This is a genomic window from Brevibacillus sp. SIMBA_040 (assembly GCF_046535075.1).
Classification (GTDB): Bacteria; Bacillota; Bacilli; order Brevibacillales; family Brevibacillaceae; genus Brevibacillus.
This window is the reverse complement of record NZ_JAWRXI010000013.1, coordinates 57,672-115,342: the sequence shown is the minus strand read 5'-3', so window position 1 is coordinate 115,342 and position 57,671 is coordinate 57,672. Positions and strand designations below refer to the sequence as shown.

The window sequence follows — 57,671 nt, the reverse complement described above, 5'->3', positions numbered from 1 at the left end:
CAGAAATCATGCTGTTTGATGAGCCTACCTCTGCGCTCGACCCGGAGATGGTTGGCGAGGTATTGCAGGTCATGAAGGATTTGGCCCAGGAAGGAATGACGATGGTGATCGTCACGCACGAAATGGGTTTTGCCAAAGAAGTAGCTGACCGGATTTTGTTTATGGATCAAGGCATTATTCTGGAGGAAGGCACCCCGGAAGAATTTTTCCTTCATACGAAACAAGAAAGAACGCGGGAGTTCCTGAAAAAGGTCCTGTAATCCGCTTCTCCATTTGAGCCTCTGGATTCTGCTGAATTCAGAGGTTTGCTCCATTCTTGTATAATGAGGGTGGGGTCAGATATAGAGGGGGGACTCAAATGTCGCATACAGTCTTTTTGGTTGAGGATAATCAGGATTTAAATTCGATCTTGCAGAAGTACCTGGAAAACGCAGGCTATACGGTAGAGGCATTCCTGGATGGCTTCTCCGCTCAACAAAAAATTCAAGAGACTCCCGATGTGTGGATATTGGACATCATGCTCCCGGATACAACCGGATATACGCTGTTCAAAGAGATAAAAGAGATTCACCCCAACATTCCTGTAATCTTTATTTCCGCCAAAAATCAGGAAATTGACAGAGTCGTTGGCCTTGAGCTTGGCTGCGACGACTACATTTCCAAACCGTTTTTGCCCAGAGAGCTCATTTTAAAAACACAAAAGCTGCTGGAACGCACAAAAGGGCCACAGCTTCATCAGGCCTCAGCATTAAAAATCAACGGCTATATCATCAATCGCGAAAATCACACGATCCATCATGACAGTGAGCTTATTTCGTTGACGAGCAAGGAATTTGAGCTGCTGCTGTTTTTCATCGATCATCCGAATCGTGTCTTTTCCCGCGAACAGATACTCGACCGCGTGTGGAACAAAAACTATTTTGGTTCCGATCGTGTGGTGGATGATACGATTCGCCGCATTCGTAAAAAGCTGGCAAGCTTGCCGATAGAGACTGTCTATGGGTACGGATACAGGTACAGGCTGGTGAAGTGATGAGAGACAAACCGTTTGGACTCCAGATTTGGGTTATCATGACTGCTTTTCTCACTTTTATTACGGGGATCATCACGGTTGTACTCATAACGTATGTCTCAGTGGATGTGTTGATTAATCTGCTGCGCCTGCTCGTCATCCTGTCGATCATAAACATCATCCTCGCCAAGCTGATCGCCAACAAACTTACGGAGCCATTACGCTATTTGGAAAAAAAGGTTCGGAAAATCGCTAATAAAGAATGGGAAGAACCGATTGATCTCTATCGCGGAGACGAAATCGGCAAGCTGGCTTCCTCCATTAACATGATGCAGGAGTCGCTCAAAAAGATGGAGATGGAAGAAGAAATCTTTTTGCAGAGTGTCTCTCATGATTTGAAAACACCTATTATGGTGATCCACAGCTACTCCCAGGCACTTTTGGACAAGATGTACTTGAACGATTCATTTGATGATACGGTCGCGGTCATTATCAAGGAAGCGAAAAATCTCGAGAAAAAAGTGGAGAAGCTGCTGTACTTAAACAGTCTCGACTACATTTTGGAGAGAAAAAGCGAGTTCAAAAAAATGAACATCAAGTCAGTCGTGCACAATCTCATTGAACGCTTTTTCCTCGTCCAAAACAGAGTAATGATTCACGCACAGCTTGCCGATTTGCATGTGTGGGGAAACGAGGATGAGCTGACGGTGGCGCTCGAAAACATTCTGGAAAACAATATGCGCTACGCCCAATCCTCGATCTGGATTTTTACGCGCATCGTCCACGAACAAGGCAAGGAGCAAGTGGAAATCATACTCGAAAACGATGGACCACCAATTGAAGAAGAACAGCTGAACCAACTGTTTAACCATTTTTACAAAGGCAAAAATGGCAAGTTCGGTCTCGGGCTGTTCATCACACGAAAAATTATTCTGTTTCATGGCGGCGAGGTACGGGCAGAGAATATCAACGGACGTGTACGCTTCCGTGTTTTGCTTCCCTATGAAATGAAAAGCATGTAAGTTGCCCCATCTCATCCGATTTCTTTTATTTGTTCCAGCAGCTCAGAAACGAGGTCAGCTACGTCTTTATTGTGCATCCGTATGTTTTCAAAGACTGGCACGGCTTCTCGAAGCAGCTGATAGCTATAGTAGTAATAACTGGTAAAGGGCTGCTCGGCATATCCAGGCGGCTCTTCTTCTTCCCAGAACATCTCGTCCTCCTCTTCATCCTCGGGCCATAGAAAGGCATCATCCAGTAGAGACTTCATCTGGGGAACAGGCTCCCATGCACTTACATCTCTGCCGCTCAACGCGTCGGTAACACAGAGATAACATTTGATTTCATCTGGCATCACGTCTTCTGGCGATTTTGACTTCAGATCGCGCAGCATAAACAGCAATACCCACGGCGTTACTTGCCAAAGCGTGCTTTGATGCTCAATCAGGTTGGCGATCTCTTCGAATTTCTCCTGATCCATCAATAGAGGCAGTTCACTCCCCCTGCCATAAGCCGTTGTCAGTCGTTGCCACGGAATCTCGCTTCTTTTTATTTCGTTTAGCATCCTCTTCTCCCTCTCCTTCTTTCTAGCTACGTTCGATTACATCATTTCATGCTTCTACCATAACATTAAATGGAAAAGGTAAATACTGCATGGGACCCAATAAAATGGTCAGTTAATTATGAACTGATCAAACTTTTCAACTCGTTACCGCTCATGTAGAATAGCCCTAACGGGAAAAGGGGGCGGACAACCTGTGAATGACCAAGACTGGTCCTTACTAGAAGCAATCTACGACGAAAAGAACCTGACGCGAGCAGCAGAAAAGCTGTTCATTTCCCAACCAGCGTTAAGCTATCGGATTCAACAAATTGAGCTTGAATTCGGAGTCAAAGTCATTTATCGCACCAATAAAAAAATCAGCTTCACTCCAGAAGGAGAATACTTGGTAAAATACGCGAAAAAGATGCTTCTGGAAAAACGAAAAACAAAGGACCACGTCCTGAGCATGAGCAATGATGTACAAGGCTCGCTGCGGATCGGGTGTTCGAGCAACTTCGCCCTGTATAAGCTGCCTTCGTTGATCAAACAGTTTTTAGTCCTGTATCCAAAGGTTGAAATCAATGTGAATACAGGCTGGAGCTCTGAAATAGTGAAATTACTGCAAAATGAAGATGTTCATGTGGGGATTGTTACTGGTGATTACAAGTGGCTGGAGGAAAAGTCGCTCATCACGGAGGAACCATTGTGCATCATTTCCAAACAGGAAATCGGCTTAGGTGAACTTCCGCTGCTCCCTCGCATCAATTATTTGCCGGCAAAGAGCCGATTGAATCCAACCAATCCGCTAATCACCAAAACGATTGATAATTGGTGGCTGGATCGGTTTAGTGACCCACCCATGATCATCATGAACGTAGATAAGGTCGAAACCTGCAAGGAGATGGTCACAAACGGGCTAGGCTACTCCATCGTGCCGCGTGGTGCCATAACCGATCGAGACGATTTTTACGCTATTGATTTGCACTATAAAAATGGTGAGGCGTTACTCCGAAAAACATGGATGCTCTATCGCGAATCGTCTCTGGCCCTGTCTACAGTCGATCGCTTCGTTACGTATATAAACACACAGCACTGTCAAAAGACCGAGTAGCCTGCTTATCAGGCATACTCGGTCTTTTTCTTTTCCTGTCGATCATCGCTAATAGAGATGGCACGCAACGTAGTGCCCGTCTATGTTTTTCCATTTCGGTCTTTCCGTTCGGCAAATGTCCATACATTCTGCGCAGCGCGGATGAAACGTGCAGCCCTGTGGCGGATTTGCCGGACTCGGTACATCTCCTTGGAGCACAATCCGCTCTCTTTTTGCCAACGGGTCAGGTACTGGAACCGCGGATAGAAGCGCTTTGGTATACGGATGCAAAGGAGAATCGTACAGCTCGGTTTTATCCGCGAGCTCAACCAGCCTGCCCAAATACATGACTCCGACCCGATCACTAATATGCTTGACTACACTCAAATCGTGAGCAATAAACAAGTATGTCAGCCCAAACTGCCCCTGCAAATCTTGCAACAGATTGATGACCTGCGACTGAATAGACACATCGAGAGCAGAGACAGGCTCATCTGCTACAATCAGCTTTGGCTCTAAAGCCAGCGCCCGGGCAATCCCGATTCGCTGCCGCTGACCGCCGCTGAATTCATGCGGATGCCGCTTGGCGTGATAGCTATTGAGCCCCACGACATGCAGCAGCTCATCGACTCGCCTGTCTTTTTCCTTGCCCGAGTATAGACCATGAATTTCGATCGGCTCTGCGATGATTTGTCCTACCGTCAGTCGGGGATCGAGAGAGGCATACGGGTCCTGAAACACCATTTGCATGCTTTTTCGCAATTTGCGCAGCTCGCTGTGACGCATGCCAACCAGATTTTTACCCTCATAAATGACCTCGCCCTCGGTAGGCTGGAGCAGCTGCAGGATGGTCCTCCCTGTTGTTGACTTTCCACAGCCGCTCTCTCCCACAAGACCCAAGGTTTCTCCTTTATAGATAGTAAAATCCAGTCCATCTACCGCTTTCACCTGATTGACGACCCGCTTTAAGAGCCCTTTTCTGATTGGGTAATACTTTTTCAAATTCCTGACTTCAATTAGAGGTGTTTTCGTCATCACTGATCCTCCTTCGCCTCGTAGAGCCAGCATCTGCAGGAATGACCTTTTTCGACTTTTACCAGCTCAGGAACGCCCTCCCTGCAAATGTCTGTGGCGAATTCGCAGCGTGGAGCAAACGTACAGCCTTTGAGCAAGCTTCCCGGTATTGGCACGCTTCCTTTTATGGAATACAATCGTTGCTCGGTTCCATCCAAGCGAGGAATCGACTTCATCAAGCCTTGTGTATACGGATGCTTCGGATTGGTAAAAAGGGTGACCACATCGGCTTCCTCGACGACTTTTCCTGCATACATGACAACGACGCGATCACACATTTCTGCCACGACTCCGAGATCGTGGGTGATCATCATAATGGCCGTATTGTGTTTTTCCTTCAATTCTCTCATCAAATCGAGAATTTGCGCTTGTATCGTGACATCCAATGCTGTGGTAGGCTCATCTGCAATTAATAGCTTCGGATTGCACGACATTGCCATGGCGATCATGACACGCTGCCTCATCCCGCCAGACAACTGATGGGGATACTCGTCTACGATCTGCTCGGCACGAGGAATGCCGACCAGCTTGAGCATCTCGATCGTTCTTTGTCTAGCTTGCTGTTTGTTGTACCGCATATGGATTTCTACGGCTTCGCCAATTTGCTGACCGATCGTGAAAACCGGGTTCAGCGAGGTCATCGGCTCCTGAAAAATCATCGCCATCTCATTGCCCCTCACTTTTCGGATTTCCTCATCCGATAAGGCCAGAAGATCTCGTCCCTGAAATGTAATGGAGCCGTCAACGACTTTACCAGGAGTCAGCCTCATCGTGGTTAACGAGGTAACGCTTTTGCCGCAACCCGATTCACCCACAATGCCAACGGTCTCTCCCTCATAGACAGTGATATCAACCCCGTCTACGGCTGGCACTACACCTTCATCTGTTTGAAAATACGTTTTCAATCCTTTGATTTCAAGTAATGTCGGTTTCAACGCTGTCCCTCCCCTGTACAGATGCAAACATGTTTACAGCTTCATCTTGGGGTCGAGCGCATCACGTAATCCGTCCCCCAGCATGTTGAATCCCAAAACCAGGAACATAATCGCCAGTCCTGGCATGGTGCTTACATGGGGAGCGACCCTCAAATATTCTCTTCCCGTACTGAGCATGGCGCCCCATTCCGGTGTCGGCGGCTGTGCGCCCATCCCGAGAAAGCTCAAGCCTGCTGCAGTAATGATGGCAGTAGCGATACGCATAGTGGACAGGACGATAATCGGCGCGATGCTGTTCGGAATCACGTGATTGACGATAATATGAAAGTGACTGCCACCCATCGCTTTTACTGCTTCGATATATTCCTTATCCTTGATGGCAATGACCGAGCTTCGGGACAAGCGGGCAAAGGTAGGCACAGAAAAAATACCAATCGCAATCATTACGTTCACCATTCCCGGCCCAAGCACACTGACAATGGCCAGCGCCAACAAAAAGCTTGGAAACGCCATAAAAATATCCATAATGCGCATGATCAGCGAGTCTGCCAGCCCGCCGAAATAACCGGAGATCGTGCCCAGAGCAACCCCTATCACGACAGCAATCAGTACACCGACAAATCCAGTCATCAATGATATTTGCGTTCCGTGAATGATCCGCGAAAGAATATCCCGCCCAAACTCGTCCGTACCAAAAGGATGACTCCAGCTCGGTCCTTCCAGCATGACATCCATGTTTTGCTCGATCGGATCATATGGAGCGATCCATTTTGCCAGCACTGCAACGAGCAAACAGAGAATCACCATCCAGAATCCGTACAACGCACGCTTGTTTTTCTTGAAACGACCTAGCATCAGCTTCCACTGTGAACGGCTGGCATAGGTCTGTTCTGCCTTGCTCTCATCCTGCTGAAGTGCCAAATCCATCTGACTCATGGTGTGCTCCCCTCTAATCGTATTTCACGCGCGGATCAACCAATCCATAACAGAGATCCACAATCAGATTGACGATGACAAAGATGGCCGCGACGAACAAAATGCTTCCCTGAATCGAGGGGTAGTCCCTGAATTGGATGGATTGAATGATGAAACGCCCCAATCCATTAATCGAAAACACTGTTTCGGTCAATACGGCGCCACCCAGCAATGTTCCGAACTCCAGTCCAATAATCGTAATGATTGGAATCATTGCATTTTTTAACGTGTGCTTGTAGACGACGAACTTTTCCCGTACCCCTTTTGCCCTCGCCGTTCGTACAAAGTCCTGATTGATGACTTCCAGCATGCTGGATCGCGTCAGCCGGGCGAGAATCGCAGAAGAGGACAAACCTAAAGCAATGGCAGGCAGGATAAAGTTGCGGAAGCCGTCATTTCCCCCCGATGGGAGCAGGTTCAAATAATACGCAAATAGCAAAATGAGCATGAGACCCAGCCAGAAAACAGGCAAGGATATACCAAACAATGAGATCATCATGGTCGCGTTATCAATCAGACTGTTTGGTCTCGTAGCTGAAAAGATACCAGCAAAAAGACCAATCACGACCATGACAACAATCGCCATGACGGTCAAAGTGATGGTCGACGGAAAACGTCCCAATATCTCGTCCAAAACAGGACGCTCAGAGCGCAATGAAGTACCCAGGTCTCCCTGAAGCAGATTGGAGACATACTTCCCGTACTGTACATACAATGGCTGGTCCAATCCCAGACTTTCCCTGACAACGGCCACTTCTTCGGCAGATGCTTCTGGTCCCGCGATCATGCGGGCAGGGTCTCCAGGCACTGCGTGAATCATCAAAAACGTAAGAATAGAGACTCCAATCAGAGTCGGTATCATTTGCAGCAACCGCTTTACTACATAACTAAACAACTGGATGCCTCCTCATCTAAGAGGAAGAGGATGGTTATCCATCCCCCGCCTCATCCATTCGTTATTTTTTTACTGCCTCACGCAAAATCAGTCGTTCTGTATTGGAACCGTAAACGCCCTCTACATTTTTGCGGACACCGATGAATTGGTTCATTTCCACCAGGAAAATCCACGGTGCTTCCTCTTTAATGATGTTCAGAGCCTCGGCATATATTTTTTTGCGTTCTTCCTCATTCGTCGTTTTCATGCCTTTGTCCACTAAGCTATCCAGCTCAGCATTGGCGAACAACGTTCTGTTATTGGTTCCGTCCGAAGAGAAGTTCGGTCGCAGTCCCCAGTCAGCATCGTTCGTCGGAACTGCCCAGCTCAACAAGAAGAGATCATAGCCTGATTTTGGATCGTCGATCGCATCCTGGTACGCGCCCCATTCCCATTTACGGAACTCGACCTGAAATCCAACCGCTTGCAAATTGGCCTGAACAAACTCGGATAGCTGGCGATCCATCAAATATCGACCTTCTGGTGTCCATAGCTTGATTGTTGTACCAGGCTTGACTCCTGCTTCGGCGAGCAGCTGCTTCGCTTTTTCCGGATTGTACTCATACGTTCCTACTGGTGAGAAGCCCCAGGTCAGTTCGGAAATCGCAGCTTGTGTCGGTTTGGCATTTCCCATCATGATTTTCTTTACAATCGTTTCCTTGTCCACCGCGTAGTTCAGCGCTTGACGTACTTTTACATTGTCAAACGGAGCCTTCTGCGTATTCATCCCCATGTAGAGATTGCGATTGCTCGGGTACATGTTGACGGCTACTTGATCACTGTTTTTCAACCGCTCAATATCGGTTGCAGGCACAGGGAGAATGACATCAGCCTCACCCGTCTCCAGCATGAGCGTACGTGCGGCGTTTTCCACGACCGGCTTGATTGTAATCGATTTCAATTTTGGCTTTTCGCCCCAATAATCCGGGTTGGCTTCCAGCACCAGCTTTTCACCGGAAATCCACTCTTTGAACTTGTATGGACCTGAGCCGACAGGAGCTTTGCTGACTCCCTTTCCTTTTTCAGCGACATTCTTCGGACTGTGAATCCCGCCATTCGGGTGAGCCAGTGTCGCAAGAAGCGGAGCATACGGGAACTTCAGGTGAAACGTCACCTTATACTCACTGTCCATGGACACGTTCTCGATGAAATCCGCGAAAAGAGAGCGTCTTTTCAGTTTATTGTTCTTATCTAAAATCCGATCGAAGCTCGCTTTGACAGCCTCCGCATTTACCGGGGTGCCGTCTTGGAACTTGGCGCCTTCTACCAGTGTAAACGTCCAGGCTTTGCCGTCTTCCGATGAACTCCATTCCTTTGCAAGCTCAGGAACGATTTTCATATCCTTGTCGAAGGTAACAAGCTTATCGTAAATCAGTTCAGTAGCATGAAGCGAAATACCATCAGATGCATCCTGCGGGTCCAAGCTGATCGGCTCAGATCCTAGAGCTACCACTAAATCCTTTGGTCCGTCCGAAGCACTTCCTTCTCCCCCAGATGCATTGTTCCCACAAGCGGAAAGAACCACCATGAGTGAAGCGAGCATGAATGAAATCAGTTTTTTCAAACAAATCTCCCCCTGTTTTATTTCTCTAAGACAACCTGCTGCCTTTTGCCACCAAAAACTCTTTTTGAATCTCCTTGAGTACATCTGGCTGGGTAATCAGATCATAGCTGGTACCGGCAATCGCTTTTGCAGCTGCAATAATTGCTGCATGTCCATCTTCGCTATTTCCTGCCTCGACCCAAGCTCGTGTATGATTCGAGACGCCAAACGGGACAAAAGAAACGCGCAGGCATGCCCCCGGAACACGATGGGTAACTGTGCTGAAATCAGTAGAGCCTGTGCTTTGACGCGGCGGTGTAATTTCTCTGGCACCAGCCTGACGGGCATTGTCCAGCAGCAAATCGTTTAAACGCTGTACATTGAGCTTGTTGTCCAATGCTTTTCCTTCGTGAATAGTCAGCTTCGCTCCTACTGCCAGCGCTGCTCCCCGGGCAACGTTATACACCCGCTCCACAACGGTATCCAGATAGGCGCGATCCGCGGCCCTGATGAGAAATTTCGCTTCGGCACGCTCTGGAACAATGTTAGGAGCCGTTCCGCCATCGGTAATTATACCATGTATTTTTACATCAGCCCGAACGTGCTCCCGTAAATATTCAATACCATTAAAAGTCAGAAGCACTGCATCCAAAGCGCTTATTCCTTGCTCCGGTGCAACCGCCGCGTGGGAAGCCTTTCCTTCAAAAACGAACGCTACAGAGTTGATCGCTAGCGACTTTCCATCTACGGTCGTCCGATCTCCGCCATGCATCATTAAGGCAACATCGAGGCAGTCAAACAAGCCTGCTTCCGCCATGGGGACTTTACCGCTCGTCGTTTCTTCCGCTGGAGTTCCGTATACGATAATTGTAGCGGGCGAGTCGCCCAGATTGTTGCGCAGAGCGATCGCCGCCCCCGTAATAGAGGATGCTTGCAAGTTATGCCCGCAGCCGTGTCCAAGCCCTTCCAAGGCATCGTATTCACATAAGAGGCCAATTACGGGACCGCCTTGTTTGTTTTGATACGTAGCCGTAAAAGCTGTCGGCAAGCCCGCTACTCCTTTTTCAACTAGAAACCCGTTGTTCGTCAGAGTGCTCGTGAGCAGCTCGACTGCCTTGAACTCTTGATGCCCCAGCTCGGGATTGCCGTGAATATAATCATTCACCTGAATAATCAGGTCCCGTAATTCCTCGACTGTGTTGTAAATGTTCTCTTTGATTTGAATCACAATGTACCTCCATCCATTTTCATCACTGATTCATAAGCCGTGACAACGTTTTCAAACTCACTCATGGTTGGCTACGTCAGGCTTTACAACTTTAACGTCATCACTTAGCTCGTTTTTCTTTGCGCTATATTCAAACTACTACGATTTCTTAGGTACAGTAAAATAGAACGGATTTATGGGGGTCTTCGAAAAATTCTATGATTCAAACCATGAAACACAAAAAAACCAGCCGGACAGGCTCGTCGACTGGTTTCACGTGCGAATTTAACTGGCGATTTTTTGGAAATAGCGATAGATCTTCTCCAGCTTTTCCGCTTGCTTTCCTTTTGGATGCTCCATATTTCCAAACTCGAAAAACTTCACTTTTTTCATGCCTACGTATTGAAATACTGCTTTTTTCATGAGTATTTTGTGCGCGTTATTCAAGAAAAACAAAGGATAATGCGTTGGCCCCATCATCGACGAAATGCATACGACAGATTTTCCCTTTAGAAGCCCCTCTGGCAGCAGTCCGCCATTGTCCCTGTAAGCAAAATTGGCTGCAAACATTTGATCGATATACCCCATGAGCATCGCAGGTGGCCTTCCCCACCAAATCGGGTACACAAACACAAGCTTATCCGCCCACATGATTTGATTTCGATATTTCTCCAGATTGGGATCGCGGTGCATATCTCTCCTGCGTTTTTCTTCATTAAATACGAGCAAAGGATTAAATTCTTCTTCGTACAAATCTAATACTTGTACTTCCTCGATGGCAGGATTTTCTTTGCTTCCCTTGATGACCTTTTCCAAAAAGGAATAGCTCAAACTTTTATGATTCGGATGAGTGTAAATAACCAACAGCTTCACTATGCGCACCTCTTTATTTATCATTTGATAAGTAAATCATAACACCTTTGCTTTTATTTATCAAATGATAATTGTTATTTGATAATTTATTTGCTATCTTGTCTGTAAGAGGTGTTCAATGTGGACCATAACGATGTTTTTTATAAATTTGTCGCATTCACTGCTTCCCTGCATCGTGTTACGCATGAGTTAACCAAAGATGCGAGGCCAGACTCGATTACTCCGATGCAGTACAGTATCCTTGAACTTCTGGCAGTCAGTCAGCCTGTCACTCCTAGTCAGCTCAGCGACTGTCTGTATATTTCCATGCCCAATACGAGCCGTGAGCTAAGAAAACTAGCCGAGAAGCACCTCATCGAAAAAGTAGAAGACCGCGAAGATCGGCGAAAGCATTACATCCGCCTCTCCAAAGAAGGGCAGCTTATGATGGATAAAGCATTTGCAGGCATTCAGGCCAGGTTTTACAATCGGATCGAGAAGGCTTCCCCTGAAGATGTCGAGGATATGAAACGCGCACTCGATGTCCTTCAAAAGCATCTATTCCAGTAGTACTTACGCTGTTTGTTCGAGAGACTATGATCCTATACGCAAAAAAGCCACTCCAAATAATAGGAGTGGCTCTTTTTTGCGCCAATAACTCTGTGGAGCAGTCGCCGCGTCATGCAAAGCTCCGAATTCGCTTTAGGTTTATATCTTTTTCACAAACTCTGATTTTAATTTCATTGCTCCAAAGCCATCGATTTTACAGTCTATGTCATGGTCACCGTCAACCAAACGAATATTTTTTACTTTCGTTCCGATTTTTACGACTGACGAGGTTCCTTTTACTTTCAAATCCTTGATTACCGATACGGTGTCACCGTCGTTCAGAATGTTTCCGTTGGCATCCTTCACGAGCTTTTGATTACTGCTCGCTTCGGTATCAGCTTGTAAACTCCACTCGTGGCCACATTCCGGGCAAACCAGCATGCTCTCTTGCTCGTACGTATACTCCGACTGACATGCTGGGCAGTTAGGCAATTTAGACATGTTTTTTATACCTCCATCCGATATTGATAATTTTATCATATTAGATTACTTTTACAATTTTACGCCTCAGCGCTCTTCCTGTTTGTCCCTTGCCATTCTCTAAAAAAAACGAACCCTCCCTTGTAAAATTGCACAGTGGAAGGTTCGCTTTTCGCAATACCATCTATTAGTTATTATTGTTTCCGCTGCAAAATAAACCGGAGCAAGCGACTGATCAACGGGTGAACCACTGACACATGCCCTTCTCCCTCAAACAGCTCAAATGCGAGACGCAGACCGTGTCCATCGTAAGACTGCAGCATCGTGTACACCTGCTGTGCGTTTTCAACCATCATTTGCTTTTCCTCGGAACCAACCGCGATCATTAATTGTGCATCGATTTGGTCTCGTTGCAGGCGATTTTCCAGCTCGGGCAAGCGGGCAAGCACGCTTTTGTCATTCCACCAGACAGAAGGGCTTCCGGCAATATAGCTGCGAAAAGCTTCCGGTCGTGTAAAAAGTACGTGCAGGGCAAACCATCCGCCCAGTGAATGCCCAAACAATGCCTGTCTACTCCGGTCAATGGCGTACTTGCTCTCGATTTCTGGCTTTAGTTCCTCTTCGATAAAGGTAAGAAACTCCTCGGCACCACCAGTCGCAGGCCACGGCGAGCCATCTGGCCGTTGACGCATGACAGAAGGGTCCGCCAGCTCAGTATAATCATAGAATCGTTGCTCACTCACAATCGGTTCATCCGATTCATACCCAATGCCAACGATGACTGCCGGCTCAATTCCCAGAGGATGACGCGACTGCAGCCGCATCGCTTCTGCAAGAGAATGGAATGATGCGTTGCCGTCTAACGAATAAATAATCGGATATCCCGCTGACGGAGCTGGTGTCGATGGCACATAGACGAATAGACGGTAGTTTCGGCCCGAATGTGAAGAGGTCATATCGAAATAATGTGTTCCCGGAATGGAGGGCTGAATTGGTTTTTCTATGTCTTTTGCTTTCAGCTTCTCTCCCTCGAAAAGCCATTTCAGAGCATTCGGGAACCGCTCTGCCATAAATACAGCGTCATGCGTCCCCCCATCCAGCACCTCGAAGCAGAACTGTTCTGCCGGAAAGCCTTTGTCCAGCCACAAATCACGCACCTCTAGCGTATTGCGGACCATCTTTTTCTGGGCATTGCGCTTATAAATGCCTTCGCAGCTACCTACCGACATATACAGCCACTGATCCTTGGACGGAGCAGACTGCCCTCGCAGGAAATCCAGGACTCCTTCGTACCAAAAAGAAGCGGAGAGCATGCCGATTTTGCCAAACGTGTCAGGGCGCCAGTATGAAGCAAACATGGAAACCAAGCCACCAAAAGACCCTCCGAGAATCGCTGTATGCTCCCTGTCTGCCTTCGTGCGATAGGTGGCATCAATATGAGGTTTAATGACGTCTGCTACACAATCTACATAGATTCTTCCCTTGCCGCCAAATGGCAAGTTGCCCTCTATCAGCGGTGCAGCTGGCCACGGGGTATATTCATCATTTCGGTTATGCGGCTCGATGCCGACAAGAATCAGCTCTGTAAGCAGCCCTTCACGGAACAGCATCTCAATCTGGTTAATGTTATGGTCGAACTGCTCTCCCCCGTCCTGCACATAGACAACAGGGAACCGAACATCCGATTCATGATAGGAGGGTGGTAAATAGACGATCAGGTTCCAGCCGGCAAGCTCCATGGCTTGATAACGGTTCATATACTCTCTCTCCCTTTTACGCTTCCTAGGTTCTTGACCGCATCAGTAAGTAAATAAAGTAAGGTACTCCGATGATTGAGATGACGATCCCAGCCGCTAATTGTGCAGGTGCAAAGATCGTTTTTCCGATCAGATCCCCCGCTACAACCATTGCGGTGCCAATTACGCCGCTGACCGGCAAAATATGCCGATGCTTCAAACCGACCAGCCTTCTTGCCATGTGTGGAGCGATTAACCCGACAAACCCTATGCTTCCAGACACGGCAACGCTTGCCGCAACCAGCCCGATACTGCCAACTAGCAATGCTTTCTTTTCGCGCTCCACCTCTACCCCAAGACTCTTCGTACTATCTTCCTCCAGCTGAAATAAATCGAGAATCGGTGCTCTCCAGCAAAGAATAGGCGCCAGCACGATAATCCAGGGAAGCATTGTCACGACAAATTTCCAGTTCGCGCTGTATATGCTACCCGCCAGCCATACGACCGCCATCTCGAAGTCCTGCGGATTCATCTTCAAGGAAACGTAAATCGTTAAAGCCCCAAATCCGGAAGAAATTGCGATCCCGACGAGGATCAGACGCTGCGGGTCCAACCGCCCATGCTGCTTCGCAAATAGATAAATCAATGCAGTCGCTAAAAGACCACCAACAAGCCCAAACATCGGCATCGTCATCACAGCGAACCAGCCTGTCGTATTCATTTTTCCTTGAAAAAGCAGCATGAACAGAACCACGGATAATCCCGCACCCGCATTGATGCCGAGAATGGCTGGATCAGCAAGCCCGTTACGAGTAACCCCCTGGATGACTGCGCCTGCGATACCAAGCCCAAATCCGACCAGCGCGCCCAAAACGATACGCGGCAAACGGAAATCGAAAACGACGAGGTCATGATCAGGAACCGGATCAATGCGCAGCAGCGTTTTGACAACCTCGAGAACCGTCATATCAAAAGTACCGTTCGTCACGCTCAAATACACGAGGATGAAAATAATCGCCAGCCCGATGCCAAGCACCGTCCACAAGCGTTTCAATGAGGATTTACCCATTCTTCCCGCCTCCTCTCGTCCGAATCAAATAGAGGAAAAACGGAACACCGAATAACGCCGTAACGACTCCAATCGGTGTTTCAAACGGGTAGTTTACGAAGCGCGAGAGAATATCGCAAAATGCCAAAAACAGCCCACCCAGCACACCGGATACGGGCACGATCCAGCGATAGTCGACCCCTACGAGGAATCTGGCAATATGCGGTACGATCAAACCGACAAAAGCGATCTTTCCAGCAAGCGCAACGGAGATTCCCGTTAAAATAACGACAGCCAGCATCGTCAGCCCTTTTACAAGAGCCGTCCGCTGCCCCAGTCCTGCTGAAATTTCGTCGCCTAGCGATAGCACCGTGATTGATTTGGATAGTGCCATCGCGAGCACCAGACCAACGATCGCAAATGGAATCGACAGCTTGATTAATTCCGGGTCCATCTGATTCAACCGCGCATTATACCAGAAGCTCAGGTTTTGTGAGATTTGATAATACGTTGCGATAGCATCCGCACAACCATTCAGAAACAAACCGATGATCGTACCCAGGATCGCGAGCTTGACGGGAGACAATCCGTTCGGGATGAATCGCGCTATGCCAAACACGAGTACAGCGCCGAGAGCAGAACCAATCAGGGAAATCGCGATGAGACTGACTGATTGCGTGCTTGGCAAAAATACCATGCACATCGTCACGGCAAATACCGATCCATCAGACACGCCCATGATCGAAGGGGATGCGAGATAGTTTCTCGTCATCCCCTGCATGAGTGCTCCCGATACGGCGAGGAACATGCCAATTAACATCGCGCCGATCACCCGCGGCAAACGCGAGGTCATGATGATTTGATGATCGACATTGGCATCGTCGAAACGGATGATGGCGTCCCAGACGGTTTCCGCGCTAATATTTTTCGCCCCATAAAGTACGGATAGCGTAATCAGCAGTACAGCCACTACCGGGGCTACTAGAAGGATGGCAGTAGGCAATGAATGTTTCAATCGCATTATACAACACGCCTCACTGGATTCTACTTACTTGAGGTTGCTCACGAGAGCCTTCAAGAATTCGATTTTGCTGTATGCCGTACCGCCTTGGGCGAGCGGATCAACGATGTTTACAAATGCCCGGCCGTTCTTAACTGCGCTTACATTCTTGAAGATCGGATTATTCTGGATGCTCTCCAAAGCGTTTGGTGTGTCCTTGTTTTCATCCGGGGAGAATTGCACGAACATGATATCCGGATTGATCTCTGCAAATTTCTCGATCGACAGCTCTTCCTGAGCCTTGGCAGCCTTAATTTCAGCAGGAACAGTCAAGCCAAGATCACTGTAGAGAATGGGATTGAAAAATACGGCTTCTGGGTAAATATTGATTTTCCCTTGACGAATGCGCAAGGTAACAACTTTCTTTCCGTTCAGCTTTTCACCTAGCTCGCTTTTTACCTTGGTCAGATCGTCCTTGTACTGCTTGATTGCTTGGTCAGCTTTATCTTGCTTGCCACTCAGCTCCCCGAGCAGCGTCAGGTTTGCTTCCCAGTTAGACGAGACATGCGAGTATGGAATGGTTGGCGCAATCTTATTGAGCTGCTCCACGACTTCTGGCTTAAACTTTGACGAACCGAGAATAACGTCTGGTTTTAGGGACAGGATCTTCTCAAAATTCGGCTCGGTTTTTTCCCCGATTGACTCCGCGTTTTTCGTGATGGAAGAAAACATCGGCGGGAACCCACCAGAGAATGAAATCGCACCGACTGGATTCACGTCCAGCACGATAGAGTCTTCCATTGCTTCCACCGCACCCGTAATGACGATTCGCTCTGTTGATGCAGGCAGCGCATATTCTTTATCTAAATACTTGACGATCTTGGTGCCCGCTGCTGGAGTCGATGGTGTAGCCGGAGCGCTCGTAGTGTTTCCTTCACTCTTTCCTCCGCACGCTGTGAGTGCAACCATCAATGCTGCCATAACCCCTAATCGTAGCGCTAGTTTTTTCATCTGTTTATGTGCTCCCCCTTTTAATAATCCATTCAAATCAATTGATAATGATTATCATTATGGATTATAGAGGAAGACGAGGTATTCCACCATGGACAAAATCCAGAATGGTCATGGACGATTTCCTGAAAACAGTCGAACGGCATCGCTGAGAATTCGATCCATAGCTACCGGCGAATATTCTCGCCACGGGTCCGATTCAATCAACGTCAGCTTCCCCTCCTGAACTGCTTGCAGCGCGAGCCATTCAGGGGATTGACGCAGCTGCTTCCAGCCCTCCAGCGTTTCTGTCTCGCGGCAAACGAGCAGGAGCACCCGGACAGAACCATAAGAGTCCAACTGTTCCAGCGTGAGCGGTCGGTTGAAAACACCGGAAGAAGGGACTCCATCTGGTCTTCGTAATCCAAGGTCGCCATACACGACATCAGAAATGCCTTGATTGCAGGAAGCGTATAAACGGTTCTTCAGAAACCGTACGGGAAGTACAGCCTCCTCACCCAATGCGCCAGCAACCACTTCCCGGGCAAGAGTGCTTCTGCGCTCATAGGCATCGATCCAGCTTTTCGCCTCTGTTTCCTCTCCGAGCTTGTCTGCCAGAGATCGCAGAGCCTTTTTCCAGCCAGCCTCCTCTTCAGATGGAAGCTCAAACGTTTCTGCAATTGCTGCGAGACGCTCCTTTTCCCATGCTTCCAGTCCAGGCGGGCAAATGATTAGGTCGGGTCTTGCCTCTGCAAGAAGCTCAAGATTGGAACGCTTATGCAGGTTGTGCCGATACGCATCCAGATGATAAGGAATGTCTATACCATACCGATCAAAATAATAGCCTGCCCACTTTGGATGCAGCGGTGCAGCGTGCGGAATGAGTTGCAGGGGCAGCAAAAAACCGATTACGGACGCAGAGCCGTACGCTGCGATTTTCCGCTCGCGTCTTCTCAAGAACTGAGTGGGAGACAAACCGTTCACTTTCTTGAATTTACGGCTAAAATAAAACTCGTCATCATAGCCGACCTCATGGGCAATATCCTTCAGCTTGCGCTTGGAGCGAAGCATCAGCCTTTTGGCATTCGCCATCCGAATTTCTGTAAGATGGTCAAGGGCACTGATTCCATATGTTTTTTTGAAAAGGTCGACAAAATATTTGGGGCTGACCTCGGCAATTCCTGCCAGCTGTTCAATCGTCAGCTCCTGGCTGTAATACTGCTCTATGTAAGCCTTCGCACGCGCAAGCGCACATCCTGTATTCGCCCGCGGCTCCTCTTTGGCAGCCGCCAGCGTTTCGTACAGGAGCTCCTGTGCTCCGAGCTGTGCCCGCCATCTTTGCAGCGGGTCGTGGCTCGCTCCATGTTCGATGATAGAACGGCATAAATTGGCCAGCTTCCCGGAAGGCTCTACCACGATTTCCGATCCAGCAGGCAGCCATTTCACCGCCGTTATCGCCTGCAGCTTTCGTTTGCTGCGCGTCGATTCGCCAAACAAGCCGATTCGCAAAATGACAACAGCGAACTCATCTCCATTCGCTGTTGTCATTCCAAAGGTTGTATTCGGGGGACACACGTATACCGTATCAGGGCGCATCCGGCAAGACCGACCGTCGCGCTCCAATGTTCCTTCCCCACCAAGCATCACAATCAGTGCATACGTAACCGTCAGCTGCTTCCCGGCCCGAAAACTGGTACTCCCGCTGATTAGCTCCGCATCCCACAGCTTCATTGTGCATGTATCAATCTCAATCGATCCACGATCTCCAGGAGCATCTATCTCACCTATAAACGCTCGCTTGACGGAAGAATCGTCTGAATCGTCCAGTGTTTGTATGTAGGCAGTGTTGCTATCTTTTGGCACTCGTCGTTCACGGTGGGTTTCTCTATTTACTGATCCATTCGCCTCTTTTTTCATCGAAACGATTCACCCTCCCTTTATTTGATAACGGTTATCATTATCAATATAGAGTATAGCAAAACCCACTTGCCTTAGATAGCTGTCCTGTCTCATTTTTCCACACCCGATGAATGATGCCATATAAAAAGAAAGCAGTGGCAGCCACAGACGCAAAAATAGTGTCTTGGGCTACCACTGGCAGCTTTTTTAGTCAATCATAATCCGATCACCTGGCGTGCAGGAAAGAATATTTTTGTAGCCTTGAGCAACGAGCTTTGCTTGAAGTCGATCTGTCTTCTCTTTTGGGGAATGTACAAGCAGCGTCGTCTTTGGCTTTAGCTGATTGAGCATCCTTGCTACTTCCGGGAGTCCTTGATGGATTTTGTACCGGTGGCGGGTTACTTGCACACACGGCTCCTCCTCGGCTAACAAGCGAGCAGCGCAAGTCCCTGGATAGACGTGGCCCGTCAAAATGATCGCATTTTCCGAGTTGCTCTGAAAAGCTTCCAGCAAATTGGCCGATTCTTTCGATTGCAGCATCGGGTCTGCAGTCAGGAAGATCGTCGTGCCTGAACGAATACTTTTTTGCCTGTTTTGTTCCTGGCTCAGCACCTGGACACGGCTGCTCCACATCTCTTTGTATGGCCCTACCTTCTCTGCCTTTAGCCAAAGCTCCTCTCCAAACAAGGCCTGGAATCCTTGCTCCAGTCGTTCATCACAGATGATTTGTGTATCGGGAAACGCCTCGGCGAGTATTTCAATCAATTCATGTCCCCTGCCAAACCGCGGCACAGGCAGCCATACATGTCCACCCCGCTCCAGCACTCGCTCACAGGTGGAAACGAATTCTTTTATCAGCTGCTCCTGCCCTGTTTCATCATCGGCGTAGGCTGCATCCATGATCGCGAATTGAAGGTCGTGCACATACTCTGGACTGGGCAAATCCGCAATAAGCAGCTTGGAGTCCGGACTGTAATCACCTGAGTAAAAAAGTGTTCTGCCCTCATTCTTGATCAAAAGCCAGATCGAACCAGCCAAATGTCCGCTGGGACCCCAGCACGCCTGAAGCCCTGGCTCAACTGTAAACCATTGTCCGGGTGCAGCCATGTCCTCTACAAATCGGTAACGCACCTGCTCAATATGTTTCTTTGTATAAGGCAGTTCGTACCCGGCGTCCTGCACATATCTTTGCCAGCTAGCAAAATAATTGTCGAGCTGCTGTGCAGTGGAGCGCGTCGTCCAAACTACCCCTGTATACCCATGACGATACAGCATAGGTATCGCCATGGAGTGATCTTCATGCGCATGGGACAAAAAAACGCAGCTCAGCTCCCGAGCCTTGGCAGCATCCAGCAGGGGATACATCTCTTCTTGTCCCTTTTTCACACCACAATCCAGCAGTACAGCTCGCTGTCCAGACTGGACGTAATAACATGAGCGGCCATGCTCACCTGCACCGCCCCAAACCTCAACCTGAAACATTACATCACGTCCTGTCAGCGCCTCGATAGTTCATCACAGCCAGTACAATCGTCGTTAGTCCAACGGAAATGACAGCCATCGCCATCCCGAGTGAAACCTCGCCTTGCTCGAATTGCGCATAAATATACGTAGCCGAAACCTTCATCGACGGCGGTAAAATGAGTAGGGATGCGACCAATTCGCGAATCGAGATCGTAAACGTCATCATCCAGCCTGCCAGCATACTCGGCACAAGCAGCGGCAGTACGACTCTACGAAACGTATACCATGAGGTCCCGCCAAATACACGTCCCGCATTGGTTAAGGAAGCATCGATTTGTTGATAGCCTGATTTTACGTATTGCACGGTATACGGCAAGAAAAGCACCACATACGTGAGCACGACCATCCCGTACGTATTGTAGATTTTGATCGGCATCCACGGGGCGTTCCATAATAAAATCAGCCCGACCACCGTTACAATCCCCGGAACGGTATTAGGCAAAAGACTGAACACATCGGTAATCTTTTCAATCCCCCGATTCGCGCGCTTGATCTGCATTGCCAAAAACGTTCCGATCACAACCGCGACCGTGGCAGTAATCAGTGCGAGCCCAAGACTGTTTAGCAGTGCCTCCATGCCAGGTGATCCCCACGTAAGCAGCTTTCCATAATGCTCAAGCGTAAAATTTCCCCAGCTAAGACCGTCACCGCGAAGCTTTTGCAGGGACGCAACTACAATCGAGAAATACGGGATTCCAATCGAAGTCCCAAGCAAAAAGACGATGTAGCCCCAGGCAGCAATGCGTCCCCACCCTTTCAGCTGAATGATTTTCAGCTTGGAGCCTTTGCCACCTAACGTTTGATAGTCGTAACGCCGCGAGATCAAATTTTGAACATACCAAAAAACAAGGCAGGTAGCCAATAAAACGGAAGCAAGTGCAGTCGCTTTGCTAAAATCAATCGGCCAGCTGGCAGTAAATCGGTGGATTTCACTGGTTAAAACGTGATAGCCGATCTTGCGCCCAAAGGTAGCAGGTGTGCCGAACTCCGCAATCGTTTTGACAAAAACGAGCAAAGCCCCCATCGCATAACTGCCCAGCAGCAGCGGAACGAATATTTTGCGGAAACGGTATACAAACCCGCCTCCGTACACAGCACCGGCTTCCTCATAACCCGCCCCGATGCGTCGCAGCGAGTTGCGCAAAATTAAATAAAGAAACGGGAACAAATGCAGACTCATAATCGTAACCATTCCGAACAAGGAGAAAAAATACGGCGTCAGCTCTTCCGTAGACGGAAGCATCTGCTCCAAAAAACCGCGTCGCTGCATAAACAGCATCCAGCCCATCGCACCAATATAGGGCGGTGTCATAAACGGAATAATCAGCACGACATCCAGCCATTTATGCCTGGACAAGCTCGTTTTCGCGGTCAAAAAAGCCATGGGCAGCGCCAATAAAGAGGCACCTGCCACAACCCAAAAGCCGAGTAGGATGGAATTCGTTAACACCACATTTAATTCCGAATCAAGAATGACCTGCAGCGGTGCCAGTAGATTCAACTGATCATTCGGTGTGACGCTCTCTATCAAAATAAAAAGAAGAGGCACGACGACAAGCAGTGTCATCAGCACGAGTGCCAGCGTCGTACCCCACGACAGGTTTATTCTTGTAGAAGGCTTCATAATGACTCCCGTGTTTTATTTAAATACTCCCAAAAACTCAGAAGTGATCGCTGGACCTTTTTCCGTCATCCAGTTCCAGTCATATTTCAGCAACTTGATATCCTTCACTTGGCTACGGCTCTCATGTGCTGCGATATCCGTACGACCAGGCAGCAGGTAGTTGTCTGCTACTACCTTCTGTGCTTCGTCTGAGAGCAAATAGTCCATAAACAGCTTTGCATTCTCCAGGTTTTTCGCATCCTTCATGATCATAGCCGGACGAGGATTGATTACCGTACCGCTTGCTGGGTACATGATGTTGACATGCTCACCCTTTGCCATCGCTTCGTATGCCATGTAATCGACACCAGCCATCACAACACTTTTTGCACCCGTAATGACAGGATCGAGCGCCTCTTTGTTGGCACCAACCATCGCCACGTTGTTCGCTTTCAACGATTTGAACAGTGTCCAACCACCATCTCCGTGCTCATTCAAATAACCGGAAATAAAATCAAGTGCAGAACCCGACAAGGATGGGTCTGGAATATTAACCGCGCCCTTCCATTCTGGCTTAGCCAAATCTGCCCATTCGACAGGCGGTTTGCTTACCAGCTTTGTATTGTAGGTGATGCCAAGAGCAGATGCACTGTAGCCAAACAAGTGCTTATCCTTGTCCACCCATGTGTCGTAGAGCTTGTCAGCTTGTTGTGCGCCCTCGTAGCTCTGGGTCAGTCCTTGTTCCTTGAGTGCAAGTCCAGATGGCCAGGACGCGAGAATCACGACGTCGGCAACCGGGTTGCTTTTTTCTGCCTCCAGACGGGCGAGGATTTTACCCGTGGTGCCATCGAATTGCTCAACCTTCACACCTGTTTTGGCTTCGAAGTCTTCCTTGATCTTGGCAGCCATCTTACCCGGGCCAGCCACATAAACGGTCAGCTTGTCCGATTTCGGTTTTGCCGTTTCCGTAGTAGCAGTCGCTGCAGGTGCTGTCTGTGTAGTAGTTTGCGCTTCCTTTGGTGCATTGCTGCTTACTGTGTTGCCAGCCGTGCTACTGCTTCCACATGCCGTTACGAGCAACGCGAGACTCATCGTCATGGTCATGAGTACGGACTTACTTACACGCCCCATCTTTTTTGAAGCTTTCATACGTTTACTTCCTCCTTTAGTGGTTGAATCGAATGAATGTCATTGGATGACGCATATACAAGGACATGGGCTCCTGGCTGCAAACGTTGATCATGATAAGCGACCCACACGGCTCCATCCGCAAGCTCCAGTGTGATCTCGTACCGATCTCCCAAGTAGCTTACTCGCTTCACCACAGCCGACCAGCTCAAATCTCCCGGGCGTCCCGTCCAGCGCAATCTTTCTGGGCGAATCATCAGCTCGTCTGGTTCAATCCAGTTGGATTTCCCCACAAACTTCGCTACGAATGGCTCTGCTGGTCGATGGTAGATCGTCTCTGGTGCTCCCTTTTGCAACACCTTGCCCGCCTGCATGACCAAAATGAGGTCTGACATCGACATCGCTTCCAGCTGATCATGAGTAACGTAGATCGCTGTAAGTCCTCTCGATTGCACCAGATGCAATAGCTCTGCCCGCATCTCATCTCGCAAAAGGGCATCCAACGCGCTCAATGGTTCGTCAAACAATATGAGCTTGGGCTCCACTGCGATCGCTCTGGCGAAAGCGACTCGCTGCTGCTGACCACCGGAGAGCTGACTAGGATAGCGCTGCTCCAGGCCTTGTAGTCGCACTGCCTCAATCGCGTCCATCACTCGCTCCCGCATCCCGTCCGTTTGCTTGGACGCTTTCAATCCGAAGGCGACATTCTCGTACACAGTCAAATGCGGCCAGAGCGCGAAGTCTTGAAACACCATGCCCAGACCACGTTTATGGACGGGCTTGAACACCCCTTTCTCAGAGGAAAATACGCACTCGTCGTCGAGCCAGATTTCGCCGCTGTCAGGCGTTTCCAGACCCGCAATCATTCGTAGCAGCGTAGTCTTGCCGCAGCCAGACGGACCGAGCAATGTTGTAAATTCCCCTGATCGGATATGCAGATCAAGTGGCTGGAGCGCTTGCATGGCTCCAAAGGACTTGGTTAGTTGCTTTACGATTAGATCCATTCCCGCAATCCTTCCTGTCTACGAATCTACTATGAGTGTACGTTAGAAGTTTTTTGCTATTGTTAACCTTTCGTCTCATCATCATTAAATTTTCTATTATGATCTATTTGTTCTCATAGATTTTCTCTATAATAGGGGCGAAAAGTTCAGAGGGAATCAGGAAGATACTTTATAAGGAGCGCGCGCCCATGAATATTACGAAGCTGGAAATCGTCATGCTCCTATCCAAATATAAGAAGGTGTCTTCTGTCGCTGAAGTGATGGGCATCAAACAGCCTACGGTGACCTTTCATATGAAAAGCCTGGAGGAACACTACGGGGTACGCCTGTTTGAGCAGCGCGGAGGTGTGATTTTATTGACCGAGGCTGGCAAAGCCCTCCTGCACTATGCGTCCAAAATTACCGCTCTGTCGCAAGAAACAGAGCGGGTGCTTGGGGAGTACCGGGAAGCTCTGCGAGGAACGATCACGATCGGAGCGAGCTATGTACCGGGAACGTATATACTGCCGCAGGTGATCAGCCAATTCAGCCGTGAATATCCGGGAATGTCTGTCAAGCTAATGATCAAGCCCGCTCCTGTCATTTCGCAATTACTTCTGGATCATCAGATTGATCTCGGATTTATTTCCTCCCAGCCGTTTGATGAGCCAAGGCTTCACATTCAACCGATGAGTGAAGATGAACTCGTCATTGTTTATTCAGCTGCTCATCGATTTGCTGCCATGAGCCGCATTGAGGCTTTCGATATTGCACAAGAGCCTTTCATTTTTCACGGCACCCATTCAACCACCAGCCAAATGACAACCAAGTGGGCTGCTGCCCACAACATGCAGCTGCGTTACTGTATGGAGCTGGACTCCCTGGAGTCGATCAAACGGGCGTTAATGATGGGAAACAGCATTTCGTTCCTGTCCAGACAAGCAGTAACCGAGGAAGTGAACAATCATATACTCGCCTTTTCCCCTCTCCCGCCACCTGCGCAAGAGCGCTATGTTTATGCCTGCTACCACAAGGAAAGATGGCTGTCCAAAGGGTTACAACAGTTTTTGCAGATGGTTAGTGCGAATGTCTTTCACAACAACGCTTAACATACGTACACCCTTGATCATGCCAACAGCTAGTAAGAGTACCGGAAAGATAAGCAGAAAATGCGCTATGCCTGGTAAAAACTCCAGAGCTACAGGCCAGGGAACAAGAAATGCGGGAAGGCCTAGTAAAATGACGAAAGGAACGAGTATGTTCAGCAAGACAAGGGCGGTACTTTGAATTATAGTTCGAAGCCTTGTCATTTGGTGGTAAGTGCCTTTCCATTGAAACAATCTACGGAGTGACACTATATACATAGCGACTACAACAAAAGCAATCACATCAATCACCAGATAAGTTGCTTTGAAGCTCGGTAATTCATCTACCGAGGGATTCCCACCGTGCAGCACCTTACTAATTTCCAACGGAATTTGATCGTAGCTCACCATATAATCCATCGAGTTAAATAGTAAAACGACACCATACTCACCATCAATCATGAGATAAGATGAGGAGTTTTCCGTTGCACCACTATGCTCGATGATATTTCCTTTTATACCCCATCCCATGCCGTAATACGTCTCGTCACCGGTGAAAACGGCAGGCTTATGCATTTTGTGTACACTTGTTTCTGATAACAGCATACGATTTTCAAAACGCCCACCATTCATCTGAGCGATCAAATAGTTGGACATATCCTCAGCACTCGATATCAGACTACCATCGGGTACCCCCGCTATTCGGTTCATGATCTGGGTAGGAACGACCAATCCAAATATAGGCTGATGACCCGTAGCCAAACCGTATCTTTTCGCTTCCTCGATATAAGCCGTACTGTTTCTCATGTTTAACGGTGTAAATATGCGCTCCTTGACATAATCACCAAAGGGCTGATTCGCAATTGTTTGAATAATTGCGCCCAAAATTGCATAGTTCAAGTTCGAATATTGATACTCTGCTCCAACCGGTTTAGCAAGCGAAACATCCTTCATCTTGCGAATAAAGTCATCGAGGGGAATGTCATCTGACACCAAAGTTGCTTTGCCTTCATAGGTGGAAATACCACTCGTCTGCTGAAGCAAATCTTTGACTGTAATCTTGGCTGAGGCGATTTCATCTGCCAGGCGGAACCAAGGCAAGTATTGTTGTACAGGTGCATCCAGTTTAATCTTACCTTCATCCACCAACTGCATGGTTGCCAAAGCGGTGATTGATTTTGACGTAGAACCGAGTACAAAAGGCGTTTGGGGCGTGACCGGCTCCCGATTCGGTCCTGTGATCCCGTAGCCTTTTACGTACATGATCTTATCCCCTTTGACGATTCCTATGGATGCTCCGGGAATATGCAACCGTTCCATCGCTTGCTCTATGTACTGATCCACTTTAGAGCTATCAAAAATGGACGCGGCGCCTGCTTTTGTTCCCCAAAAGCCATGCAAAAAAACGATAACCGCAAGCAAAATGACGCTGGCCTTATGCCGTGTTTTCACATTTTCTAACAGTGTGTTTACGCTCATGATTCCATGATCTCCTCAGCTTAGAATAGAATGTCTCATGCATTCACAAACACAGTATAAAGCCCGAATTCTTCCTCCATGTGAACGGAGGATTACAATTCGGGCTTGCAGCACGTTATCGGGAATGTGAGTGAGAAAGTAGTTCCAGTCTCTGGTTTGCTCGAGACGTCTATCTGTCCCTGATGGAGATCGACAATCTGTTTTACGATGGAAAGACCGATTCCATTGCCACTAACATTTCGGTCCCTCGCCTTGTCTACCTTATAGAACGGCTTGAAAATTTGGCTGATCTCACCCTCTGGTATACCGATGCCGCCATTTCTAATGTTCACTAGCACATTCTGGCCTTTTCTCACGGCCTCTATATTGATAACTCCCTGGTCGTCACTGAATTTAATACTGTTTCCAATCAGATTGATCCATACCTGATTCAGCTTGTCTTCATCCGCATATATGAATATCGACTCCAATTGAAGCCGCATGTTCAGATGGTGGGCGGCCCACTGCGGTTCCAAACGAATAACTGCTTGGCGCAACTGCTCATCCAGACGAAACGTTTGCGGTGACAGTCGTAGATGCTCGTGCTCCAGGCTTGATAATTCTAGCAAATCACCGCACAAGCGGGATAAACGGTTGCTCTCTTCTTCAATGATACTCAGCAGCCGCCTCCTACTCTGCTCATCTATAGGATTGTGCATCAGCACCTGTGTAAAGCCTTTAATCGATGTCAAAGGTGATTGAATTTCATGCGATACATCGGAAACAAACCGCCTGCGGATCATATCCAACTTGCCTAAGTCTGCTGCCATGGTGTTAAAGCTTCTCGTGAGTTGGCCTATTTCATCACTGCGATTCGTATGGAGAACCACACGGAAGTCTCCCTTTGCCATTCTTTGTGTCGCTCGGGTCAGCAATTGCAGCGGTCTAATCATATATCTAGCCGCTATTATAACAAGAACACTCCCCAAGCCGAGAACAAACAACTGGAGATACTTGATCAATTGATCAATTTCGTCCAGGAAAAAATCCATTTGCGTTGTAATAAAAATCGCATGCGGCGAACCATTTAGCTCAAAAGGCAGACCAACCGTAATGTTTTCATCCTCACTCGACTCATTGCGATACATGTTGTTTTGCTTCAGCACCTTTTCTAAGTGTGGCTTCACATCCAGCTGATTCTGCACCGTTTTTCCTGGGTTTAGGAGATTTCCTTGGCTGTCATAAATTTGTATGGCATAAAAAGGAATCGAGGAGCTAACTTCCATGAGCGCCTTGGCATCGTTGCTTTCCAATTGCTTGTATGCCTGGATAATCGTTTCCGCATTGGAAATCATCTTTTCTTGTACAATGAAATCGATGCGGCTTTCGAAAAGGTGATTAATCGTGATCCCACCCACGAACAAGCTGATGATGACAGCTGTCAGAAAGGTAATGACGATGCGGGCATACAGCGATTTAATCACGGTATACCTCCATGCGGTAACCCATTCCGCGTAAAGTAATAATCTGGAAGTCTTCGGTATACTCTCGAAATCTGTCTCGGAGACGCTTAATATGGGTGTCAACTGTCCGTTCATCACCGAAATACTCGTAGCCCCAAATGTCACGGATGAGCATATCACGGGTAAAAATTTGGCTAGGATAGCTGGCCAACTTGTAAAGCAGTTCAAACTCTTTTAAAGGTAGCGTCCATTCTTCGCTCCGATCTGAAAAAAGAACCTGATAACTTCTTTTATCCAGAATGACCCGACCCAGTTTTACGATGTGAGAAGTAGCAATGCGATATCTTTTAAGTAGTGCTTTGACCCGCATAACCATTTCCCTTGGTTCGAAAGGCTTACTCATGTAATCATCGGTACCCAACTGGAACCCTTTTATTTTGTCCTCCGCTTCATTCCTTGCGGTAATCATCAGTATCGGTTTGTCACCTGCCTCACGCAGCCGTCTACAAAGCTCCCACCCATCCATCTCGGGCATCATAATATCTACAATGACTAAGTCGACAGAATGATTTGTATAATACTCCCATGCATCCGAACCGTTTTTCTTCTCGACGATTTCCAAACCTTCGCCTTTTAAAAACAGACCTACCAGTTCACGGATATGTGCGTCATCATCCACAACCATAATTGTCGTCACGGCAAGTTCACCCTCATGCGCTATATTCCCGCTATTATAGCACCTATTTCTTTCCTGATTTTGAACGCAGCATGAACAGAACATTACATTTGTCACTCGATTGCATTACCCAAAGCTAAAAACCCCCAAAGCCAGTTTCTATGCCTTGGGGGTTTTGTCATCTCGCTAATTAATGCTATTCATCAAATTTGAACTTCGCCAGCGCATCCTTCAGCGCCGAGTTCAAGCCATCGTTGTCATCCTGATCCTGTCCCTTTAAGTACTTGGCGACTTCTTTCTTGGATACCTTGCTGCCCTTTTCCTTATCCCGACGTTGCTGGAAGGTGCTCAGCTTCTCCCGATGCCCGCATACGCAGACAAAGGTTTGCCCTTCTCCCTCGCCGCGCAGCTCCAGCCTTTTGTGGCACTGCGGACATCTGGCATTGGTCTGCTTGGCGACACCTTTGCGGTAGCCACATTCCCGATCCTGGCATACCAGCATCTTGCCACGCTTCCCGTTTACCTCCAGCAAAAACTTGTTGCACTCCGGGCATCTGCTTCTGGTCAAATTGTCGTGCCGGAATGATTTGTCGCTGTTCTTGATCTCATTGACTACTGCCTTGGCGTAGGCTTTCATTTCTCCGATGAAGGTCTGTTTATTCAAGCTTCCTTTCGCAATAGCGCCCAGCTTTTGTTCCCACTGCGCGGTCAACGTTGGCGACTGCATTTCGTCAGGAACCAGCTCCAATAGCTGCTTTCCTTTTGCTGTGACAAAAATATGCTTGCCCCGCTTTTCGAAAAGGAAGCTGTTGAACAGCTTTTCGATGACATCCGCACGGGTCGCAACTGTACCCAGCCCGCCCGTTTCGCCAATGGTTTTGATCAGCTCTTTGCTTTCACCCGCCATGTATTTCACGGGATTTTCCATCGCCGACAGAAGACCTGCCTCTGTAAAAGGCTCCGGCGGCTTCGTCTCACCCTTTGTCTGTGAAACTCCGGTGATGGACAGACGATCGCCTTTTGTAATGACAGGTAGTAGCTGCTCGGCTACCTCATCCCTGGTGTCCTCGTCCTCCACATCGTGATCGTACGCTTCCTTCCAGCCTTGTGCGAGGACGGTTTTGCCTCTTGCGATAAACAGCTCACTTTCCAGCTTCACCTGAATGGTCGTCTGCTCAAACTCAAAAGGTGGCAACAAAACAGCCAGGAAACGCTTCACAACAAGGTCATAAATCTTTCGTTCCCGATCGTTCAAATCACCTAGAAAAACGGATTGCTCCGTCGGTATGATCGCATGGTGATCGGATACCTTGCTATCGTCCACGAACGATTTGTTCACTTTAATTGGCGCTCGCAGCAGCTTGGCAGCGATGGGCGCGTATGGCTTCATCTGCACAGCCTTGATTCGCTCTGGCAACGTCTCCACGATATCAGCTGAGAGATAGCGAGAATCTGTTCGCGGGTATGTCACTACCTTGTGATGCTCATACAGACCTTGCATAATCGATAGCGTCTCTTTTGCCGAATAGCCAAATATTTTGTTGGCGTCTCTTTGCAGCTCGGTCAAATCGTACAGCTGTGGGGCAAAGGTTTTTTTATGAGCCTTATTCACCTCGATGACTTCGGCGGTTTTTACGTGCTGAAGTGACGTCAGTAGCTGGTCCGCCTTGTCCTTGGAAAACGTTCGGAAGTCCTTGGTTTGCTGATCCTGCCATTGGAGCTTGATCTGTCCCTGTGCCACTGCGGACAGCCCGTAAAACGGCTTGGGCGTAAAGCGGCGAATTTCTTCTTCTCTTTGCGCAACAATCGCCAATGTCGGTGTCTGTACGCGACCGCAGGATAATTGAGCATTATGCTTAACTGTGAGCGCACGTGTCGCATTGATGCCAACCAGCCAATCTGCCTCAGCACGGGCCGCAGCGGATGCATACAGGTTCTCATACGCTTTGCCATCCTTCAGATTGCGAAAGCCTTCCTTGATGGCTTTATCTGTGACAGACGAAATCCACAGACGCTTGATCGGCTTATTTATGTGTACCAGCTCAATGATCCAGCGCGCGACAAGCTCTCCCTCACGTCCTGCATCGGTCGCAATGACAAGCTCTTTTACATCATTTCTTCTCATTTGCTGTTTCACCGTATGAAACTGCTTGTTGCTTTCCTTGATGACCACCAGCTTCAATGGAGACGGCATGATGGGCAAATCCTCGATTTTCCACGTACTGAACTGCTGTCCATAGACTTCTGGATCGGCTAGCGTGACGAGATGCCCCAAAGCCCACGTCACAATATATTTATCTCCTTCAAAAAAACCGTTTCCTTTTTTGTGACACTGCAATACCTTCGCGATATCTCGCCCGACGGAAGGCTTTTCCGCCAGCACAAGTGTTTTACTCATTTATGACACCCTTTCCAAACCATTCTAAACAAAAAATGACTTAAGGAGACCGTATCTCTACGATTCACTTTGTTTCATTTTGTTCATTTCGGCTAACGCCATTTCATTGCACTGCTTTATAAATCCAAGAATCAGAAGCGTCTCTTGCTCATCGTATCGTGACATGATCTGAATCGTGGATTGCATGACAGATTCGAACAAGGGGGCTATCTGCGCCGCATTTTCTGGTGAAGCTTTGACAACTACACGTCTGCGGTCATTAGGATCCTTATCCCTGACCACATAGCCTGCCTTTTCCAGGCGATCGATTACACTCGTAACGGCTCCTGTTGTCAGTCCTGTTAATTGCGCCAGTTGGCCTGCTGTTACCGGACCCGTACGATTGAGGAAATCGAGGCATTTATGGTCAGTGGCATTGAGGCCCAATTTTTCTGAAATAAGCTGATGCAGCATCACGGCACGCGCACTGTTTTGACGTAATTCTTCAAGCAACGCCTGCTGGGAAGACGTGAGGTCGGAAAAAGCAGATGGAAAATCGTCTATTGACATAAGGGAACCTCCAGCTTATGATCTAAATACCTTAATGAATTAAGATATAAAACAAATAAAGATACTTCGTTGATTAAGATTTAACTCCAGCAACAGTATAACACATCTCAAAGTCTACCCCCACCATTTGAAAAAGAAGGGATTGAATCTCATGACAAATCAAACAGATCTGATGGCCATCCATGCTCTATTCACAAAACTGGTCGACGCTTGGAATAATGGCGATGGAACAGCTTATGGCGACTGCTTTACGGAGGACGCTGATTACGTGACTTTTATGGGACAGCATTTAAAGGGACGAAAACAAATCGCTGAAGTCCATCAATGGTTATTCAATGGTCCACTTAAAGGCTCCACTTTGGTTTATAATGCTTCTTCCGAGCTAAAGCCCCGTTTCCTCGCAGCGGAAGTAGCCATCGTTCATGCGATTGGAGAAGCCCGCTTAGATGATCCAGCTAACGATCCTGACGACAGAGGATCGATTAATACAAATGTGCTTGTAAAGCAAAATGATGAATGGAAACTGACTGCTTTCCATAATTGCCGGATTCAACAAATCCCGGGAGGAAACCGCTAGTCTCTTGCCCGCTTACGAAACCGCACAAAAAACCTTACGCCTAAGATCGACGTAAGATTTTCAGTAAGCATCTTATTCATACCGCAGTGCTTCAATCGGATTCAGTCTGGCTGCCTTGCTCGCCGGATATAGTCCAAAGAAAATACCAATCGCACTGGAAAAGCCAAACGCAATGAGGATGCTGTCCCACGAAACCAGCGGCGGTACATCGACGTATTGCGACGCGAAGGACGCGGTGCCGATCCCACAGAGTATTCCGAGCGTGCCACCGATCAGACAGACGATGACGGATTCGATCAAAAACTGCAGCAAAATGTCTCTGTGACGTGCGCCTAAAGCCTTGCGAATGCCGATTTCTCTGGTCCGCTCCGTAACGGATACAAGCATGATATTCATGACCCCGATTCCGCCAACAAGCAGTGCAATCCCGGCAGCGACGCTGAAGGTCGTCGTAAGCGTCCCGGAAAAGCTATCAAGACCCATTAATGAATCCTCAATACTTTCAATTTGGTAATAATTTTCGTGCTCATGCTTGCGGTCTAAATATTGGATCGTCTGGTCCTTTGCTGCCTGGATTGTCGCTTTGGATGACGCTTTCACCGACATGGTTGAAATGTACTTTGTTCCGTTCACATTTTGCATATACGTAATCGGCATGTACGCAGTCATTGCTCCCCCTTGATCAAACGAGAGCTTATCTTCCTTGACTACTCCGATGACGATTGCCGCAGCCATCTTAAACGTAACTCTTTTGCCTATCGGATCTTCATTCCCAAACAGACCCTGCGCCAATTCCTGATCCAAAACGATAACACGCTTGGCCTCTTTGACTTCCTGCCTGGTAAAAAATCTGCCTTTGACAAGGGTTAGATTCGGTTTAATTTTAAGCAAGTCTCCATTGGTGCCTTGCACTCTCGCATTTTGTTCCTTTTTCGACCCGTGAATCGTTCCGTAATTGGGGAAAAACGGCACAGCTGCATCGATATAAGGTGAAAGCTGCGGGAGTGCATCCGCATCCTCGACGGTTAAATCAGTAGCTTTGCTCCCTAGTCTGGCGTCCCAGTTGTAATATACACTAAAAGTCGTCGCTCCCATTTTGTCCAGTTGATCGGTATAGGCCTGTTGACTGCCATTGCCGAGTGTCATGACAGCGATGACAGACGTTATTCCGATGATGATTCCAGACATCGTCAGGCTGGCACGAAGCTTGTTGGCGCCAATGCCGTCGAGGGCAGAGCGTAGGCTCTCCAGTAGATTCATGTCAGAATCACCTCTTCGGATGCTGTCGCAAACAAACGGCATTCTACTTGCTCGTCTTTGATAATGCAACCGTCTTTAAACGTGATGACCCGCTCAGCATGCTGGGCAATATCTGCTTCATGCGTGACCAGCAGGATCGTTACCCCTTGTGCATGCAATTCCTGAAAGATCGTCATAACCTCCATACTTGAGCGACTATCCAGATTACCCGTCGGCTCATCCGCCAGCACAATAGCAGGCTGGTTTACCAATGCTCTGGCAATAGCGACCCGTTGTCTTTGACCACCAGAAAGCTGTGACGGTTTATGCCCCATACGCTGGCCGAGGCCAACCCGTTGCAATGCGGCAATCGCTCTTTTTTTCCTTTCTGCCATCCCTACCCCAGCGTACAGCATCGGGATCTCGACATTTCGCAGGGAAGTAGCGCGTGGCAGCAGGTTAAAGGATTGGAACACAAATCCGATTTTTTGATTGCGTACGCCAGCGAGCTCCTTGTCTTTTAACCGGGTGACCTCGATTCCGTCCAAAACATAAGAGCCAGAGGTTGGCCGATCCAGACAGCCTAGCATGTTCATGAACGTTGATTTCCCTGACCCAGACGGGCCTACGATTGCTACGAATTCGCCTTTGGAAACGTGGACATTGATATTTTTCAGAGCAAACAATTCTACTTCATCCGTCTTGTACTGCTTGGTTAATCCCTCAATGTGCAGCATAGGTATCCTCCCCTCCTCCATGATCTCAAGCGGACGGACCCAGGAAGACAGGTTCATTTTCCTGCAACGACTCCGGCGGATTGGCAATTAGCTCTTCCGTTCCATCCAAGCCGCTTTTGATTTGGACAGAAAGCTCATTTTCGATGCCCGTCGTCACGGTTTTTTTCTTTGCCCTGCCATTTTCCGCGATCCAGACGAATGTCGAGCCATCCTGATCCGTAATGACACACTCGCTCGGTACTTGCACAGCATTGGCTTCTTTTTGCAAAACGATGTCTACGTCAACATGAAAGCCTGGCTTCAAAGATTCATTGGTTGTGTCCAGACCGACGATGACCGTAACCCGCGTCTTTTCGCCCTCTGACCCTTGGGTCGTTACTGCTATCGGAGAGATCCGCGACACCTTGCCGCTCAGCTGTTCGCCACCCAATGAAATACCTGTAACGACAGCTTCCTGACCGACTTTTATTTTTCGCAGATCGGATTCGCCTACCTCAGCCTCGACAATCAAGCTGTCGGTATCACCAATCGTGAGAATTTCCTCGCCTTTACTCAGCACTTTTCCTCTTTTCACTTTGGTGGAGAGCACCGTCCCGTCGATAGGAGAAACGATACTGCTCTGGACCCGCTGTTTTTCGTATTTGGCTTTTTCCAGATTCAGCTTCTGTATTTGAGCTTCATACGATTGGATTTCGGTCTTGTCTGGTCCTTTTTGCTTCAACAAGAGGTTTTGCTTGGTGACCTTTACCTTTGATTCTGCTGTCAGCAGCTTTTGCTTCGCTTGCTCTACATCCAGCTGCGTAGACACTCCCGAAGAAAACAGCGATTGTGTACGCTCAAAATGCTGTAGGGCAGTCTGATGATCGCGCTCATCCTGTGCCAGTTCCTCCTGAAGCTTGGTGATTTCCTCCGGCTCCACACTTTTGGACAATCGGGCAATATTCGCTTGCTGAATTGCGATTTGCGCTTCGATATCCATAATTTGATTGCTTACGTCCGATGTATCAATGTTGCCGATGACCTGTCCCTTGCTGACTTTGTCACCGTCTTGGATGGAATAATTGCGTAGATCACCAGAGCTATTCGCAAACAAGGTGTGCTCATTGCTTACTTTGACAATCCCGGATGTGAGAATCGTGGTTTCCATATCTGCCGTTACTGGCGCTGTCAGCATGACCGGAACCCCTTGGCGAAGTGCATCGCCTGATTGAAACACATAGCCTCCACCAAGACCGATTGCCAGCACCCCTACACCGAGCACGATCCACCAGTGCTTTTTCATCATAAATTCCTCCCTGCCCGATTCAAAAAGGCAACGTTTTTCATCACGGATAAACGGTCACAATGACCCCTTCCCGATTGTCCCCGGAAATCATATATTTGCGATTTGCCGGTACCTGAATCATGGTGTCCTGCGCAACCGGGTAATAGAAAATGCGATAGCTCTCACCCAGAGCAGTCACTGTCGTCTCCTTCACCTCTTTCAAGTAATCGAGGTACTCCTCCAGCGTAAAATGCTTCTCCTGTATGATCGCGCTGTGCGGCAAGCCGAGATAGCGATAGTGCCAAGGCTCGTACTGAATACCCGTAATCGCCACCTTATCTTCGGGATAGCGCAAAATAAATCCATATTTCCAAGCGTTTTTCTTCAGCCACTTTCCTTCTGGCGCCTGATCCATCTTCATTTGTGTGGATCCGATGTCCAGAGACAGACCAAGATTGTGCTCGCTATAGCCTTCTGGCAAAGCATAGTCAGACCCCATTTTTTCATAGAGCATTCTTTGCTCTTCAAAACCTCGATAGCCGCTATTTATCATAAAATGGTTCACATGATCCGCACTTGCTGCCTGGACCATCTCCAAAAAGGACTCCGCTACTTTCTCTGACAATTCAATGCTACCGTCAATCAGCGCATAACCATCGATCAAGTAATCATGCCTGGACAAATTGACTACATCGGATGCTACCCCCTCTTGATGAACAGGATAGTCTTTGTTGACCAATAATAAATTTCCTTGGTATATCTGGTCATTTTCAACGCTGATTGTTTTATAGTTCTGAGCTGATCTTGCTTGCTCTTGATTGCTTCCCTCTTGCTGCTTTTGTCCTCCCCATGCAATTGGCTCCACAATCTTATAGCCGACCACCAAAAGCACGATGAAAAACAAACAACCCCACTTTTTCATTGTCGTTTCCTCCCTAGCTCGTCACTTAAACAGGGTAGGAAAAACTTTTAAAAGAAAAAGTGGGGTAAACATAAAGTTTTTCTAAAATCAGTTATTGTTCTGGCTGCTGTATCTCGTCTGTTACATAGATTCTACTGGCAATCGCACTTCAAAAAGCGTTCGGATTACATCACTTTGGGCAGAAACAGTTCCTTGATGCTGCTCCACGATATTTTTGGCGATGAATAACCCAAGTCCGGTGCTTCCTCCCTGATGAGTGCGCGCCTGGTCGCCCGTATAAAACATTTCAAACAGATGTGGTAGCTCTTCTTCCGGGATCTTGTTGCCGTAATTGACAACCTGCACAACAACCTCGTCGCCTTCCCGAAAGCCGTTGATATCGACAAACCTGCCATCCTGCCCGTATCGAATCGCATTGGTCAGAAAATTCTCGAATACACGTGCCAGCAGCTCTCCATCTCCACGAATAAACAATTGGGAGGTCACATGAAGTCTTGTTTCCAGATGGTTTTTTTCAAAGGCAGGGTAGAGCTCGTCGTTTAACTGAACAAGCAACTCACCAAGATCAATGATTTCCCGTTCAATTGTGATCATGCCGTAGTTCATTCGGGTGATTTCGAACAGTTCATCGATCAGCTTTTCCAGACGCTGAGACTTGGTATAAGCAATCGTCGCATAATGCCTGGTTTGGTCCGCGCTCATCTGCTTGTCACGCAAGATGAGGTCCAAATACCCGATCACGGAGGTCAGTGGTGTACGCAAATCATGCGCCAAATTCAAAATAAGCTGGTCCTTGCTGCTCTCTGCAAAATCTCCTCTTTGGACTGCTTGCTGCAATTTCTGGCTTGCCAGATTCACGTCTTTGGCGATATCTCCAAACTCGTCATCGGCGGATATTTCTACGCTTTTGGTGAAATCCCCATTTGCCAGATGATGAATTCCTGTTGATATCTCTTGAAAGTACGCTGCATACCGTTTGGTGAAAAGAAAGAAAAACAAAATGGCCAGTGGGATGAAAAAGATCAAAAAGAAGTTGATATCCCCAACTTCTCGGATGAAATAGCGGAAGGGTCTCAACGGGTTTTCAAACCTCACTTGTGATCGGTAGTAAAGCTGAAGAACTTTATAGAGCGAGTAAGTGATGATGCCCGAAAAGAGCATGCTAAGCCCGAGGAGTGCGATCATTTTAAAGCGAAAGCTTCGTATGATTTTAGCCATTAAACGAATACCCCACGCCCCAGACTGTTTTTATGACTTTGTTTTTGGCCTTTTCCTCGCCAAGCTTTTTGCGCAAGGTTCGAATATGCACCATGACCGTATTGCAGCCCTCATAGTACGCCTCGCCCCACACATGCTCAAATATGTTTTCGGCACTGAACACCTTCTTCGGATAGCTCGCCAGCAGATACAAAATATCAAATTCCTTTGGCGTCAGCTCGATCGTTTCGCCGTACATGGTGACGATGCGCTGATCAGGATAAATCGCGAGTCCACCTGCCTCCAACACCTTATTTTCGACCGCTGCTGCCGGTTGATTGAGCTGCTTGAAGCGGCGCATCTGTGCATTCACGCGTGCCATCAATTCCAATGGATTGAACGGCTTCGTCATATAGTCGTCGGCTCCCATGACCAGTCCCGAGATTTTATCCAGGTCGGATGCTTTCGCGCTTAAAAAGATGATCGGCATGTTGTGCTGGGCGCGGATGAGTTGGGTCGCTTCATATCCATTCAGATTTGGCATCATGATGTCTAGTATCGCGAGGTCAATCGAATGGGCTTGAACCGCTTGCACTGCTTCTTTTCCATCTGATGCGATGATCGTGTTGTAGCCTTCTTTTTGTACATGCAAGGCAATCAGTTCGGCAATCTCCGCCTCATCGTCTGCGATTAGAATGGTGATGGGTTTCATTGCGTGCTTGAGCCTCCCTGTAGGTGGTTTTGGTTTTTTTAATAGTCTCTAAAACAATAATCTTTCCCTCTCAATTGTGTAAAGTCATTTGTCTAGTAGAATACAAAAAAGACGTGACCGGAGCAAATAATCAAGCTCCGATACACGTCTTTTTGCTTTCTGCCTACAAAAACCCAACAAATATCCCCGCCAAAATAACAGAAACAATCGTAACAGTAATGAACCCACCAACAAGCATCGGCGGCAGCATATGGCTCGTCAGCATTTCTCTTTCTTTTTCATCATCAGTCAATGACTTGATCACTTCATCGGTAATGATATAGTCAGCCGGGAATCCGTACAAAGCTGTCAATGATACGGCAAACGCCATTTCCTTGCTCGTTTTTAACAGTTTTCCAGCGACCAAGGAGAACAGATACATCCCGATGACACCTAAAACGATACAACCGACAAGTGGATAAATGATCTCAAGCATCATAGCCGGTGTCGCCTGCTTCAACCCGTCGAAAATGAAGAGCATCAGCGCCATGAGAGCAAAACCGAAACCATTCGCTCTTTGCAAAACCTGCTTTTCCAAAAACCCGATGCTCTTGGCAATAACCCCGAACAACAAGCAGAGAACGAACGGGCTGACGGACACGAGTGGCGCCAGTAGCGTAGAAACCAAGTAGGCCAGATAAGCTACCAATGCCAGTCTGAAAAATTTAAAGAAATCGGTGTTGTACTTCGCTGGCATGTTTTTAAACAAGGTAGGACCAGACTCTGCATTCTCAGCAGTAGCAGCGATTTCCGTGCTCGCTGACGTCAGCTTTTGGCTGCGATATTGTTCAAGAAGTCTCTTGCCTTCTTTTTTCAGCATGATCGACGTGATCGGATATCCTGCAAATCCTTGCATGACATAAATGACGATAGCAAATACAGAAAGCGAGACAAGCCCTGCTTCTTTGGCACCCTCAGACATGATGAGCGCAGATACTACTCCTCCTACCAAAGGCGGGATGGCAACCACGATTGTTTCATAACCGAATAGAAACGTACCGATACCAAATAAAATAGCGATAATTCCCAAAATACCTGACAAAGCAATGATAATGGTCTTCCACTGTCTTTTTAGTTCCTGAGTAGATAAGAGCGTACCCATATTCGTAATTAACAAGTACATCATCATCGTCGCAACGACTGGCGGTACACCTGACACTGCTACAATATCTTTCGGAAAGAACGTCCAATAACCGAAGAGAAACAGGACTGCACAGACAAAGATAGAAGGTACCCAGGCTTTTGTCCGAACAGCAACCCAATCCCCGATAAATAAAATACCAACAAGAATGACTAAAGCAAGCATTTGAGACATACGTATCACATTCTTTCTTCACTAGGCTGTTTTTCGTTGCAGTAATACTAAAAATGTAGGTACCCGCTCCCCGGTCATTGAAACGCCTCGCCAGGGAACAAGCACCTTTATACGTGATAGGAAACGGTCGTTTATTTGTTTTCCGCCAAATACGTCAATGTAGCCAGCCCTAATATTTTAGCAGCAATTAGCATACCCTTTTCATCAATATTGAACTTCGGGTGATGATGAGGATAGACGGCATTCAATTCCGGGTTCTGCGCACCTGTAAAGAAGAATGCCCCCTTCACGTGCTGCAAATAGTACGCAAAGTCTTCCCCGCCCATTTGTGGCTCGCACTCGTTGACAGCTGTTACTCCTGGTACGGTTTCAGCGAGCTTGGCCACAAATTCCATCTCTTCTTTCGGATTGACGGTTGCCGGGTAGCCTTTAATATATTCAAACTCGTACTCTACATCGCCAGCCAAACACGTTCCTTTAATAATTCTCTCGATTTCCTGCTCGACCTCAGCGCGAGTGCTCTCCTTGAAGGTTCTCACCGTACCCGAAAGCTTGGCAGTATCGGCGATGACGTTTGGCGCGTTTTTCGCTTCGAATGAACCGATGGAGAGAACGGCGGAATCGAGCGGATCGACTCTGCGGGACACAATCTGCTGCAAATTGCCGACGAGCTGTGCTCCGATCACGACACTGTCCTTTGTCTTGTGCGGCTGTGCACCGTGTCCTCCACGTCCTTGAATTTTCACATGGAAAAAGTCTGCGGCTGCCATGACCGGACCAGGACGGTACTCAATCGTTCCAACAGGGCCCGTGGACCAAATATGCTGTCCAAAAATCACGTCGACACCTTCTAAGCATCCGTCTTCAATCATTGCAATGGCCCCACCTGGCAGCATTTCCTCTGCGTGCTGGTGGATGAATACCACGTTGCCTTCGATTTCATCCTTCATACTGTTCAGCACTTTAGCCAAAATCAGTAGTGTCGCTGTGTGACTGTCATGTCCACAAGCATGCATCACACCGTCTACTACGGACTTGAACGGGACATCTGTCTCCTCCTGGATGGGGAGAGCATCAAAGTCAGCTCGCAGTGCAACTGTCTGTCCCGGCTTTCCACCGCGTAGTGTAGCGACAACACCGCCTCCACCTACACCAGTGCGAACCTCATGCCCTAATTTCTCATGATATTCAGCAATGAACGCAGGCGTTTTTACTTCCTGAAAAGAAAGCTCTGGATGCTGATGCAAATGCCGACGCACTTCCACCATTTCACCGTAAGCCTGATCCAATAATTCATACAGCTTTTCCATACAACGTCCTCCCCCTTTTAAAAACAAATAATATTCAAACAATTCTGTTTAAAAAAAGTACAGCTTTCTGATTCCTTCAACTAGCTGCAGCTTTTACCAATTCTTCAATACTTCAACGTGACTAAGCGTGCTCTTCTATGCGGAATATCATAAACTATCTGACAATAACATCTCAATGTTCGATCGCACAATAATTCCCCTTGTTTATTGTATACTAGTCTTATCTGGGGGTGTTTTCATGCTGCAAAATCAACAGCTTTACTTCTATCTCAATAAAAAAATGAAAGAAATTCCTTTTCAACTCTTTTATTCTGAAAATGGAAACCAAAAATTTCAACTACTTCATACAAATGACAAAATAAAACCAACGGATGAACCACTCCCTTTTAAGTCAGGTGACGATAACATCCAGATTTATTCGGATTTAGAAAAAATGCGTGTATCCTTCTTTTATGCCGAGGATGCTTGCGCTCTGCTTCAGCTATTCAGTCCTACTATGGCTCTATCCGACGACGAGCTTGAGACCATGTATGTCATGTTTTCCTATTTAGGGATGGAAAACAAAATGAAAGCGAAAGACGCTGAGCTCGCAAGCATGATCGAAAGCATCCGTTCCATCACCTCGTCGCTCGAGCCTCAGGACGTTTTGAATAAAATTATTACCCAAGCCCTCAGTGTCATCCATGCTGCTGATGCCGGATACTTGCAGCTGTATGATGAAGTAACAGAAGAATTGACGTCTCGGGCAGCTGTCGGATTTAATTCCAAGCTCGACCAAACCAGAGTCAAAAGTGGGGAATCGATCACCGGAAAAGTGTTTCGAGACAGTACCCCGGTAATTTATTATTCGCGTGACGAAATATATGCAGCGATGGCTGACCTCTCCGCGGAAAATTTCCGCCATATTCAGGCTGCCAGTGACAGCTCCAAATTAAGGTCTCTCATCTCTGTTCCCCTTTTACTGGAGAACAAAGCGATCGGTGTCATGACCGTACAACAATATGACGCAGAAGGTAAGTTAAGTGAGGATGACTTGCATTTGTTAGAGGGCTTTGCCGCTCAAGCCGCGATTGCGATCCACAATGCCAAGCTTTATCAAGAAGCAAATGAACGACTGGAGGAAATCTCTGAATTAACGAAGCAATTGGAGGAAACGAACAGGCTTCTTTTACGAAGAGCAGAAATCCATGAAACCTTGACGCAATTTTCCCTGCAAAACAAGAGCATCGCGTTCATGATTCAGGAATTAAACCGCATGATCAACCGTGAGATTTTCTTTTTCGACAACCTGGATGCAGCCTTTTTTCCGAAAAAGGCATTGCGCTCGCTCGGTGTGAGTCATGATGAATTTTCCCGCATTCTTCATACGAAGAAAAAGCCCTTTTCTATCCATATTGTTGACCGAAATCAAAAGGAAGTCCATCACTACGTATACCCGATCATTTCGGATAGCGTTTCGCTCGGATGCTTCCTGATTCCACTCGTCACACCGATATCGTCTCATGATCAAATGACCATCGAGCAAGCGAGCAACGTCCTAGCACTGGAGATGACAAAGCGGAAAACCCAAGAGGAAGTCTACTACAAAAAAACGCAGGAGTTATTTACTGACCTGCTGCAATATAAAGACCCACGCCTGTTAGAGGAAGCAGGAGAATCTCTGGGTTTACAGACCGATTCCTTTTTTTCGGTTTTAGTAGTGGAGGTCGTCTCTTACACTGATTTACAAGCTCTGGAAGCCGTCATTCATCGTTTAATCTCCAGTATCAAACGGCGAATTCCGAAAAAAGGGACCCTGATCTTTGGGTTTCACAATAAGGTGACCATCCTCTTTTCAACGAATGCACCGCATGAAATAGACCAGGTTATATCTTCTCTGCATTCCCATCTGCTGGAATGGGGTGATCGGGAGGAAACGCCGCTCCATGCTGGTTTAAGCACCTCCTATGAAGGCTTTCATTCGATCGCCAAGTGCTATGATGAAGCAAGCAAATCTCTTTCTTTTATGATCAACCGCAAAAAGACAGGGATCATGACATATAAAAAAATTGGGGTCAACCGCTTATTTTTGACACAGCCCTTTGCTGAGATTGAGAGCTTTGCCAATGATATTTTGTCACCGCTACGCTCAGAAAAAGCCCAAAACAACGATTTGGAAAAAACGCTCTTCACGTATGTAAAATCAGATAAATCCGTTATCGAAACAGCGGAGAAGCTGCATATTCATAAAAACACGCTTTATCATCGGCTGAAAAAGATTGAGGAATTACTACAGCTGGAGCTTAATAATCCGGATGACTTTTTGCAGATTTTGTTGGCTTGTCATTTGCATGAATCCGTTTGATGAGAAGAAAGCAACTGGCTAAACAGCACGTTGCTTTCTTCCTTTTTTGGAGCCTCAATCCATCGTTTTCCCATCATTGGCTACCTTGATTTTATGCCGTATCGCATCAATAACAGCGTAAATAAGCTGCATACTCTCAGGTGTGGGCCAATCGCCACGATGATGACATCCCCGCTCCTCCATAAGCAGAAACGCCCGTAAATCCCATAATGAGCAGCCAGTTAAATCACCGTCGCTCTCGTTCGTTTGCTCGATCCGGTCAGACGCCTGAAAGCATTCCTCAAAAGAATCGAACTCATCAAATGTCATCGCAAACCAAGCAATGCTCTCCCACCCGGCCATCTCTCCCACCCGGCCATCTCTCCCGGCAAATCCGCCTCGGTTAGCTCCTCGCTTGCAATGTCGCAATATTCACCATGCACTTCCACCATATCAAGCTCTGGTACAGTCTGACTGCTCTCCATCCTGCTTTGCAAATACTCCGTCACGCGCCGGAAGATTTCCTGTCCCTCGGCTACGTTTAATGGGACCAGCTCCCGTGTCTCAAGCCGCGTCTTATCAAACTCCGCCTCGCCTACTGAAAAAGAGCTTACCGCGTATGCGTAAACAACCTCGTCTGCCAAATCACTCATTTTGAAAAGATACAAACCGTCCTTGCAAAATGATTGGGGATAACGGTTTTCCTGCCAAAATTCGTATAGTGGACGATGATTTTATCGCGATCCTCAGCTGCTTTGTACAAATAAACCGGTGTCTTCTTCATAATCAGCCTCTGTTTGATCAATCCAATTCCGCGCGGGAGAATAAATCTCTGATGAGAGCGTCGTCCTCACAAGCATCCTTAAATCCGATCACAAACTGCTTTAAAGCCTCCCTGTCTTTAGAGTAAGCGCAGAACATGCTCCCTTCTGGGTCAAAACGGACGACATCGACCAGCTCGGGCATTCGTTCCTCTAGAAAAACAGCTGCCAGTGAGCCCCAATCGTAACCGTTGCCTTCAAATCCCTCCTCCGCCCTTGTCTGAAAAACTTCATGCTTATACGTACCCACATTCAAAATGACGGACGTACTGCCACTATCATGCTCGATCAACAGAAACGGCTTCAGTTATTCTTCCAGGTTCATGGACAGTTCAGACTGACCTTCTAAAGGCTTCTTATTCATACGCTACACCTACTCTTTCTTTGTGAAATGTGAATGCTACCTGCCCTGACATAATCGCCTGCCCTGATGTGAAGTTGGCGAAATATTCCCCTGGCGTTAAAGGCTGCAGAGTAGAAATCGTCCATGTGGTCTGAGCAGGAATTTTCACGATACTTCCCGGAATCACCGTTCCAGACGGAGAGGCTTTGGTTTCTGTAAAAATGACATGGCGGCTACCTTCATTTTTAATCCATATCGTACAATATTCATCTCCCTCACTCTTTTTGATGAGATGGCTCTGCGAGGTATTAGCCAATACGGCATCTACCTTTTCAGGAAATGCATGGCTGTCGTTTTCTATTCGTTCAAAAATCAAGTCGCCTCGACGAATTGTAGTACCAACCTCGCCATCGAGAACCGTAGACTCATCCGGTACATAGTCTCCTGCTTTACTGGCAGACGCTTTTGGACTGGCATCCGTTTGGAAAATAGCGTGCTGGCTTCCACTATAAGCAAAAGCCATACTGATGCAGGCAACGGAAAGCAATGCACAGATCGTAAGGACACGGACTGATTTTTTTCTTTTCAATAGCTTTTTTCCCCAAATCATTTGAATTCTCCTCTCCATATATTTACTTGTATTGCTGAAAGCTGAATAAATCTCGCCTTTTTGCTGAGCCGCATTCCACAGGACGCTCAGTAATAGCTCGCCATATCGTTTTCGCTCCTCCTCGTTCATGTATTGGACAATCTTCTCATCGCAGGACAGCTCACAATAGCGGTCGATATCGCGTCTCGCCAAATAAGCCAGCGGATTAAACCAATGTAGGGCGTTCGTCACGATGAACAAGCATTTTAGTAGGGTGTCATGCCGCTTATAGTGGGTCAGCTCATGCAGAAAAATCTGGTGGTATTGCTCCTCGGAAAAATCCATAGTCGCAGGTAAGACAATTCGCGGCTTGCCTACCCCATAAAGAAATGGCGTACTGCTGTAGGGCGATAAATAGACGGGGATTTCTTTTTTCATGCCCAGCTTTTGTTGGCATACCGCCAGCTCGTTCATGATGATCGGGTCATCAGCCTGCTCGCATAACTGGGAAATTCGGCGGTGAAACGCATTGTTTTGAAACGTGATGACTGCAAGAAATATCACGGTTCCTGCTATAAGCATATAGGGAATCCATTCTATGAAGAGCATGCTAAAAAAGCTGGATTCATGAATGGGAGTAAATATTTCGACCTTCCAATCTGGTGGATATGTAATAGTATGTTGAGCAGCGGATAGGACAGTGTTTAGGGTTGGGCTATCTACGAAATGGCTTGTAGCAGCTTGCAGGAGGTCATGATCCCGATCCAAGTAGGTGTATAGCATGTAAAACGGAATGAGGTAAAAGGCATAGACCAGGACATTCAAATAATACAGCCACGTAGCTGTAAAATGATTCTGTTTGAACCGGATGCATAGCCTGAGAACCAGGTACAATAAAGCCGCGACGATGGACATAAGGAGTAATGGAATGTATATTTGGAGCATCATTTTTCGGCCTGTTCTCTCAGCTTGTTCATCAACGCTTCGATATCTTCCTTTGTTAAATCCTCACTGTCGCAAAGCGCGCTGATTAAACCTGATATCGATCCCCGATGGACCTCTTTTACAAACCGTTTTGTTTCTAGCTTCTGATAATCCGATTCTGAAATACGAGGCTGATAGAAATTGGCCTTTCCACTTCGAACCGCCTTTATCATCTCCTTTTCCATGAGTCGAGCTAAAAATGTGATGACTGTATTTTGCTTCCACGACTTGTCCTCTGGTAGTAAGGTAAGGAGCTCTGAAGTCGTAATCGGACGTCCCACAGCCCAGATGATGTCCATGATCTGTTTTTCCGCTTCGGACATTCTTTGCAATTTTGTCATACCATTCACCCTTTATCCACCTACGCAATGTAGTTTTATATAAATCTACGTTATGTAGGTGAATTAGTCAATGAATTAATTAAAGTAGTAGAATGGGGGGCTGTTTTAGTGTCCTATACTTTTTATACGCTTTTTTTAAAGATTGGGATCAGTCAGGCAGGTTGAACCAACGATTTCCCCAGAAAAAGGCAAATAGATTGATATCTCATTCAATTTAATGTTAAATATAATCATAATAGATTTACATTTTCTACTATTTATTCAAATATATCACTGAATAATTGTTGCTATTGGAGAACGTTCTTTATCTAGCGTCAGATGCTATCACAAGAGATTTTCAGATCAGAGCATACCTTATTAATTTTTTAAGTTAACTGAAGATCTTGATATACATTTAATGTGCGAAATTTTAGCTTAGGGGTACTTTGGTTATGAAAAAGAAAATGATTGTGTATGGTAGCCTTCTGTTTGTTATTCTACTATCTTTTATTACTATGAAAAATGCACTTGAAGTGAACAAAAAAAGTATATTAAGGGAATATCTACATATAACAGCTACAGCATATACGAATGGCGAAAATGATAACGACGGGATTTCCTTGGTATTGTACCGTTATTCGATTGAGGAAAATAAAATAGCTGAGTTATTTAAAATACCTATAGATGCTGGATATCCAGTGGCTTTTGCAGATATTCCAAACGATAAAGCGTATTTTAGCAATAGTATTAGCGGTGACGAGTCTGATAATTTGTACGAGTATAATTTAAAAACAACTGATACCAAACAATTAACCTCAGGTAAGTATCTTTTTAATGATATGTTTATAGTAGATGATAAATTGTTTGTAAATGTTGCACCGCAATACGCTACGGTAACACAACCCGCAATGTTTGATCGTAAGACTAACCAGTTTACTTATCTGAATCCAAATGATGATGATACCTGGTGTCAATCATTATCCTATAATTATTCTACGAATAAATTATTAAGTCTTACTACTTCCGATTCTGTAATGAGAAGCTATAATGTTGTGGCGGTTACACATATTAGACCCAAAACTTTGTATTTGATGGATTTAGATTTCGGAAATTATGAGCCGATATACCATACAGACCAATTTGAAGTCAGACTTACACGGCAACTTGATGCAAATAGAATTTTGATGACAACCGATCCTCATATGGGCTCGTCTGAACCTCGAACATTGAAAATGTTGAATCTAGACAAGAAAGAAATAACAGACTTTGATGTTCCTGGTATTAAAGAAGTAAAGTCTTTTTACCCAAGGGATAATGCAGAAGGCGTATTTATTTTAGGAAGAGATTACAATAATAAATACGGTTTTTTTTATTATGACATGGTGAAAAAGAATGTAACTAATGTTTTTCAAAATGATACGTTTCCAAAGGATCATCGTAGTATAGTAGATTTCGTTTATAGTATGGAGTGAGCTCAAGAAGGATACGAGGCAATTCTTGAGATGGTAATACGGGATCTAGGTAAGCTGTAACAGCAGGTACGAAGATCGCTGCGATAAACCGTTTCGAAGTTTTAATCGTTTTTACTTTTAACGTAACCTCATCTCCGACAAGCCTAGCTCTACAAAAATTCTTCTAAACCAATTTTACGCATTTCATAATGCGCACCGATACTTTTCAGCTGCTCCTCGATTTTCGCGGCGCCCAGTTCAATTCCCTTATACACGAGCAAAGGCGCCGCTTCGAGATACGATCTTGCTTGCGAATAATCGCAGGAGAACGTTTTTTTAATATACATTAGTGTTTTTAACTTATCGCTGCCTGCGCCTGTAATAAATACTTTGTAGTAATTGTATTCTTCGCCTGTCTCCCACTCCTGGAAACCACGCGGTATTAAGACACTACGAAGAAACTCAATCAGATTGTCATAAGCAATGGAAAAATCCCACGTGCCTGTTCCGTGCTCAGCAGTATAAATGACAGTATCTCCTCTAGCTAGATCGATACAATAAGGGTCGCCCTCATCCGAGGCAATAACCAGATAGTCATTCGGCCAATCTGTTATGACTTCATTTGTAACAGGATTAAAATTGTATCCCAATTGACCTTGCTGCAGGTCCTTGGCCCCGTAGATATCAAGATTGATATACTCATCCGTGCTCCAGCTAACCATTTCAGGAACGTAGTGCTTTAAAAAGTACACGTATTCCTGGGGCAGACTCCATTGTTCCGTAACGACTCGTATGGCCTGCTCCTCCGCTTCGGTAATCAGCTGCATTGGATATTTTGCGTAAAAATCAGGATCTTGTTCACGCATCGCCTCTAATACCTCTTGCATCTTTACTAGTACGACATCGATTTCTTTATAATCATTCTCCAAAGCTTTTCACCTCTACCAAAACCAGCTTTTATTATGCAGGATACGCTTCGCACCCATTTGATAAGAGCCATTGCTCCATAATGGCAAACTCCTGTTGAGCATCCTGTTCATACATGACAGCCACTTCTTGTTTGTTGGCATAATTAAATCTGATATAGCCGCCCAGCTGCCGGTAGAACAGTTTGCACGTATATTGTGTTTCTATGGAAAAGTCAGGAGAATAAACTCCTCGGCACTTTTCGGCTAGCTCCGGCAAAGAAACATGCCCCTGTTCCGGCGGCAAGCGCAAAAAAACATGGCTCTGAGAACCCGTCCATGTTTCATAATACGCGGCTTCCTCAGAGTCTCGCCCATATACTTGACGATAGATTTCGTCCAGCACCTTGGCGTACGTCCCATCGTCTTCCTGCTCCCGCTCCTGAAATGTAATCGCCCTCAAATACTCCTCATGCCGGGGCAACCAGATCAGCTGAGCTGTCTGGGGATGCACCGCCAGAAAGTCACCGTCAACTGTTGTGCCTATCGCTACACACTGTCCGATCTGTTGCTCTGTAATCGGGCTATCCGCATCGTGCTCCCATAAATCGTATTCGGCAAAAGGTTTAAGCACCTCAGTATCCGGTAACAGAACATTCATCCATCCTCTATACGTCCCTTCCCCGAACTGCTGCAAAAAATGGAGGTAACCAGGTGGGAGAGAAATGGTGTCTTGCATCGCAAGCATTTGCTTTCCACGATCAGACAGCGGATTTGGTTGAGATACCACGTACATAGCTTACTCCTCCTGTTTCCTGTCAAAGCTTCCCGAAACGAAACGTGCACAGTAGACATTGCTCTTTTACCATTTCCACATATTTCAAATCAATTCCTTTGGAGCTTTTAAAAATGAAACTTGTGACCTACGTTCTATGAAAATGGCATAAAAAAAGAAGCGACCTTTCATCCCAAGTAACTCAGGGATAAAGGTCGCTTCGATCATGAATGATTATTGCAAAGTCTACTTGGCGAGTGCTACTTCACTGTTGAGACCAAGCGTCCTAGCTGTTGAAGCATGGATTTCGCTTAAAAGCTCTGGGTTCTCCAGCAGTGATACGCCATAAGAAGGAATCATTTCTTTTATTTTCGGTTCCCACTCGTTTATATGTTGTGGGAAGCATTTTTTCATTACCTCAAGCATGACGGAAACAGCTGTAGAAGCACCTGGTGACGCACCCAGCAACGCTGCAATCGAGCCATCGCTGGCAGTAATCACTTCAGTACCAAATTGAAGCGTTCCTTTGCCGCCTGCTTCTGTATCCTTGATAACTTGTACACGCTGACCCGCTACAACTAAATCCCAATCCTCGCTTTTCGCGTTCGGGATAAACTCGCGCAGCTCTTCCATGCGCTGTTCTTTCGATAGCATCACTTGCTGGATCAGGTATTTCGTCAGTGACATCTCTTTTGCCCCTGCCGCCAACATCGTCAAAACATTGTTCGGTTTTACAGAAGTAACCAAATCAAGCATGGAGCCTGTTTTTAAGAACTTTGGAGAAAAACCGGCAAACGGGCCAAATAGTAACGATTTTTTATTATCGATATAGCGTGTGTCAAGATGAGGAACAGACATTGGCGGAGCACCAACTTTAGCTTTACCATATACTTTTGCATGGTGCTGCTCGACAACATCCTGGTTTTTACAGACCATAAAGATTCCGCTTACTGGGAATCCGCCGATATGCTTTCCTTCAGGAATACCGGATTTTTGCAGCAAATGCAAGCTTCCGCCCCCACCGCCGATAAAGACGAATTTAGCCGTATGGCGTTCTACGCTTCCGTTAAGAAGGTTCTTGACTTTCAATTCCCAAGTGCCATCGCCCATCCGTTTAATATTATCAACACAATGCTCGTAGTTTACTTCGACATCTTTTTTCTTCAAGTGGTCAAACAGCATGCGTGTCAACGCACCGAAGTTGACATCCGTTCCAGTGTCAATTTTTGTTGCAGCGATTGGCTCATTCGATGTACGATCTGTCATTACAAGCGGAAGCCATTCCATCAGCTTCTCCGGGTCTTCAGAGAATTCCATCCCTTGAAAGAGTGGATTATCTGACATCGCTTCAAACCGCTTCTTTAAGAACGAAACATCCTTTTCCCCTTGTACCAAGCTCATATGAGGCAATGGCATAATAAATTCATTCGGATTACTGATCAGCTTGTTGTTCACAAGGTAAGACCAAAACTGCATGGAAACCTGAAACTGCTCATTAATTTTAATGGCTTTGCTAATGTCTACAGACCCGTCATTCTTTTCGGTCGTGTAGTTCAGCTCACAGAGCGCAGCATGTCCCGTCCCCGCATTGTTCCATTCGTTAGAGCTTTCTTCTCCTGCTTTTGAAAGCTTCTCAAACACTGTAATTTTCCAGTCTGGTACTAATTCCTTCAGCAGTGACCCTAGAGTCGCACTCATGATTCCGGCACCAATTAAGATAACGTCTGATTGATTTTGTCTGTTACTCATTTTTACCGTCCTAACTCGCTGGTATTTGGAGAAAAGATGCAGGCGGCTCCTGATCTGGCCCCGTTGCAAGTCAGAGTGCTACCTAGTACACACCTTTTCTGGAATAATTACAACCTGTATATAGTGTAACACTTTTATCTCTAGAATAAAATATTTGCTATATATTGATAGAAATGTGCTATTAATTAGCCGACAAATTTCAGTAATGACATACTATTGTAATTAAGCTGTCACAATTCAAACAAGGTCCTAAAATACGTAAAATCAAGGGTTAAGCCTTACTACTGGCGGGATTACGACCTTTTTGTGAGCTTTAAAAAGACTCAACTCCCGGCTTGCCGTTTTCCCCTTATCATTTGTCGAAATTCCCCTGAGCATACGGAATCAGTCTTTTGACACTATAATTCCCGATCACAAAACCTTACAATTATTAGGAAATAAATTAATAAAATAGGAGGATAGAGCATTGAATCAGAATGTAGAATCTTTCCTAGATGATGTTTGGAAAGAAATCACTGAGATTTACGCGAAAGAACGCCAAAGAATAGATGCTCTGAAGAACCAAAGCCGGTTACAGGCAGGAATCAAGGATTATCTTCGTGTCGCTTGGAGAAAAGGGAAATTTAACTGGGCTGATGGGGATATTCATATCGATATTTATGAACCCTTTTCTTGGAGCGACAGCTCATATAAAAGCAAGGCCGGTCCTTACATCTCGGAATTGACCGATGAGATGCTAACCCAGGAGTTCTTTCCCGCTTTATGTCAACGTGTAGATACCCTTTTCCGATCAGATGAACTCGGTCCCCATTTTTTTGATTACAAATTTGAAGTCGTATTTGAATTTGAACGGGAACGATCCAAAGTGAGTCTGCATCGCCAGCTACTGCATGAGTCAAAGCTTATTTTGCTCCAAAAATCACTGGAGTATTTTATTCAAACCAAGATTATCCCCGATCTGCCCGTGCTGCCCAATGAAAATGACATGTTCTTCTTCGCTCGACACTTGATCAATTCTGACCTGATAAAACAGGAAGAGAAAGAAATCGATCCATTAGTCCGGCGTCTTTCCGACAAGCTGCATACGAACCAAAAACGCAAAACCGAATGGGTCGGGCATTATACTTCGGCCTTCAATAGCTGGGCACAGGATCATTTTCTGCCAAAGCATTTTGTTCGCCCTGATGATTACGGGTACGAGTGGATTGTAAAGGAGGAGCCGGAGCGTCAAGCAGTTGATCCCGGGGAGATAGAGTTCTTCCTCTATGCGGCTTTGCAGGTCGGAATCACCCAGCCGGATACCCGTCAGAAATATCTGGAGCTCGCCGTCCAGCTGGGTTCCAAACAAGCAGCAGATTATTTAAAAGTGGGCAGTGGAAAATTCACGAGTAAATATCGGGGAGAGCTAGTGGAATGCAGTAACAATGACGTTACGCAGACGATCGAAATCCGAATCCTCTCTGAGGAAGATAAGGCATACGAGGAAGCATTGGATTATATGATCAGCCTTTTGCGGCAGGATTTCCCCAAAAGCTACAAGCTAAAGCTGAAAAGCAGCCAAAAGCATTTATTACCGATGAAAAATTTAGCGAAGTCCAAGCTGCATCAGTTTTTTGCAAATGCACTCAGTTATCCGACCCTGTTCCCTAAAATTGCTGAGTATGCCGAGACGGCCATGGAAGAGTTCGCGTGGTACGGTGATGTGGAGCCAGGTGAAAAATCGGTGATGCCAGGCACCTACGCTGTATTTGGCCTTGGCTTGTACAGTGAATCTTACTTTCCGTTGGTCTGCCGCTATATGGAGCTGGTCGACTCGGAGCATCAACTGGTGCAGGACAATTACGCAGAGACATTTATTGAAGCGCATGGCGTAAAAGCAGAGCATATGCCAGTAATCGTCTCGGTTTTACTCGGTGGTAACGAGGAAGGGAAGCGTGTCAAAAATATCGCTATCGACAGTCTCGAGCTTGCAGACGCACTTGTGCAGGTGTTAAAAGGCAAAGAAAGCTATGAACGTGAGCTGGTGATCCACCGAATTTTCGGAAGTGCGGACAAGCTTGCGAAAGCGACCAAACATGCGCAGCCACCTCTGAAGGAAGGGCTTGAGCAGCTGTTGGCGCTTTTAGGATAAAAAGAAGCCACTCCTGATGATGGAGTGGTTTCTCTTGCCTTATCATTTTCTCCGGCGATAGAGGTCCATCGTCTTATAACCTTCAGCCAAGACTGCAATCATCTCAGCTCGGCGCTTTGCTCTCGTTCCTTCTTGCACAGCACTGTATACATACCGTGCCCAATCCCTTTGGTATCCTGGCGTGAGAGATTGGAAAAAGGCGAGCTCTTTCGGCACCTCACGCAAATCATCTTCTATTTTCGGCACAAAGGGAATATAGTCATCGACGCATTGACTTGGTTTCGATGAAGCTTTAGCTGCCTTCTTTTTCTCATTTTTAAATCCGACAACCGTAAATACTTCGTTCATGCCGACCATCCGATTAAATTTGATATTGCTTGTTCCCAAATAGCCATCCTCGTCAGATCCTACTCCCTCGAATAACTCATCGCGATGGATATAAGTCGGATAAACTTTATTTCCCTTCTTGGGATAAGCAACGTACAGATACCCTCCCTCTAGCAAATAGCTTTGATCGATTACCTTTTTCACAAGCACCTGCAGAGACTCCATGTCCAGTACAAAAGCAAAGATCATATCATACTGTACGTCTTTCAGTTCATGATCAGCATCTGTAAGCACAGCCAAGCTCTCTTCGCCTACTGGTGTGTGCAAGACAGCCGTTTTTTGATATTTTTGCAGGTTCAGCTTCTCAGCGATTGTTTTAGACATGTTGGTTCTTCCCCTTTTTTACGTGAAAATGAAGGCTTTCCTATTTATTATTTTACAAGAATGATTCTTCATGTGGGAGTCGTCTGTGCGAGTATATAGACTGCGAATATATGTAAAAAACGCAGCATGAATTAGCTGCGTGATAAAGCATCCTACTTCGTATTCATAACAAGTTCGTATTTCTTAAAGATCCACGAGTTCATCATGCCCTTAGCAGCATGGCGAGAACCGAACGAAGGAGGAAAGCGGAGTACTATGCTTAGAGAGGGAGAATAAAAGGCATAGAACCAAAGGATAGATAACACATGCCCCCAGGACTTTTCTTGTGATGTGAAATACCGGTAATAAGTTTGGTAAGCCTCATACACCTGATCGTAACCATGCTGTATGTTCGCATGATTAGTAAGACGAAATTTTGCTTGTTTTTTCTCAAAGAGGTTCAACAGACTTTTAAATTCTTCCGGTGCTAGGAAAAATTTTAGGCTTCATTCTCTCTCCCTACATCTGTTTAATTTCCACTTCCATTTATTCTATTTATTGTATCACAAGCATTTTTCTGGGTGCCTCTTTTGGAGCTAAGATCCACTTATTTGATTCTCAAAGCATGTCCGCAACGAGCACAATATCTGCTACTCCTTGGTGATAAGGTACCGCAGCCGCTGCAATGCAACTCGCCAGTGGTCGTCTCGTCTGGATCGGAATGCCGCAATTGTTCTTGCACATAAGGATTCATCGTTGAAAAGATTTGAATCTCCTCTTTTCTGCCAATCCAAATCAGGATATACAACAAGATGATATCGATACAACCGATAACAACCATCATCCCAACCTTTGCCCAGCCATTAGCAAAACGGTAATCCCATAATGCATGTAAGCCGATGACGATGAGAAGCAAGAGGATTGCACATCCAATCTTGTATACGGCACGCATGTTCCCAAAAGGTCTCGACTTCTTTGACGCTACACCGATCCAGAAGCCTGCTGCCGCGATCGCCGTCCACGCTCCATGACCGAAAGGCGACAATAAGGCCCTGATCCAGAGAACGGAAATCATACCGACTGAAGATGCTTCACCCATATGCGTCCAGCCATAGATCATGCTCTCTACCGCGGCAAATCCCATGCCTGCTGCCGCTCCGAATACGACCGCATCCATCAGAAATTGTATCTGCTTCGTCCGAATAAGCGCGATGCACACAAGAAGCTTAACACTTTCCTCGATCAATGATACATAAAGCGGCAATCGGAACTGCGCGAAATCCAAGCTGCTTCCGTCGATGCCTAACAGCCACATTCGTTCCAAAAGCCACGCTACGGGAGCCGCAAAAATAGCGGAGCCCGCGAAAATCAAGCTTAATCGCGACTGCCGAAAACCCAATAACTGGTGGTCTCGAATATAAGTAACGAACGTCACCGGACCCACCAGTCCTCCTACAATCAAAACCACGATGTTTAGCCAGCTATTGTTCAGGAACAAAGCAAGCAGGGACAGTGCGATGAATCCTCCGCCAAGCCAAAGAAGTACGTCAATCCAGTGCTCCTTGGCTTTAACCAGGATGGAATTGCGTACCTCGGAAACGGGGGCTAGCTCTCCCCCAAAATCATATTTAACTTTGGAAATCAGGTGCGGAGTCCGGATACGGAGAATCTCCATAAACTGCTTCTGTATTGGGGCGTAGTATATCAGCACATACAGAAACTCGCTTTTCCCCATCACCAATAACTCACTGTCCTCCGTTGCCATAATTGTGACCTCTGAAGGAGTATCGGTTAATAGCATTGCTTCCCCGAAAAAATCGCCTTCGAGTAGAGCCGTCTTTTTTCTTCTCCCGCTGGCTTCCAATCTACCCTTGCTGACCATGTAAAATTGATCGGTAAGCTTGCCCGCCGCCACAACGGTTTCGCCTTTCGCAACTTTTCGGATCGTCGTGACTTCCGCCAGACCGCGAAGCTCCGAGTCCGGAATGACCGACCAGATCGTAGCGTTGCGAAGCTTCCGATGGATCATGCGAATGCGAACAGTTTGCAGCATGCTCTCATGGAACAGTGGGCTGCTTTCAGCAAATGACTCGAATAACTGACGATCCAAGCACAAAGCCGATACGTCGCCAATAGCTGTTACGCGAGCTGTCCTGCGTTCGTTTTGCAGCAACCCAATTTCCCCGACTAACGCCCCCGGACCGAGCTCTGCTAGCAGCATCGAGTTCCCGACCAAATTACGCGATGAGACCTGTACGTTACCAGTACGAATAAAATAACATTCCGCGCCAATTTCTCCTTCAACAAGAAGCGTTTGACCATCCATGAAATCTATGGATCGAATAGAACTGGCCGCAATCCGCAACTCATCCTCCGGGATACCACGCAACAGAGGGTGATCATGCAAAAAAGAAAAAACGTCTTCGGAGGACATCTACTCAACTTCCCTTATCTCATATTGCCAAGAATGCTGTTTCTGGAATCCTGCATCTTTTTGACGAAGTCCGTCATAACATCGAAGGCTTCGTTTCGTTTATTACCCAGACTTTGCAAACGAAGCATGTCCATCTGTTGCGAATTCGATTGAGCGTCGATTTGACTTTTTAATTGCGACCTTATCGCATCGAGTTCGCCTTTATTTTCCGGTAGCTTTGTGTTAAGCCCGACTTCTTCCATTGCTTTTCTCAAGACTTCTTTCTGATCGTCATTTATACCTGGATTAGTTTGTGCATCAGCTTGTAAGTCTGCCTGTACCTCACTCAGCTTGGACTGAGCATCATTTAATTTAGTTAACTGATCGTTCCTATCCTGTACTGATTTGATTTGATCCCGTAGCTGCTGTTCCATCAGTTTTGCTCGTTCCCCTTGAACAGCCATTATTGCCGCTTCAATATCTGCGCTGTTTACGTTAATCATCTCTACTCCGCCCTGATTGCCGGATAATGCGATTGAATTCTGTGTTGCACCTTTGCCTAGCGCGTTATTGACCGTATGGTAGAACGAATCGTTATACATAAGGGCTGAACCGAAAAGCACACCTACAATAAATATACCGCCAACAGATACGATCTTTTTCTTCATGCTCATTCGCCGCCAACTTCCTCTCATCCTGCTTTTAGCAGTAGGCTTTTTCTATAACTAGTTTATTATTTCGGTGGTGTGATTTCTGTAACTTGGGTTACAAGTTGAAAAATAAAAGGAGCATGCCATGGCAGCTCCTTCGTAATTCAATTCAGTGCAAGAGAATAATCCCTTATCTTTCATTCGATTGCCGCCACTCCAATACGTCCCAACTTAGCTTATGTACTCATTCTTCAATAATTTCGCAGTTTCATTCAGCGGATGTATCTGTCAATAATTGCAGGAGTGCAGATTCAACTAGCTCCATGCTTACAATGTATTGCTGGGGAAATTCACAGGCTTGGCCCCCAACGGTAAGCTTAACCTTTTCCTCCTCTTCTTCCTCCGTTGAACTGAGAAGGTTATGAATCGCAGTGTTTGTCTCAACAGTAACAATGAACTCGTGACTGCCGCCACCGATCAT

Annotated in this window: 53 protein-coding genes (2 of these 53 cut by a window edge); 10 read left to right on the top strand and 43 right to left on the bottom strand. The window is 46.7% G+C overall.

All coding sequences use genetic code 11. The annotated features are described in order from the left end of the window. The 3 genes from SB752_RS21690 to SB752_RS21680 form a co-directional block, all read left to right on the top strand. A protein-coding gene (locus SB752_RS21690; protein ID WP_410717623.1) for an amino acid ABC transporter ATP-binding protein crosses the window boundary here: on the top strand, window positions 1–260 show its end. 463 nt of this gene lie to the left of the window's left edge; 260 of the gene's 723 nt are visible here — the last part of the coding sequence; its start codon lies beyond the left edge, outside the window; its stop codon occupies window positions 258–260. Window positions 261–358: 98 nt separating this feature from the next. Further along, complete coding sequence (locus tag SB752_RS21685) at window positions 359–1,033, top strand: response regulator transcription factor (protein ID WP_410717622.1); 675 nt, start codon at window positions 359–361, stop codon at window positions 1,031–1,033. Further along, window positions 1,033–2,034 carry a sensor histidine kinase gene (locus tag SB752_RS21680; protein ID WP_410717621.1) on the top strand — a complete coding sequence of 334 codons (1,002 nt, stop codon included), beginning with the start codon at window positions 1,033–1,035 and terminating at the stop codon, window positions 2,032–2,034. The genes SB752_RS21685 and SB752_RS21680 overlap by 1 nt, the downstream gene beginning before the upstream one ends. 11 nt (window positions 2,035–2,045) lie before the next feature. Here SB752_RS21680 and SB752_RS21675 read toward each other — a convergent pair whose 3' ends face one another. Then, window positions 2,046–2,576: a hypothetical protein gene (locus SB752_RS21675; RefSeq protein ID WP_410717620.1), complete on the bottom strand. Its 531-nt coding sequence runs from the start codon at window positions 2,574–2,576 to the stop codon at window positions 2,046–2,048. A gap of 193 nt (window positions 2,577–2,769) precedes the next feature. Between SB752_RS21675 and SB752_RS21670 the strand changes: the two genes are divergently transcribed. Further along, window positions 2,770–3,666, top strand: coding sequence for a LysR family transcriptional regulator (locus SB752_RS21670; RefSeq protein ID WP_410717619.1), 897 nt, complete (start codon window positions 2,770–2,772; stop codon window positions 3,664–3,666). Window positions 3,667–3,714: 48 nt separating this feature from the next. On the opposite strand, the gene SB752_RS21665 is transcribed toward SB752_RS21670, so the two are convergent. From SB752_RS21665 to SB752_RS21635, 7 genes are all read right to left on the bottom strand, one after another. Next, on the bottom strand, window positions 3,715–4,680 hold the full coding sequence (locus tag SB752_RS21665) for an ABC transporter ATP-binding protein (protein WP_410717618.1): 966 nt from the start codon (window positions 4,678–4,680) through the stop codon (window positions 3,715–3,717). Further along, window positions 4,680–5,654, bottom strand: coding sequence for an ABC transporter ATP-binding protein (locus SB752_RS21660; protein WP_410717617.1), 975 nt, complete (start codon window positions 5,652–5,654; stop codon window positions 4,680–4,682). The genes SB752_RS21665 and SB752_RS21660 overlap by 1 nt, the downstream gene beginning before the upstream one ends. A 33-nt stretch (window positions 5,655–5,687) precedes the next feature. Continuing rightward, window positions 5,688–6,581 carry a nickel transporter permease gene (nikC, locus tag SB752_RS21655; RefSeq protein ID WP_410717653.1) on the bottom strand — a complete coding sequence of 298 codons (894 nt, stop codon included), beginning with the start codon at window positions 6,579–6,581 and terminating at the stop codon, window positions 5,688–5,690. Between the two features lie 22 nt (window positions 6,582–6,603). Further along, the gene (gene nikB, locus SB752_RS21650) at window positions 6,604–7,524 is read right to left on the bottom strand and encodes a nickel ABC transporter permease (RefSeq protein WP_410717616.1); all 921 of its coding nucleotides are present in this window, start codon (window positions 7,522–7,524) and stop codon (window positions 6,604–6,606) included. 61 nt (window positions 7,525–7,585) lie between these two features. Beyond that, window positions 7,586–9,127 (bottom strand): glutathione ABC transporter substrate-binding protein, encoded by a 1,542-nt coding sequence (locus SB752_RS21645; RefSeq protein ID WP_410717615.1) that lies wholly within the window; start codon window positions 9,125–9,127, stop codon window positions 7,586–7,588. A 25-nt stretch (window positions 9,128–9,152) separates the two neighbouring features. Then, window positions 9,153–10,334 (bottom strand): M20 family metallopeptidase, encoded by a 1,182-nt coding sequence (locus SB752_RS21640; protein ID WP_410717614.1) that lies wholly within the window; start codon window positions 10,332–10,334, stop codon window positions 9,153–9,155. A gap of 264 nt (window positions 10,335–10,598) precedes the next feature. After that, window positions 10,599–11,186: an NAD(P)H-dependent oxidoreductase gene (locus tag SB752_RS21635; protein WP_410717613.1), complete on the bottom strand. Its 588-nt coding sequence runs from the start codon at window positions 11,184–11,186 to the stop codon at window positions 10,599–10,601. A gap of 120 nt (window positions 11,187–11,306) precedes the next feature. Between SB752_RS21635 and SB752_RS21630 the strand changes: the two genes are divergently transcribed. Continuing rightward, window positions 11,307–11,735, top strand: coding sequence for a MarR family winged helix-turn-helix transcriptional regulator (locus SB752_RS21630; protein ID WP_410717612.1), 429 nt, complete (start codon window positions 11,307–11,309; stop codon window positions 11,733–11,735). A 138-nt stretch (window positions 11,736–11,873) separates the two neighbouring features. Here the strand turns inward: SB752_RS21630 and SB752_RS21625 are convergent, their stop codons facing one another. The 10 genes from SB752_RS21625 to SB752_RS21580 form a co-directional block, all read right to left on the bottom strand. Then, on the bottom strand, window positions 11,874–12,215 hold the full coding sequence (locus SB752_RS21625; RefSeq protein ID WP_410717611.1) for a zinc ribbon domain-containing protein YjdM: 342 nt from the start codon (window positions 12,213–12,215) through the stop codon (window positions 11,874–11,876). 173 nt (window positions 12,216–12,388) lie between these two features. Further along, the gene (locus SB752_RS21620; protein WP_410717610.1) at window positions 12,389–13,951 is read right to left on the bottom strand and encodes an alpha/beta hydrolase; all 1,563 of its coding nucleotides are present in this window, start codon (window positions 13,949–13,951) and stop codon (window positions 12,389–12,391) included. 25 nt (window positions 13,952–13,976) lie between these two features. Next, a complete protein-coding gene (locus SB752_RS21615) occupies window positions 13,977–14,999 on the bottom strand; it encodes a FecCD family ABC transporter permease (RefSeq protein WP_410717609.1) in 1,023 nt (340 codons plus the stop codon). After that, the gene (locus SB752_RS21610; protein WP_410717608.1) at window positions 14,992–15,999 is read right to left on the bottom strand and encodes a FecCD family ABC transporter permease; all 1,008 of its coding nucleotides are present in this window, start codon (window positions 15,997–15,999) and stop codon (window positions 14,992–14,994) included. The genes SB752_RS21615 and SB752_RS21610 overlap by 8 nt, the downstream gene beginning before the upstream one ends. Window positions 16,000–16,026: 27 nt before the next feature. Beyond that, entirely contained in the window at window positions 16,027–16,989 is a 963-nt protein-coding gene (locus SB752_RS21605) for an ABC transporter substrate-binding protein (RefSeq protein WP_410717607.1), read from the bottom strand. Between the two features lie 111 nt (window positions 16,990–17,100). Beyond that, window positions 17,101–18,885 (bottom strand): ABC transporter substrate-binding protein, encoded by a 1,785-nt coding sequence (locus SB752_RS21600; RefSeq protein ID WP_410717606.1) that lies wholly within the window; start codon window positions 18,883–18,885, stop codon window positions 17,101–17,103. A gap of 189 nt (window positions 18,886–19,074) precedes the next feature. Next, window positions 19,075–20,349, bottom strand: a complete 1,275-nt coding sequence (locus SB752_RS21595; protein ID WP_410717605.1) for an MBL fold metallo-hydrolase — start codon at window positions 20,347–20,349, stop codon at window positions 19,075–19,077. Window positions 20,350–20,353: 4 nt separating this feature from the next. Beyond that, window positions 20,354–22,015, bottom strand: coding sequence for an ABC transporter permease (locus SB752_RS21590; protein ID WP_410717604.1), 1,662 nt, complete (start codon window positions 22,013–22,015; stop codon window positions 20,354–20,356). Between the two features lie 15 nt (window positions 22,016–22,030). Beyond that, complete coding sequence (locus SB752_RS21585; RefSeq protein ID WP_410717603.1) at window positions 22,031–23,143, bottom strand: ABC transporter substrate-binding protein; 1,113 nt, start codon at window positions 23,141–23,143, stop codon at window positions 22,031–22,033. Continuing rightward, the gene (locus tag SB752_RS21580; RefSeq protein ID WP_410717602.1) at window positions 23,140–24,126 is read right to left on the bottom strand and encodes an ABC transporter ATP-binding protein; all 987 of its coding nucleotides are present in this window, start codon (window positions 24,124–24,126) and stop codon (window positions 23,140–23,142) included. The genes SB752_RS21585 and SB752_RS21580 overlap by 4 nt, the downstream gene beginning before the upstream one ends. A 188-nt stretch (window positions 24,127–24,314) precedes the next feature. On the opposite strand from SB752_RS21580, the gene SB752_RS21575 reads away from it, so the two are divergent. Further along, window positions 24,315–25,214 carry a LysR substrate-binding domain-containing protein gene (locus tag SB752_RS21575; protein WP_410717601.1) on the top strand — a complete coding sequence of 300 codons (900 nt, stop codon included), beginning with the start codon at window positions 24,315–24,317 and terminating at the stop codon, window positions 25,212–25,214. Here SB752_RS21575 and SB752_RS21570 read toward each other — a convergent pair. The 5 genes from SB752_RS21570 to SB752_RS21550 form a co-directional block, all read right to left on the bottom strand. Next, window positions 25,161–26,669, bottom strand: coding sequence for a serine hydrolase domain-containing protein (locus SB752_RS21570; protein WP_410717600.1), 1,509 nt, complete (start codon window positions 26,667–26,669; stop codon window positions 25,161–25,163). The genes SB752_RS21575 and SB752_RS21570 overlap by 54 nt on opposite strands. Before the next feature lie 92 nt (window positions 26,670–26,761). Then, entirely contained in the window at window positions 26,762–28,132 is a 1,371-nt protein-coding gene (locus tag SB752_RS21565) for a sensor histidine kinase (RefSeq protein ID WP_410717599.1), read from the bottom strand. Further along, entirely contained in the window at window positions 28,125–28,808 is a 684-nt protein-coding gene (locus SB752_RS21560; protein ID WP_410717598.1) for a response regulator transcription factor, read from the bottom strand. Before SB752_RS21560 ends, SB752_RS21565 begins: the two co-directional genes overlap by 8 nt. A 175-nt stretch (window positions 28,809–28,983) precedes the next feature. Then, window positions 28,984–31,185 (bottom strand): DNA topoisomerase III, encoded by a 2,202-nt coding sequence (locus SB752_RS21555; protein WP_410717597.1) that lies wholly within the window; start codon window positions 31,183–31,185, stop codon window positions 28,984–28,986. Between the two features lie 57 nt (window positions 31,186–31,242). Continuing rightward, on the bottom strand, window positions 31,243–31,734 hold the full coding sequence (locus tag SB752_RS21550; RefSeq protein ID WP_410717596.1) for a MarR family transcriptional regulator: 492 nt from the start codon (window positions 31,732–31,734) through the stop codon (window positions 31,243–31,245). A gap of 151 nt (window positions 31,735–31,885) precedes the next feature. Between SB752_RS21550 and SB752_RS21545 the strand changes: the two genes are divergently transcribed. After that, window positions 31,886–32,311, top strand: coding sequence for an SgcJ/EcaC family oxidoreductase (locus SB752_RS21545; RefSeq protein WP_410717595.1), 426 nt, complete (start codon window positions 31,886–31,888; stop codon window positions 32,309–32,311). Window positions 32,312–32,383: 72 nt separating this feature from the next. Here the strand turns inward: SB752_RS21545 and SB752_RS21540 are convergent, their stop codons facing one another. The 8 genes from SB752_RS21540 to SB752_RS21505 form a co-directional block, all read right to left on the bottom strand. Then, entirely contained in the window at window positions 32,384–33,571 is a 1,188-nt protein-coding gene (locus SB752_RS21540; RefSeq protein WP_410717594.1) for an ABC transporter permease, read from the bottom strand. Next, a complete protein-coding gene (locus SB752_RS21535) occupies window positions 33,568–34,287 on the bottom strand; it encodes an ABC transporter ATP-binding protein (protein WP_410717593.1) in 720 nt (239 codons plus the stop codon). The genes SB752_RS21540 and SB752_RS21535 overlap by 4 nt, the downstream gene beginning before the upstream one ends. 25 nt (window positions 34,288–34,312) lie before the next feature. Continuing rightward, a complete protein-coding gene (locus tag SB752_RS21530; protein ID WP_410717592.1) occupies window positions 34,313–35,572 on the bottom strand; it encodes an efflux RND transporter periplasmic adaptor subunit in 1,260 nt (419 codons plus the stop codon). Between the two features lie 40 nt (window positions 35,573–35,612). After that, window positions 35,613–36,473: a M15 family metallopeptidase gene (locus SB752_RS21525; RefSeq protein ID WP_410717591.1), complete on the bottom strand. Its 861-nt coding sequence runs from the start codon at window positions 36,471–36,473 to the stop codon at window positions 35,613–35,615. A 120-nt stretch (window positions 36,474–36,593) separates the two neighbouring features. Beyond that, complete coding sequence (locus SB752_RS21520) at window positions 36,594–37,691, bottom strand: sensor histidine kinase (RefSeq protein ID WP_410717590.1); 1,098 nt, start codon at window positions 37,689–37,691, stop codon at window positions 36,594–36,596. Beyond that, window positions 37,684–38,382, bottom strand: a complete 699-nt coding sequence (locus tag SB752_RS21515; protein ID WP_410717589.1) for a response regulator transcription factor — start codon at window positions 38,380–38,382, stop codon at window positions 37,684–37,686. Before SB752_RS21515 ends, SB752_RS21520 begins: the two co-directional genes overlap by 8 nt. A 163-nt stretch (window positions 38,383–38,545) precedes the next feature. Continuing rightward, complete coding sequence (locus tag SB752_RS21510) at window positions 38,546–39,736, bottom strand: hypothetical protein (protein WP_410717588.1); 1,191 nt, start codon at window positions 39,734–39,736, stop codon at window positions 38,546–38,548. Window positions 39,737–39,867: 131 nt separating this feature from the next. After that, window positions 39,868–41,046: a M20 family metallopeptidase gene (locus tag SB752_RS21505; protein WP_410717587.1), complete on the bottom strand. Its 1,179-nt coding sequence runs from the start codon at window positions 41,044–41,046 to the stop codon at window positions 39,868–39,870. A gap of 238 nt (window positions 41,047–41,284) precedes the next feature. Between SB752_RS21505 and SB752_RS21500 the strand changes: the two genes are divergently transcribed. Then, complete coding sequence (locus SB752_RS21500; protein ID WP_410717586.1) at window positions 41,285–43,390, top strand: helix-turn-helix domain-containing protein; 2,106 nt, start codon at window positions 41,285–41,287, stop codon at window positions 43,388–43,390. 54 nt (window positions 43,391–43,444) lie between these two features. On the opposite strand, the gene SB752_RS21495 is transcribed toward SB752_RS21500, so the two are convergent. The 5 genes from SB752_RS21495 to SB752_RS21475 all read right to left on the bottom strand — a co-directional run bounded on the left by SB752_RS21495 (window position 43,445) and on the right by SB752_RS21475 (window position 46,447). Next, a complete protein-coding gene (locus tag SB752_RS21495) occupies window positions 43,445–43,732 on the bottom strand; it encodes a hypothetical protein (protein ID WP_410717585.1) in 288 nt (95 codons plus the stop codon). Further along, window positions 43,696–44,037, bottom strand: coding sequence for a hypothetical protein (locus SB752_RS21490; RefSeq protein WP_410717584.1), 342 nt, complete (start codon window positions 44,035–44,037; stop codon window positions 43,696–43,698). The genes SB752_RS21495 and SB752_RS21490 overlap by 37 nt, the downstream gene beginning before the upstream one ends. A gap of 133 nt (window positions 44,038–44,170) precedes the next feature. Beyond that, window positions 44,171–44,482 (bottom strand): immunity 51 family protein, encoded by a 312-nt coding sequence (locus SB752_RS21485; RefSeq protein ID WP_410717583.1) that lies wholly within the window; start codon window positions 44,480–44,482, stop codon window positions 44,171–44,173. A 64-nt stretch (window positions 44,483–44,546) separates the two neighbouring features. Further along, on the bottom strand, window positions 44,547–46,070 hold the full coding sequence (locus SB752_RS21480) for a M56 family metallopeptidase (protein WP_410717582.1): 1,524 nt from the start codon (window positions 46,068–46,070) through the stop codon (window positions 44,547–44,549). After that, window positions 46,067–46,447 (bottom strand): BlaI/MecI/CopY family transcriptional regulator, encoded by a 381-nt coding sequence (locus SB752_RS21475; protein WP_410717581.1) that lies wholly within the window; start codon window positions 46,445–46,447, stop codon window positions 46,067–46,069. Before SB752_RS21475 ends, SB752_RS21480 begins: the two co-directional genes overlap by 4 nt. A 431-nt stretch (window positions 46,448–46,878) precedes the next feature. On the opposite strand from SB752_RS21475, the gene SB752_RS21470 reads away from it, so the two are divergent. Beyond that, window positions 46,879–47,898 (top strand): hypothetical protein, encoded by a 1,020-nt coding sequence (locus SB752_RS21470; RefSeq protein WP_410717580.1) that lies wholly within the window; start codon window positions 46,879–46,881, stop codon window positions 47,896–47,898. A 149-nt stretch (window positions 47,899–48,047) separates the two neighbouring features. On the opposite strand, the gene SB752_RS21465 is transcribed toward SB752_RS21470, so the two are convergent. The 3 genes from SB752_RS21465 to SB752_RS21455 all read right to left on the bottom strand — a co-directional run bounded on the left by SB752_RS21465 (window position 48,048) and on the right by SB752_RS21455 (window position 51,348). Beyond that, a complete protein-coding gene (locus tag SB752_RS21465) occupies window positions 48,048–48,806 on the bottom strand; it encodes an SMI1/KNR4 family protein (RefSeq protein ID WP_410717579.1) in 759 nt (252 codons plus the stop codon). A 31-nt stretch (window positions 48,807–48,837) separates the two neighbouring features. Next, a complete protein-coding gene (locus SB752_RS21460; RefSeq protein WP_410717578.1) occupies window positions 48,838–49,578 on the bottom strand; it encodes a hypothetical protein in 741 nt (246 codons plus the stop codon). Window positions 49,579–49,803: 225 nt separating this feature from the next. Continuing rightward, on the bottom strand, window positions 49,804–51,348 hold the full coding sequence (locus SB752_RS21455) for a malate:quinone oxidoreductase (RefSeq protein WP_410717652.1): 1,545 nt from the start codon (window positions 51,346–51,348) through the stop codon (window positions 49,804–49,806). A 424-nt stretch (window positions 51,349–51,772) separates the two neighbouring features. On the opposite strand from SB752_RS21455, the gene SB752_RS21450 reads away from it, so the two are divergent. After that, window positions 51,773–53,437: a DUF6138 family protein gene (locus SB752_RS21450; RefSeq protein ID WP_410717577.1), complete on the top strand. Its 1,665-nt coding sequence runs from the start codon at window positions 51,773–51,775 to the stop codon at window positions 53,435–53,437. Window positions 53,438–53,479: 42 nt separating this feature from the next. Here the strand turns inward: SB752_RS21450 and SB752_RS21445 are convergent, their stop codons facing one another. From SB752_RS21445 to SB752_RS21430, 4 genes are all read right to left on the bottom strand, one after another. Then, a complete protein-coding gene (locus tag SB752_RS21445; RefSeq protein WP_410717576.1) occupies window positions 53,480–54,148 on the bottom strand; it encodes a YdeI/OmpD-associated family protein in 669 nt (222 codons plus the stop codon). 586 nt (window positions 54,149–54,734) lie between these two features. Further along, window positions 54,735–56,561, bottom strand: a complete 1,827-nt coding sequence (locus tag SB752_RS21440) for a cyclic nucleotide-binding domain-containing protein (RefSeq protein WP_410717575.1) — start codon at window positions 56,559–56,561, stop codon at window positions 54,735–54,737. A gap of 14 nt (window positions 56,562–56,575) precedes the next feature. Next, window positions 56,576–57,214: a hypothetical protein gene (locus tag SB752_RS21435; protein WP_410717574.1), complete on the bottom strand. Its 639-nt coding sequence runs from the start codon at window positions 57,212–57,214 to the stop codon at window positions 56,576–56,578. A gap of 244 nt (window positions 57,215–57,458) precedes the next feature. Then, window positions 57,459–57,671, bottom strand: partial view of a hypothetical protein gene (locus SB752_RS21430; protein ID WP_410717573.1) — the 3' portion only. The gene runs 72 nt beyond the window's last position; the window shows 213 of its 285 coding nt (coding positions 73–285); its start codon lies off the right edge, out of view — the gene reads right to left on this strand; the stop codon is at window positions 57,459–57,461.

Coding starts and splice junctions, on each gene's coding strand:
- SB752_RS21540 (WP_410717594.1), bottom strand. CDS start 33,571: ATGAATCTACTGGAGAGCCTACGCTCTGCCCTCGACGGCATTGGCGCC.
- SB752_RS21440 (WP_410717575.1), bottom strand. CDS start 56,561: ATGTCCTCCGAAGACGTTTTTTCTTTTTTGCATGATCACCCTCTGTTG.
- SB752_RS21445 (WP_410717576.1), bottom strand. CDS start 54,148: ATGTCTAAAACAATCGCTGAGAAGCTGAACCTGCAAAAATATCAAAAA.
- SB752_RS21530 (WP_410717592.1), bottom strand. CDS start 35,572: ATGATGAAAAAGCACTGGTGGATCGTGCTCGGTGTAGGGGTGCTGGCA.
- SB752_RS21590 (WP_410717604.1), bottom strand. CDS start 22,015: ATGAAGCCTTCTACAAGAATAAACCTGTCGTGGGGTACGACGCTGGCA.
- SB752_RS21585 (WP_410717603.1), bottom strand. CDS start 23,143: ATGAAAGCTTCAAAAAAGATGGGGCGTGTAAGTAAGTCCGTACTCATG.
- SB752_RS21595 (WP_410717605.1), bottom strand. CDS start 20,349: ATGTTTCAGGTTGAGGTTTGGGGCGGTGCAGGTGAGCATGGCCGCTCA.
- SB752_RS21615 (WP_410717609.1), bottom strand. CDS start 14,999: ATGGGTAAATCCTCATTGAAACGCTTGTGGACGGTGCTTGGCATCGGG.
- SB752_RS21520 (WP_410717590.1), bottom strand. CDS start 37,691: ATGGCTAAAATCATACGAAGCTTTCGCTTTAAAATGATCGCACTCCTC.
- SB752_RS21675 (WP_410717620.1), bottom strand. CDS start 2,576: ATGCTAAACGAAATAAAAAGAAGCGAGATTCCGTGGCAACGACTGACA.
- SB752_RS21555 (WP_410717597.1), bottom strand. CDS start 31,185: ATGAGTAAAACACTTGTGCTGGCGGAAAAGCCTTCCGTCGGGCGAGAT.
- SB752_RS21685 (WP_410717622.1), top strand. CDS start 359: ATGTCGCATACAGTCTTTTTGGTTGAGGATAATCAGGATTTAAATTCG.
- SB752_RS21620 (WP_410717610.1), bottom strand. CDS start 13,951: ATGAACCGTTATCAAGCCATGGAGCTTGCCGGCTGGAACCTGATCGTC.
- SB752_RS21460 (WP_410717578.1), bottom strand. CDS start 49,578: ATGTACGTGGTATCTCAACCAAATCCGCTGTCTGATCGTGGAAAGCAA.
- SB752_RS21550 (WP_410717596.1), bottom strand. CDS start 31,734: ATGTCAATAGACGATTTTCCATCTGCTTTTTCCGACCTCACGTCTTCC.
- SB752_RS21480 (WP_410717582.1), bottom strand. CDS start 46,070: ATGATGCTCCAAATATACATTCCATTACTCCTTATGTCCATCGTCGCG.
- SB752_RS21580 (WP_410717602.1), bottom strand. CDS start 24,126: ATGGATCTAATCGTAAAGCAACTAACCAAGTCCTTTGGAGCCATGCAA.
- SB752_RS21495 (WP_410717585.1), bottom strand. CDS start 43,732: ATGGCCGGGTGGGAGAGCATTGCTTGGTTTGCGATGACATTTGATGAG.
- nikC (WP_410717653.1), bottom strand. CDS start 6,581: ATGGATTTGGCACTTCAGCAGGATGAGAGCAAGGCAGAACAGACCTAT.
- SB752_RS21605 (WP_410717607.1), bottom strand. CDS start 16,989: ATGAAAAAACTAGCGCTACGATTAGGGGTTATGGCAGCATTGATGGTT.
- SB752_RS21600 (WP_410717606.1), bottom strand. CDS start 18,885: ATGAAAAAAGAGGCGAATGGATCAGTAAATAGAGAAACCCACCGTGAA.
- SB752_RS21470 (WP_410717580.1), top strand. CDS start 46,879: ATGAAAAAGAAAATGATTGTGTATGGTAGCCTTCTGTTTGTTATTCTA.
- SB752_RS21525 (WP_410717591.1), bottom strand. CDS start 36,473: ATGAAAAAGTGGGGTTGTTTGTTTTTCATCGTGCTTTTGGTGGTCGGC.
- SB752_RS21505 (WP_410717587.1), bottom strand. CDS start 41,046: ATGGAAAAGCTGTATGAATTATTGGATCAGGCTTACGGTGAAATGGTG.
- SB752_RS21575 (WP_410717601.1), top strand. CDS start 24,315: ATGAATATTACGAAGCTGGAAATCGTCATGCTCCTATCCAAATATAAG.
- SB752_RS21625 (WP_410717611.1), bottom strand. CDS start 12,215: ATGTCTAAATTGCCTAACTGCCCAGCATGTCAGTCGGAGTATACGTAC.
- SB752_RS21475 (WP_410717581.1), bottom strand. CDS start 46,447: ATGACAAAATTGCAAAGAATGTCCGAAGCGGAAAAACAGATCATGGAC.
- SB752_RS21435 (WP_410717574.1), bottom strand. CDS start 57,214: ATGAGCATGAAGAAAAAGATCGTATCTGTTGGCGGTATATTTATTGTA.
- SB752_RS21535 (WP_410717593.1), bottom strand. CDS start 34,287: ATGCTGCACATTGAGGGATTAACCAAGCAGTACAAGACGGATGAAGTA.
- SB752_RS21665 (WP_410717618.1), bottom strand. CDS start 4,680: ATGACGAAAACACCTCTAATTGAAGTCAGGAATTTGAAAAAGTATTAC.
- SB752_RS21515 (WP_410717589.1), bottom strand. CDS start 38,382: ATGAAACCCATCACCATTCTAATCGCAGACGATGAGGCGGAGATTGCC.
- SB752_RS21500 (WP_410717586.1), top strand. CDS start 41,285: ATGCTGCAAAATCAACAGCTTTACTTCTATCTCAATAAAAAAATGAAA.
- SB752_RS21510 (WP_410717588.1), bottom strand. CDS start 39,736: ATGTCTCAAATGCTTGCTTTAGTCATTCTTGTTGGTATTTTATTTATC.
- SB752_RS21610 (WP_410717608.1), bottom strand. CDS start 15,999: ATGCGATTGAAACATTCATTGCCTACTGCCATCCTTCTAGTAGCCCCG.
- SB752_RS21570 (WP_410717600.1), bottom strand. CDS start 26,669: ATGAGCGTAAACACACTGTTAGAAAATGTGAAAACACGGCATAAGGCC.
- SB752_RS21545 (WP_410717595.1), top strand. CDS start 31,886: ATGACAAATCAAACAGATCTGATGGCCATCCATGCTCTATTCACAAAA.
- SB752_RS21680 (WP_410717621.1), top strand. CDS start 1,033: ATGAGAGACAAACCGTTTGGACTCCAGATTTGGGTTATCATGACTGCT.